55 protein-coding genes (2 of these 55 cut by a window edge) are annotated in these 57,671 nt (G+C 42.8%); 20 read left to right on the top strand and 35 right to left on the bottom strand.

Annotated elements, in window-relative coordinates:
- Position 1, bottom strand: partial view of a cyclic-di-AMP receptor gene (locus JKM87_RS13970; protein WP_202080989.1) — a 1-nt sliver only. The gene continues 290 nt to the left of window position 1, outside the view; a 1-nt sliver of its 291-nt coding sequence is all that appears in the window; the start codon is cut by the window's left edge — 1 of its three bases falls inside, at position 1; its stop codon lies beyond the left edge, outside the window.
- Positions 2-389: 388 nt separating this feature from the next.
- Positions 390-800: a potassium channel family protein gene (locus tag JKM87_RS13965; protein ID WP_202080988.1), complete on the bottom strand. Its 411-nt coding sequence runs from the start codon at positions 798-800 to the stop codon at positions 390-392.
- Between the two features lie 192 nt (positions 801-992).
- Between JKM87_RS13965 and JKM87_RS13960 the strand changes: the two genes are divergently transcribed.
- The 4 genes from JKM87_RS13960 (at position 993) to JKM87_RS13945 (ending at position 9,099) form a co-directional block, all read left to right on the top strand.
- Positions 993-1,499 carry a hypothetical protein gene (locus JKM87_RS13960; RefSeq protein WP_202080987.1) on the top strand — a complete coding sequence of 169 codons (507 nt, stop codon included), beginning with the start codon at positions 993-995 and terminating at the stop codon, positions 1,497-1,499.
- Complete coding sequence (locus JKM87_RS13955; RefSeq protein WP_202080986.1) at positions 1,489-2,796, top strand: glutamate-1-semialdehyde 2,1-aminomutase; 1,308 nt, start codon at positions 1,489-1,491, stop codon at positions 2,794-2,796. The genes JKM87_RS13960 and JKM87_RS13955 overlap by 11 nt, the downstream gene beginning before the upstream one ends.
- 406 nt (positions 2,797-3,202) lie before the next feature.
- Positions 3,203-7,732, top strand: a complete 4,530-nt coding sequence (locus JKM87_RS13950; RefSeq protein ID WP_202080985.1) for a glutamate synthase-related protein — start codon at positions 3,203-3,205, stop codon at positions 7,730-7,732.
- 242 nt (positions 7,733-7,974) lie between these two features.
- Complete coding sequence (locus JKM87_RS13945; RefSeq protein ID WP_202080984.1) at positions 7,975-9,099, top strand: FUSC family protein; 1,125 nt, start codon at positions 7,975-7,977, stop codon at positions 9,097-9,099.
- Positions 9,100-9,124: 25 nt separating this feature from the next.
- On the opposite strand, the gene JKM87_RS13940 is transcribed toward JKM87_RS13945, so the two are convergent.
- The 3 genes from JKM87_RS13940 to JKM87_RS13930 form a co-directional block, all read right to left on the bottom strand.
- The gene (locus JKM87_RS13940; protein ID WP_272899219.1) at positions 9,125-10,873 is read right to left on the bottom strand and encodes an ABC transporter ATP-binding protein; all 1,749 of its coding nucleotides are present in this window, start codon (positions 10,871-10,873) and stop codon (positions 9,125-9,127) included.
- A gap of 25 nt (positions 10,874-10,898) precedes the next feature.
- Entirely contained in the window at positions 10,899-11,426 is a 528-nt protein-coding gene (locus tag JKM87_RS13935) for a DUF402 domain-containing protein (RefSeq protein WP_202080983.1), read from the bottom strand.
- A 134-nt stretch (positions 11,427-11,560) separates the two neighbouring features.
- Positions 11,561-12,121, bottom strand: a complete 561-nt coding sequence (locus tag JKM87_RS13930; protein ID WP_202080982.1) for a helix-turn-helix domain-containing protein — start codon at positions 12,119-12,121, stop codon at positions 11,561-11,563.
- Between the two features lie 78 nt (positions 12,122-12,199).
- Here JKM87_RS13930 and JKM87_RS13925 point away from each other — a divergent pair, with 78 nt between their 5' ends.
- Both JKM87_RS13925 and JKM87_RS13920 read left to right on the top strand, forming a co-directional pair.
- Positions 12,200-12,922: an AzlC family ABC transporter permease gene (locus tag JKM87_RS13925; RefSeq protein WP_202080981.1), complete on the top strand. Its 723-nt coding sequence runs from the start codon at positions 12,200-12,202 to the stop codon at positions 12,920-12,922.
- On the top strand, positions 12,919-13,218 hold the full coding sequence (locus JKM87_RS13920; protein WP_202080980.1) for an AzlD domain-containing protein: 300 nt from the start codon (positions 12,919-12,921) through the stop codon (positions 13,216-13,218). Before JKM87_RS13925 ends, JKM87_RS13920 begins: the two co-directional genes overlap by 4 nt.
- 82 nt (positions 13,219-13,300) lie before the next feature.
- On the opposite strand, the gene JKM87_RS13915 is transcribed toward JKM87_RS13920, so the two are convergent.
- From JKM87_RS13915 to JKM87_RS13900, 4 genes are all read right to left on the bottom strand, one after another.
- The gene (locus tag JKM87_RS13915; RefSeq protein ID WP_202080979.1) at positions 13,301-13,600 is read right to left on the bottom strand and encodes a gamma-type small acid-soluble spore protein; all 300 of its coding nucleotides are present in this window, start codon (positions 13,598-13,600) and stop codon (positions 13,301-13,303) included.
- Between the two features lie 59 nt (positions 13,601-13,659).
- Positions 13,660-14,415: an enoyl-[acyl-carrier-protein] reductase FabL gene (gene fabL, locus JKM87_RS13910; protein WP_202080978.1), complete on the bottom strand. Its 756-nt coding sequence runs from the start codon at positions 14,413-14,415 to the stop codon at positions 13,660-13,662.
- 270 nt (positions 14,416-14,685) lie between these two features.
- Positions 14,686-15,801 (bottom strand): A/G-specific adenine glycosylase, encoded by a 1,116-nt coding sequence (gene mutY, locus JKM87_RS13905; RefSeq protein ID WP_202080977.1) that lies wholly within the window; start codon positions 15,799-15,801, stop codon positions 14,686-14,688.
- A 99-nt stretch (positions 15,802-15,900) separates the two neighbouring features.
- Positions 15,901-16,218, bottom strand: coding sequence for a hypothetical protein (locus tag JKM87_RS13900; protein WP_202080976.1), 318 nt, complete (start codon positions 16,216-16,218; stop codon positions 15,901-15,903).
- Positions 16,219-16,328: 110 nt separating this feature from the next.
- Between JKM87_RS13900 and JKM87_RS13895 the strand changes: the two genes are divergently transcribed.
- Positions 16,329-16,523: a DUF2929 family protein gene (locus JKM87_RS13895; RefSeq protein ID WP_202080975.1), complete on the top strand. Its 195-nt coding sequence runs from the start codon at positions 16,329-16,331 to the stop codon at positions 16,521-16,523.
- Positions 16,524-16,708: 185 nt separating this feature from the next.
- Here JKM87_RS13895 and JKM87_RS13890 read toward each other — a convergent pair whose 3' ends face one another.
- The 5 genes from JKM87_RS13890 to ytxJ form a co-directional block, all read right to left on the bottom strand.
- Positions 16,709-16,891 (bottom strand): hypothetical protein, encoded by a 183-nt coding sequence (locus JKM87_RS13890; RefSeq protein WP_202080974.1) that lies wholly within the window; start codon positions 16,889-16,891, stop codon positions 16,709-16,711.
- A gap of 114 nt (positions 16,892-17,005) precedes the next feature.
- Positions 17,006-17,947 carry a TIGR01777 family oxidoreductase gene (locus JKM87_RS13885; protein WP_202080973.1) on the bottom strand — a complete coding sequence of 314 codons (942 nt, stop codon included), beginning with the start codon at positions 17,945-17,947 and terminating at the stop codon, positions 17,006-17,008.
- A gap of 99 nt (positions 17,948-18,046) precedes the next feature.
- A complete protein-coding gene (locus JKM87_RS13880) occupies positions 18,047-18,364 on the bottom strand; it encodes a YfhH family protein (protein ID WP_202080972.1) in 318 nt (105 codons plus the stop codon).
- A 210-nt stretch (positions 18,365-18,574) separates the two neighbouring features.
- Complete coding sequence (rpmG, locus tag JKM87_RS13875; protein WP_202080971.1) at positions 18,575-18,724, bottom strand: 50S ribosomal protein L33; 150 nt, start codon at positions 18,722-18,724, stop codon at positions 18,575-18,577.
- A gap of 96 nt (positions 18,725-18,820) precedes the next feature.
- A complete protein-coding gene (gene ytxJ, locus JKM87_RS13870) occupies positions 18,821-19,168 on the bottom strand; it encodes a bacillithiol system redox-active protein YtxJ (RefSeq protein ID WP_336885184.1) in 348 nt (115 codons plus the stop codon).
- 122 nt (positions 19,169-19,290) lie between these two features.
- On the opposite strand from ytxJ, the gene JKM87_RS13865 reads away from it, so the two are divergent.
- Positions 19,291-20,115 (top strand): YihY/virulence factor BrkB family protein, encoded by an 825-nt coding sequence (locus JKM87_RS13865; RefSeq protein WP_236838833.1) that lies wholly within the window; start codon positions 19,291-19,293, stop codon positions 20,113-20,115.
- A 100-nt stretch (positions 20,116-20,215) separates the two neighbouring features.
- Here JKM87_RS13865 and JKM87_RS13860 read toward each other — a convergent pair whose 3' ends face one another.
- The gene (locus JKM87_RS13860; RefSeq protein ID WP_202080969.1) at positions 20,216-20,560 is read right to left on the bottom strand and encodes a hypothetical protein; all 345 of its coding nucleotides are present in this window, start codon (positions 20,558-20,560) and stop codon (positions 20,216-20,218) included.
- A 195-nt stretch (positions 20,561-20,755) separates the two neighbouring features.
- Here JKM87_RS13860 and JKM87_RS13855 point away from each other — a divergent pair, with 195 nt between their 5' ends.
- The 4 genes from JKM87_RS13855 to JKM87_RS13840 are packed head-to-tail and all read left to right on the top strand — an operon-like array spanning position 20,756 to position 24,880.
- On the top strand, positions 20,756-22,246 hold the full coding sequence (locus JKM87_RS13855; protein WP_202080968.1) for a spore germination protein: 1,491 nt from the start codon (positions 20,756-20,758) through the stop codon (positions 22,244-22,246).
- 1 nt (position 22,247) lies between these two features.
- Complete coding sequence (locus JKM87_RS13850; protein WP_202080967.1) at positions 22,248-23,537, top strand: Ger(x)C family spore germination protein; 1,290 nt, start codon at positions 22,248-22,250, stop codon at positions 23,535-23,537.
- 5 nt (positions 23,538-23,542) lie between these two features.
- Positions 23,543-23,755 (top strand): hypothetical protein, encoded by a 213-nt coding sequence (locus JKM87_RS13845; protein WP_202080966.1) that lies wholly within the window; start codon positions 23,543-23,545, stop codon positions 23,753-23,755.
- A gap of 24 nt (positions 23,756-23,779) precedes the next feature.
- Complete coding sequence (locus JKM87_RS13840) at positions 23,780-24,880, top strand: GerAB/ArcD/ProY family transporter (protein ID WP_202080965.1); 1,101 nt, start codon at positions 23,780-23,782, stop codon at positions 24,878-24,880.
- Between the two features lie 80 nt (positions 24,881-24,960).
- Here the strand turns inward: JKM87_RS13840 and JKM87_RS13835 are convergent, their stop codons facing one another.
- Positions 24,961-25,638: an antibiotic biosynthesis monooxygenase family protein gene (locus JKM87_RS13835; protein ID WP_202080964.1), complete on the bottom strand. Its 678-nt coding sequence runs from the start codon at positions 25,636-25,638 to the stop codon at positions 24,961-24,963.
- Positions 25,639-26,000: 362 nt separating this feature from the next.
- On the opposite strand from JKM87_RS13835, the gene JKM87_RS13830 reads away from it, so the two are divergent.
- Complete coding sequence (locus tag JKM87_RS13830) at positions 26,001-27,548, top strand: BCCT family transporter (RefSeq protein WP_202080963.1); 1,548 nt, start codon at positions 26,001-26,003, stop codon at positions 27,546-27,548.
- Positions 27,549-27,760: 212 nt separating this feature from the next.
- On the opposite strand, the gene lhgO is transcribed toward JKM87_RS13830, so the two are convergent.
- The 9 genes from lhgO to JKM87_RS13785 form a co-directional block, all read right to left on the bottom strand.
- Positions 27,761-28,975 carry an L-2-hydroxyglutarate oxidase gene (gene lhgO, locus JKM87_RS13825; RefSeq protein ID WP_202080962.1) on the bottom strand — a complete coding sequence of 405 codons (1,215 nt, stop codon included), beginning with the start codon at positions 28,973-28,975 and terminating at the stop codon, positions 27,761-27,763.
- Between the two features lie 57 nt (positions 28,976-29,032).
- Positions 29,033-30,343, bottom strand: a complete 1,311-nt coding sequence (locus JKM87_RS13820) for a (Fe-S)-binding protein (protein ID WP_202080961.1) — start codon at positions 30,341-30,343, stop codon at positions 29,033-29,035.
- Positions 30,336-31,754 carry an FAD-binding oxidoreductase gene (locus JKM87_RS13815; protein ID WP_202080960.1) on the bottom strand — a complete coding sequence of 473 codons (1,419 nt, stop codon included), beginning with the start codon at positions 31,752-31,754 and terminating at the stop codon, positions 30,336-30,338. Before JKM87_RS13815 ends, JKM87_RS13820 begins: the two co-directional genes overlap by 8 nt.
- Positions 31,755-31,821: 67 nt before the next feature.
- The gene (locus JKM87_RS13810; RefSeq protein ID WP_202080959.1) at positions 31,822-32,523 is read right to left on the bottom strand and encodes a FadR/GntR family transcriptional regulator; all 702 of its coding nucleotides are present in this window, start codon (positions 32,521-32,523) and stop codon (positions 31,822-31,824) included.
- Positions 32,524-32,545: 22 nt separating this feature from the next.
- Positions 32,546-34,528: a TRAP transporter permease gene (locus JKM87_RS13805; protein WP_202080958.1), complete on the bottom strand. Its 1,983-nt coding sequence runs from the start codon at positions 34,526-34,528 to the stop codon at positions 32,546-32,548.
- Positions 34,529-34,617: 89 nt separating this feature from the next.
- Positions 34,618-35,643, bottom strand: a complete 1,026-nt coding sequence (locus JKM87_RS13800; RefSeq protein ID WP_202080957.1) for a TAXI family TRAP transporter solute-binding subunit — start codon at positions 35,641-35,643, stop codon at positions 34,618-34,620.
- Positions 35,644-35,960: 317 nt separating this feature from the next.
- On the bottom strand, positions 35,961-36,509 hold the full coding sequence (locus JKM87_RS13795; protein WP_202080956.1) for a DUF4269 domain-containing protein: 549 nt from the start codon (positions 36,507-36,509) through the stop codon (positions 35,961-35,963).
- 37 nt (positions 36,510-36,546) lie between these two features.
- The gene (locus JKM87_RS13790) at positions 36,547-37,920 is read right to left on the bottom strand and encodes an aldehyde dehydrogenase family protein (protein ID WP_202080955.1); all 1,374 of its coding nucleotides are present in this window, start codon (positions 37,918-37,920) and stop codon (positions 36,547-36,549) included.
- A 238-nt stretch (positions 37,921-38,158) separates the two neighbouring features.
- Entirely contained in the window at positions 38,159-39,373 is a 1,215-nt protein-coding gene (locus JKM87_RS13785) for a Bcr/CflA family efflux MFS transporter (protein ID WP_202080954.1), read from the bottom strand.
- Positions 39,374-39,596: 223 nt separating this feature from the next.
- Here JKM87_RS13785 and JKM87_RS13780 point away from each other — a divergent pair, with 223 nt between their 5' ends.
- Together JKM87_RS13780 and JKM87_RS13775 are read left to right on the top strand one after the other, a co-directional pair.
- A complete protein-coding gene (locus tag JKM87_RS13780; protein ID WP_202080953.1) occupies positions 39,597-40,172 on the top strand; it encodes a TetR/AcrR family transcriptional regulator in 576 nt (191 codons plus the stop codon).
- Positions 40,173-40,257: 85 nt separating this feature from the next.
- On the top strand, positions 40,258-41,736 hold the full coding sequence (locus JKM87_RS13775) for an MDR family MFS transporter (RefSeq protein WP_202080952.1): 1,479 nt from the start codon (positions 40,258-40,260) through the stop codon (positions 41,734-41,736).
- A 318-nt stretch (positions 41,737-42,054) separates the two neighbouring features.
- Here JKM87_RS13775 and JKM87_RS13770 read toward each other — a convergent pair whose 3' ends face one another.
- The 3 genes from JKM87_RS13770 to JKM87_RS13760 form a co-directional block, all read right to left on the bottom strand.
- Positions 42,055-42,306, bottom strand: a complete 252-nt coding sequence (locus JKM87_RS13770; RefSeq protein ID WP_202080951.1) for an SHOCT domain-containing protein — start codon at positions 42,304-42,306, stop codon at positions 42,055-42,057.
- Between the two features lie 123 nt (positions 42,307-42,429).
- The gene (gene rlmD / locus JKM87_RS13765) at positions 42,430-43,998 is read right to left on the bottom strand and encodes a 23S rRNA (uracil(1939)-C(5))-methyltransferase RlmD (RefSeq protein WP_202080950.1); all 1,569 of its coding nucleotides are present in this window, start codon (positions 43,996-43,998) and stop codon (positions 42,430-42,432) included.
- A 13-nt stretch (positions 43,999-44,011) separates the two neighbouring features.
- Positions 44,012-44,947, bottom strand: a complete 936-nt coding sequence (locus JKM87_RS13760; protein WP_202080949.1) for a DNA-3-methyladenine glycosylase family protein — start codon at positions 44,945-44,947, stop codon at positions 44,012-44,014.
- A gap of 201 nt (positions 44,948-45,148) precedes the next feature.
- On the opposite strand from JKM87_RS13760, the gene JKM87_RS13755 reads away from it, so the two are divergent.
- Together JKM87_RS13755 and JKM87_RS13750 are read left to right on the top strand one after the other, a co-directional pair.
- A complete protein-coding gene (locus JKM87_RS13755; RefSeq protein WP_202080948.1) occupies positions 45,149-45,511 on the top strand; it encodes a GAF domain-containing protein in 363 nt (120 codons plus the stop codon).
- 273 nt (positions 45,512-45,784) lie between these two features.
- Positions 45,785-46,876 (top strand): NAD(P)/FAD-dependent oxidoreductase, encoded by a 1,092-nt coding sequence (locus JKM87_RS13750; RefSeq protein WP_202080947.1) that lies wholly within the window; start codon positions 45,785-45,787, stop codon positions 46,874-46,876.
- Positions 46,877-47,029: 153 nt separating this feature from the next.
- Here the strand turns inward: JKM87_RS13750 and JKM87_RS13745 are convergent, their stop codons facing one another.
- Positions 47,030-48,574: a fumarate hydratase gene (locus tag JKM87_RS13745; protein WP_272899218.1), complete on the bottom strand. Its 1,545-nt coding sequence runs from the start codon at positions 48,572-48,574 to the stop codon at positions 47,030-47,032.
- 396 nt (positions 48,575-48,970) lie between these two features.
- On the opposite strand from JKM87_RS13745, the gene JKM87_RS13740 reads away from it, so the two are divergent.
- Both JKM87_RS13740 and JKM87_RS13735 read left to right on the top strand, forming a co-directional pair.
- Complete coding sequence (locus tag JKM87_RS13740) at positions 48,971-50,716, top strand: 2-oxoacid:acceptor oxidoreductase subunit alpha (protein ID WP_202080945.1); 1,746 nt, start codon at positions 48,971-48,973, stop codon at positions 50,714-50,716.
- A 1-nt stretch (position 50,717) separates the two neighbouring features.
- Positions 50,718-51,581 (top strand): 2-oxoacid:ferredoxin oxidoreductase subunit beta, encoded by an 864-nt coding sequence (locus JKM87_RS13735; protein ID WP_202080944.1) that lies wholly within the window; start codon positions 50,718-50,720, stop codon positions 51,579-51,581.
- Positions 51,582-51,737: 156 nt separating this feature from the next.
- Here JKM87_RS13735 and JKM87_RS13730 read toward each other — a convergent pair whose 3' ends face one another.
- From JKM87_RS13730 to JKM87_RS13710, 5 genes are all read right to left on the bottom strand, one after another.
- The gene (locus JKM87_RS13730) at positions 51,738-52,472 is read right to left on the bottom strand and encodes a protease complex subunit PrcB family protein (protein ID WP_202080943.1); all 735 of its coding nucleotides are present in this window, start codon (positions 52,470-52,472) and stop codon (positions 51,738-51,740) included.
- 351 nt (positions 52,473-52,823) lie between these two features.
- The gene (locus tag JKM87_RS13725) at positions 52,824-54,443 is read right to left on the bottom strand and encodes a carbon starvation CstA family protein (RefSeq protein WP_202080942.1); all 1,620 of its coding nucleotides are present in this window, start codon (positions 54,441-54,443) and stop codon (positions 52,824-52,826) included.
- A gap of 4 nt (positions 54,444-54,447) precedes the next feature.
- Positions 54,448-54,975, bottom strand: a complete 528-nt coding sequence (locus JKM87_RS13720; protein WP_202080941.1) for a DUF8052 family protein — start codon at positions 54,973-54,975, stop codon at positions 54,448-54,450.
- On the bottom strand, positions 54,972-55,265 hold the full coding sequence (locus JKM87_RS13715; RefSeq protein ID WP_202080940.1) for a CC/Se motif family (seleno)protein: 294 nt from the start codon (positions 55,263-55,265) through the stop codon (positions 54,972-54,974). The genes JKM87_RS13720 and JKM87_RS13715 overlap by 4 nt, the downstream gene beginning before the upstream one ends.
- 251 nt (positions 55,266-55,516) lie before the next feature.
- Complete coding sequence (locus JKM87_RS13710; protein WP_202080939.1) at positions 55,517-56,677, bottom strand: THUMP domain-containing class I SAM-dependent RNA methyltransferase; 1,161 nt, start codon at positions 56,675-56,677, stop codon at positions 55,517-55,519.
- A 122-nt stretch (positions 56,678-56,799) separates the two neighbouring features.
- On the opposite strand from JKM87_RS13710, the gene JKM87_RS13705 reads away from it, so the two are divergent.
- A complete protein-coding gene (locus JKM87_RS13705) occupies positions 56,800-57,459 on the top strand; it encodes a TerC family protein (protein ID WP_202080938.1) in 660 nt (219 codons plus the stop codon).
- Between the two features lie 49 nt (positions 57,460-57,508).
- Here the strand turns inward: JKM87_RS13705 and JKM87_RS13700 are convergent, their stop codons facing one another.
- Positions 57,509-57,671 carry the end of a bactofilin family protein gene (locus JKM87_RS13700; RefSeq protein WP_202080937.1) on the bottom strand. It continues 260 nt past the right edge of the window, so 163 of the gene's 423 nt are visible here — the last part of the coding sequence; the start codon falls outside the window, past its right edge — the gene reads right to left on this strand; the stop codon is at positions 57,509-57,511.

Raw genomic sequence — 57,671 nt, 5'->3', positions numbered from 1 at the left:
TTCTGTATCCCCCCTCTTTATTTATAATAACCATTCGCTAAAAAAGGTAAAAATCCTCTATACGTTCGCTATTATGATATGTCAATGTGACACATAGTTTACACGAAAACAAAAATTCATGCCTTTTTATCACCACTTTATGTCGATGGGAAAAATATTTCCTCGGAAATTAGAAGAAACTCGTCCAAGAAAGATGTAAAAAAATGTGTACGCAGCGTTCGCGTACACCATTTTGGAGGAGGTAATCGTTATTCCCAATATCATCATATGATCAAACCTTCAGTAGGTATAGACAGACGTCCATTATCATCAAAAATTCCACGTTTGCCTCAGTTTTCCTCACAATATTTCAAGTAAACAATGAAATAACACTATCGCTTATTATTGGATTATTCTTTGTGTTGTATGATGCCTGAGGCGATAAATGCAGCGGGTAATAAGTAGCCTATAAGCGCTTGCAGGCTGGCAATTAATTTCCCTACGCCGATGGGAATGATATCTCCATATCCCACAGTGAGTAACGTCATTGTACTAAAGTATAATATATTCGCTATGTCCACTAATCCATTGGTATGATTTAGGGAGATACTGAGTACACTCTGGACGCCTAAAAGTAATAAGCCGATATATATCGTGGCAAACCCTATAATAATCACAAGATAAACATATCCTAATAAAACAAAGTGTTTCGTAGAAAATGCTTGAAAGTGAGCTGGGTGCATTTTCATTAAATCTTTTAAGCTTCGTAACATCACCCAACAGCTGATCAACATTGTAGAGAGCAATAAGGCCTCATTCATCCCTTGTCCTCCTTTGTATAAGATATGTGCTTTATCCTTTAGATATGTGGTATACTTTTGGGTGCCTTAAGCTTCTGACGGCATTGTAGTGAAATACCATATGTTCTGTTAACTAGCGGTTTGTTCTATATTTTATGAAGTAACAAAATGAACAACTTTAGGTGACATACGAGATGAAAAGGTGTTGACAACATGGTTTCCCAGAGGGCTCTTTTTCTAGTCTTAGTGATGGTTACTTCTGTATTATCTCTCACAGGTTGTGTGTTGAATGTAGAGACTAACGTGGATGGTGCCGAATTTTTTCAAACCACACCCGACTACCCTCATATCTTCACAAATAACAATGTTGATATGAAAGTAGAGTTCATAGATGGCTCGACTCGGATTATTAACCCCGAAACAGGTGATCCTTTCTTATATCTACTCGATAGCAAAAATCTATACTTCATGTCGGGCATAAAGGATAACATGAAAAAGATCCTGGCTTCTGAAGGTCTTGTACAGATAGGTTTTTATACGGCAGATCCAAGGGTTGCCGAGAACGAGAGCGTAGACCTGATCGTGTTGCCTTTAGATAAAATGATAGATAAGACAGGTCATACAAAAGTGACCTTTGAGTTTATCGATATGTCTGAAGGAGAACAACTAAATAAGATCAAGGTGGATTTGACAGAAGGAGGTTTTCAAAATGAATCATAGTCGTTCTGAGGCACTTTATGAACAAGCATTAGACGTCATCCTAGGTGGTGTGAACAGCCCCTCTAGAGCATATAAAGGTGTTGGTGGCGGCACACCGATTTTTATGTCACATGCCCAAGGTGCCTATTTTTGGGACGAAGATGACAATCGTTACATTGATTATTTGGGCGCTTACGGTCCGATTATTACGGGACATGCTCATCCCCATATTACTGAAGCTATTTCTCGAGCAGCCCAAAAAGGAGTGCTATACGGAACACCGACTCAGTTAGAGATTCAATTTGGTCATATGATTCGTGACGCTATACCCTCTATGGAGAGAATCAGATTTGTTAACTCTGGAACTGAAGCGGTCATGACAACAATTAGAGTAGCCCGAGCTTTCACGAATAGAGATAAAATTATTAAGTTTTCTGGTTGTTACCATGGGCACTCTGATCTCGTGCTTGTGGCTGCGGGGTCGGGCCCCTCTACATTAGGTATTCCTGATAGCGCTGGGATTCCTCAGAATATCGCTCAGGATGTTATAACGGTTCCTTTTAATAATATAGATGCATATAAAGCTGCTTTAGAAAAATGGGGAGATGACATCGCTGCTGTCTTAGTAGAACCTATCGTAGGTAACTTTGGTATCGTCGCCCCCAAGGAAGGTTTCTTAGAGGAAGTCAATCGTCTGACTCACGAAGCGGGTGCCTTAGTGATATACGATGAGGTCATCACGGCATTCAGGTTCATGTATGGTGGTGCCCAAAACTTACTTGGCGTTGAACCTGACATGACTGCGCTCGGTAAGATTATTGGTGGAGGCTTACCGATCGGGGCGTACGGTGGAAAAAAAGACATTATGGAGCAGGTTGCGCCTCTCGGTCCGGCTTATCAAGCTGGAACCATGGCTGGAAATCCAGCTTCTATCTCCAGCGGCATTGCTTGCCTAGAAGTATTACAAGAACAGGGTACTTATGATTATTTGGATGAGTTGGGTTCTCAACTTGAGGATGGTATCCTCACACTAGCTGAAAAACATCGCATCCCCCTAAGTATCAACCGTATCTGTGGGGCATTCACCGTTTACTTTGGTGTGGATCATGTCACAGATTATGAAGGCGCGGAGAAGAGTGACGGAGAAATGTTTGCCACTTTCTTCAAAGGCATGCTTCAACACGGCATTAACCTTGCGCCTTCTAAGTACGAAGCTTGGTTTATCACGACTGCCCATACTCAACAAGACATAGCAGATACTTTAGAAGCGGTTGACAGTGTCTTTAGTGGGGATGGCTTCAAGGACGTAATTTTATAAGCCTAATCATAATGCAAAAAGCTCCATGCTGATTTTTTATGCTTGGGGCTTTTTTATGTTAGAATATAATTTCATTGGTTAATGAGGACTTACGGTTATCTGTTATTCAGTTTTTATTTAGTCATAAAACGATCTTTATCTCTTAAGGGAAACTTCACGTACAGACCGTTATTAGGACATTAATTTATATACAAAGAAAACGCTTACATGATTGCATAGTTATGCAGTAGCCAAATTATAAATACAGGTTTTAACCACCAAATTAAGTATTTATTCATGTATAAAAACGCTTACATTTGAATAAATAGTCGTTTTCGACTTGTTAGGTCTGAATTTTCATGCTATTATTGAGATACTTGTCAATTAATCTTACAGGAGGTGAAGGTCAGACTAGCTGACCAGTTGTATGAGTGAAAGGTGGAACCCAAGTCAGTTTAAAGATTTCCATCATGTAGAGCATGACAGCTGTGGTATTATCGCTGTCGTCAACAAAGATGGAAAACCGACACATCAAAACATCCTACACACGGTCGATGCTCTTATTAAAATGGAGCACAGGTCTGGTTTTATTAACGGTGAGGGTGACGGATGTGGTCTCCAAACTGACATACCTAGAGAATTATGGAAAGAACGTTTTGATCAAGCCAACTTGCCAGCTAATCTGGTCTTTTCTGAGAACTTTTTCGTCGCTCACCTATTTATCCCAAGAGTGACGGATGTTAGAGAGATTCAAGAGGATGTACGTCAGATGTTGAAAACGCATCATTGTGACATTCATCTTGAACTCGAGGACCAAGTTAACTCCGATTCATTAGGACCTAATGGTAGCAAAGATGAGCCTCTTTTTTGGCAGATTGCCGGGACTGTTCAAGAGGATCAAGTTTCAACAACTACCGCACAACAACTGTTTGAATTACAAGTATTGATTGAAAACAAACATGATGTGCACGTCGCTTCAATCAGCAATTCAAATTGTGTTTACAAAGTCATGGGCGCAGCAAATATCCTACCAAAGTATTTCGTCGATCTAGGCCATCCTTTATTTGGATCCAGCGCGACAATTGGACATAATCGTTATTCTACAAATACATTATCGAACTTTTTCCGTGTCCAACCATTTAGCGTCATCGGGCATAACGGTGAGATTAACACGATCCACCAACTGCGGCAAGAAGCCCAGATGATTAATGCACCCCTTGTTGAAGGTGGTAGTGACTCTCAAGATCTTAACCGTACCATTGAAACTTTGATTCATCGTTATGGCTTCAGTTTATTCGAAGCATTGGAAATGGTATTCCCGCCTATTATTAATGAAATTAAACACCTTAAAGAAGAATTACAGGACTTATACGTTGATATTAGACAAACATGGGGACATTTTGCACAAGGTCCAGCAGGGATTGTCTCACGGTATCAGGATGAATGTGTCTTCAGTGTAGATGCTCTCGGACTACGCCCTCTTTGGGTTGTAGAGTCAGATGACACGTTATACTTTTCCTCTGAACAGGGGCTCATTCCAGCAACAGATATGATTGCAGAGCCGAAGGCCTTAGCACCTGGTGAAAAAGTAGGTGTGCGCCTCAGAGAGGGTATGGTCGAGATTTATGAGCACCACGAGCTACAACAAGAAGTGCTCGATCGATATCAAGAGAAGAAGAATATTTCTCAAGCCCATCACATGCTGAACACTCCTGATTTACCACAAACAACAGAGGTTGAGGAAGACATACAGTTTACTGATCAATGGTACAGTGCTTTCGGATGGGAACGTGATCAGATTCAGTTAGCTGAACAGATGGCTTCTAACGGCGCTGATCCCGTGAGGTCCCTTGGTCACGATGCGCCTTTGGCCGCGCTATCAAAAGAGCGTCAAAATATTGCGGACTATTTGAAAGAAAGCGTGGCTGTTGTTACCAACCCGGCTATAGATAGAGAAAGAGAAATGGAGCATTTCTCTACAAGGACAGTCTTAGGACCCCGTTCACCGATCACAGCACAGAAGACAGATAGACAAAAACGGCGTCTAGAGCTCCCTTCCCCTATCCTACTGGAAGGTAAGTTTGGTGAAAGAGTTACACCAACCATAGACTCGCTATCATATGAACAAACGCTCGCTTATTTTGGTGGGGATCAAACTAAGATTATCAATACTGTTTATGCGGACGGAGAGTCTTTAGCGGCGGCTTTACAACGCGTAGCTCAAGAAGTTGAGACTGCTATACTTGAAGGGGCTCACATTGTCGTTTTAGATGATCGTCATTCTCATCAAGATGGCGCGTTATGGATAGACCCCCACTTGGTTCTCTCTAAAGTTGATCAACACCTTATTAATTGTAGAGATAACCAAGGGATTTCACTTAGACGTAAGGCAAGCTTGATTCTTAGATCTGCCGCTATCCGTTCTCTTCATGACATTGCAGTGGCTAGTGGTTTAGGTGCAGACGCTGTTAACCCTTATCTTCTATTTGCAACGGTCGCAAGCGAAGATCAGCCTGAGCGCTCTAGTAACCTTTACGAAGCATTGAACAAAGGTTTGGAAAAAGTCACGTCTACAATCGGTATCCATGAACTGAGAGGTTATAATCGTATCTTCTCTTCTATCGGGCTGAAAAATGAGATTGCTGACGTCCTTCAAGTCACAAACTTCTGTGGTGCAGATCACGTTGGCCTCGGATTTACCGATATGGAAGAAGATAGCCGGAAGCGTACCGAAGACTTTATGAGCGAGAAAGCACGTGCCGGGCGCTCCTTCCGTATATTCCCTAGAGTATGGAAGCCGATTGGTCAGATCGCTTCAGGTCAACTTGAATACGAAGAGTATGCGACAAAGCTAGAAGACATTGAGAAGCAAAACCCTGTCTCCATACGTCACGTTGCTGATTTAAACTATGACGTGGTGAAAGACAACGCGAAACCCGAACCTCAAAAGGTAAATATCGGCGTGGGTGACCATGACCTACCGTTTATTATTAGTTCCATGTCCTTCGGTTCTCAAAATGAAACAGCTTACCGGGCATATGCTGAAGCTGCCGAACAGCTCAACATGATCAGTATTAACGGTGAAGGCGGAGAAATTAAGGATATGCTTGGGAAGTATCCGCGTACGAGGGGATTACAGGTCGCTTCTGGACGTTTCGGTGTGAACGTTGAATTAGCGAATTCATCTAATCTATTAGAAATAAAAATTGGCCAAGGTGCTAAGCCTGGTGAAGGTGGGCATCTTCCAGGATCTAAGGTAACGGCAAAAGTGGCTGCGGCACGTAACGCAACACTTGGCTCTGACCTTATCTCCCCTTCAAATAACCATGATATTTACTCTATTGAGGATCTGGCGCAAATTATCACAGAGTTAAAAACGGCTAATAACGAGGCACAGGTTATTGTCAAAGTTCCGGTTGTGCCCAATATCGGGACTATTGCGGTTGGAATTGCTAAAGCTGGCGCTGACGTGATCAGCTTAAGTGGTTTCGACGGCGGTACTGGTGCAGCCCGCATCCATGCCCTTCAACACGTAGGTCTTCCTGTTGAAATTGGTGTAAAACTTGCGCACCAAGCTTTAATTGAAGCAGGTTTGAGAGAAGAGATTGAGGTATGGGGTGACGGTGGTGTCAAAAGTGCACTCGATGCGCTTAAGGTTATGATGCTTGGCGCTAATCGTATCGGCTTTGGTACCCTCTCTATGGTTGCCGTTGGTTGTACGACTTGCCGCGGTTGTCACTTAGATACTTGTCACGTTGGTATTGCAACCCAAATCGATTCATTAGAAGAAGCTCATGAGAAGGGTTTAAAGCGTTTTGTTCCAAGAAAAGAGGATCTGGCTGTATCTGGCCTTAAAGCGATGTATACTGCGTTTGGTAAAGAGTTACAACGTCTCACCGCTTCTCTTGGTTTTGAACGCACGCAAGATCTCGTCGGACGTTCTGACTTACTCATTCAGGTTAGAGAGTTGGAGAAACTTGATTTACAACCGTTACTTGCGACGGCTAAACAAAGTGAAACAACTGTCCTCACGCAACAAGCGGTTAAGACACAAGCTGAGGCTAAGCTAGCCGTAGCGGCTGGAGCTGAGGCTCACGTAGAATCTAATCTGTATGTGTCCTATGATCAACCGATCCAACAGCACTTCCGCAATGTACTATCTGATCAACGCGTACTCGGAAGTCGTTATTCAGGCGCTCGTGTGAAGGACCGTCTAGATGGGTCATACTCATCTCTACCGAAGGTCACGCTATCCTTTGAGTCAGGTTCTGTCCCTGGTAACGGCTTAGCAGCCTTTAACGCAGATGGTGTCACTATACGTGTCCAAGGTGGCGCACAGGATGGTGTGGGTAAAACATCTTTCGGCGGCCTTACCAGTATCTTAAAGGCCAAGAATAAGTACCAACAGTTCATCAATGGTTCTGTCGGTAAAGGGTTCTGTTACGGCGCACAGAAGGGTACGTTTGTCGTACAAGGAAACGCGGATGCAAGAGCAGGTATTCGTCTCTCAGGTGCAGATGTGATCATCGGTGGCGAATTACAAGGCCCTATTCAAGATGATTTAGGAGGCATTGGTGCGAGAGCAAACATTAAAGGCTTTGCATTCGAATACATGACGAATGGTCGTGCCCTTGTTATGGGTGATCCAGGGCCTTGGATGTGCTCTGGTATGACAGGTGGTGTCGTGTACCTCCGTATTCAACCAGATATGGGACTTGACGTCAATGCTATTCAGCGACGTATCGCCAAATCAGCCAAAGTAAACATCGAAGCATTATCCGATCATGGTAAACAAGACGTTCAAGAACTGCTAACCATTTACATTGAGGAGCTCTTGAGTTCTGGCCAACAAGCGAAGGCTGAAGAAATTCTAAACCTTAAGAATCATTGTGGAGATCACTTTGTTCAGGTGGTACCTATTCAGCAACAGGCAGACCCTGCAGTGTCTACAGAGTAATTTAGCGTATTCTTTAAACAGTTGTTTAAAAGAATTTAAAACGTAAAATATATAGAGAAGGCTACGTACAAATTAATGGTTACGTAGCCTTCTTTTTTCAACAACTGTTGTGTTGGACTTTTATTCAGTTAAAAAATCCCCATTGCGTTCACATATATTTAAAATTAAAATGATATCATGTATCTAATAAGGTCTAATAAGGTCTTATAGATTAATGACAAGCAGATACGAAAGGGATTGACATGAAACTCGGAGCTAGAATTATTAAAACAGGCATTGCAGTGTCTATTTCTTTATATGTAGCCAAATTAGCAGGGCTCTCCCCTGTTCTGTTTGCTGCATTAGCTGCGGTATTAGCCGTACAGCCATCATTATATCGTTCATGGCAAAACATTTTAGATCAGTTACAGGCCAATATTATTGGTGCAGTTTTAGCCGTATTATTTACATCCCTTTTAGGAAACGAACCGTTTGTCGTGGGGATGGTTGTTATTCTTGTGATTGCCGTAAACATTCAATTTAAGTTTGAGAAAAGTATTCCCTTATCCATTGTGACAGTTATTGCGATCATGGAAAGTACCACAGGCAATTTTTTTATCTTTGCACTCGAAAGATTTACACTTATTATGACGGGGATAGGGGCTTCCTTTCTCGTTAACGTTATTTTTCTTCCGCCTCGTTATGAGGATAAGCTATACGCTAAAGTGCACGACCTAAATCAACACATTATGGGCTATTTACGCTCATGCACGTACCATGAGTATGAAGAGAGACTATATAAGGAAGAGACAAAACGACTTCGTGAGGAATTTATTGAGTGTGAACAATTATACCTGTTGTTCAAAGAAGAAAGAACTTATCTTAGAAAAGTGAAATATTCCAAGACACGAACACTCGTCCTCTTTCGGGAAATGCTCAAGGTCACTAATCAGGCTTTGTACTTGTTGACTCAGTTCGAGAAGCACCAGTCCGACCTCACACAGATGTCTGAAGAACTGCAAGCGATGATTGACCGTGAAGTCGATGTGTTGTGTAATTATCATGAAAAAATCCTTCTCAAGTATGAAGGTAAAATTAAAAGTCAGCACCCACACCTGCCATATGAAGAAGCGTCTGAAGGTCGACGACTTCTACTTGAAAAGTATCTACAAATGGTGCCTTCCGCACTCTTAAACGACAAGCATATAGAGGATGAAAGCACGATTAAACATGGTGCACTAAAAACACCGTACGAGAGCCATGAAGACGACATTTTATCTGGAGACGCTGCTATTAACCTTTTTCCATTAATCGCTCAAATTATCGACTACTCTAACGCTCTCGAAAGATTGGATAAATTAGTTGAGGGGTATCAAACGTTTCATTGATACCCCTCTTTCTTTATTATTTTCTCTATTGTAACTCTTGAATTTGGAATAAATCATAGTAGGTGCCTTTACGGGACATCAGATTGTCATGCGTCCCAGTTTCTGCAATTTGGCCATTTTCTAGGACAACAATGTTGTCAGCGTGAGTAATCGTAGACAATCGATGAGCGACGATTAACGTCGTGCGATTTTTGGCCAACCTCTCTATTGAGTCTTGAATGGCTTTCTCCGATTCCAAGTCTAATGCGGATGTCGCTTCATCTAAAATTAAAATTGGTGGGTCATTTAAGAACACACGTGCAATAGAGACGCGTTGTTTTTGCCCGCCAGATAGTTTCACCCCACGCTCTCCAATCGGTGTATCATAACCTTGAGGAAGTTCCATAATAAAGTCATGCGCGTTAGCGGCTTTGGCTGCTTGAATCATTTGCTCCTCTGTCGCCTCTGGATTCCCCATCATAATATTTTCACGTATCGAATCACTGAAGAGGATAGAGTCCTGTAAAACCATCCCAATATTCTTACGTAGTGAATGGAGCTCATACTCTCTCAAATCTACTCCGTCTAGTATAATTTGGCCTGATGACACATCATAAAAACGTGGAATAAGGCTAATTAGAGAGGATTTACCGCCTCCACTCATCCCAACAAATGCAACAGTCTCCCCACTCCTAATATTGAGATTGATATTTTTCAGCACGGGTGGGTCTTCTTCACCATATGACATCTCGACGTTGTTAAACTCTAAGTGTCCTGTTACCTGTGAAGGATGCTTTGGATTGGAAACATTCTTAATATCGTAAGGTTCGTTCATCAGCTCCAACACCCTATCCATTGAAGCAATCGCTTGGGTGAGAATGGTCGATGAGTTAACCAAACGACGTAATGGTCCGTATATACGCTCTAAATACAATACGAATGCACTTAGCTCACCTGGAGATATCGTGCCCACAATGGCCTGGTACCCACCGTAAGAAATGACTAACAATGGGGCAATGTCAGTAATGGTATTCACGACAGCAAAGGTCTTAGCATTCCAGCGAGTATGGCTCAGCGCTTTATGTAGGAAATGACGATTTTTGTTCTCAAACTGTTGTTGTTCATGCGACTCAATCGCGAAGCTTTGGACGACGGGCATCCCTTGTACACGTTCGTGTAGGTGTCCCTGCATTTCTGCAAGTGCTTGAGATCTCTCCCTCGTTAGAGCTCTTAACCGTTGATAAAAATATTTGACTGAGATACCGTATAAAGGGAGCACCGCAATGGCCACAATCGTTAACCAAAAGTCTAAGAATACCATCATAAGTACAATGGCAATCATGAGCGTAACCAGGTCAAGCCACAGATTCATGAGACCAGTCATCACAAAGTTCTTCGTTTGTTCTACGTCGTGAATGACCCGTGAAATCACTTCTCCTGCTTTGTGATTGTGGTAGTAACGGATTGATAATTTCTGTAAGTGATCAAATAAACGATCTCTGATATCAAAAAGAATTTTATTACCGACCCATTGGGCAAAATATTGCCTGTAGTATTCAACAGGGTAACGGATAAAAGTGAAGATAAAAAAGGCAGCCGCCATCATCATCGCAAGCTGTCTCAGCTTTTCCTCTTGAGTTAAGTCATGATTAATAATGAGTTCGTCAACAACATATGCCAATAGCAATGGAAGTATAAGAGGTAAACCAAATTTGAGTATACCGATCCCAATGGTAGCACTTATCATTTTCCAATAAGGACGAACAAAGTGGAAATATTGCTTAATACTGTCCAATTTTAAATTCCCCTTATGTTAAGCTCTATTTGTATTGCAAGTAACGTTCATACCAACGCTCCACATAATCCGCTTCAAAAGGCCCCTTTTTCTGATGAATAAGAGATAACAGCTCGTCTAACCCTCTTTGAATTTCATACATAATCGTATCTGAATAGTTCATCTGCTTTCGATGTAAGGCATACTCATCTTCGTCTAAAATGATGTATGTCATATCAGGAAAAACTTTGACGTCTAAATCATAATCTATGTATTGAAGCGCTTGATTATGCCAACGGTATGGAGAGCCAATATTGCAATAATAATGTACACCGTCTTCCCTTAACATGCCAATGGAGTTAAACCATTGCCCCTTACCAAATGTACATATAGCTGGTTCTTTGGTACGCCACTCGTTACCGTCTGCTTCTTTGACGAGTATCCGATCATTCCCAACGATCCAGCTTGACGCCCCCCTCTGAAGTACGGTGGAACTACTCCAGATACGATGCAAAGAGCCATTATGTTTGTAGCTTTTAATTACGATATCTTGGCCCGGACGAGGATATACCATGTGACTCTCCCTTCTCTTTTATTACATCTACTGTGATCCCACACAATAAAATGATTATTATTTTATTATACTCTTTTCATGGACAAACTTCTAATCATTTTAGTACAGTACAGAAAAGCGTTCAATTATAACGCTCAATCCGGATATGAAATCATTAAATGTAGCTTGGTCGCTTGGGTGTCATGCGTGTTCTTATAAGTATGAACGACGTTGGCGGTGAAACTGATAGCCTGACCTTCACTCACTTGATACGTCTGACTTCCAACACTGAGATTTAGTGCACCCTCCATCACTGTTATATATTCTGTGACACCATCGTGGTGAGGGTCAGAGGCGTGGACACATCCGGGGGCAAGGCGTATAATAAAACATTCAAATCCTTTATCCGCATGGAAAGGGAACAATGGGAAGACTTGATACGCTCCATTTTGTTCCTGGATCGGTGTCAATTCTTCCGTTTTTACGATCTGAACACTGGGTTCAGATTCTTTGATTAGTGAGCTAAAGGATATTCGAAGACCGTTTGCTATTTTCCACAAGGTGGATACAGTCGGATTGGTTTCTCCTCTTTCAATCTGCCCTAACATAGCTTTACTTACACCTGTTTTTTGTGCCATTCTGTCCAAGCTTAATTGCCTTGCCACACGTATTTGCTTCAAGTTGGTTCCTATTCGTTTCGTTATATTCACATCCATCATCCTTTTTTGTGTACAATATAGTGATATTATTGTATAATATATCGCACAACTTCGCAAAGAAAAGGGGGAACTCGAATGACTGAGTCGCCTTCGACGAATCAGGAACAGTTTCTACTTGGGGTAAAGCATGCCATTCCTATCAGCGTAGGATATTTTTCAATTTCAATTACATTTGGTGTGCTCAGTACATCGGGCGGGCTTTCCATATTTGAAACAACAGCTATGTCGATGTGGGTGTTTGCTGGTGCCAGCCAATTTATCGCTTTAAATTTAATAGGTGTTGCTAGTGCTTTCGAGATTATATTTGCCACCTTTATACTGAATCTTCGCCATTTACTAATGAGTACAACTTTGGCAAGAAAAATAAAAGCGAGTAAAAAATCGGCTGCTGCCTTGTCATTTGGCATAACGGATGAAACATTTGCCGTTGCAACGTTGGGAAAAGAACAGCCGAGCATTCAAGGGAGTTATTTTGCTGGGGTTGCACTCGTCGCCTATCTCAGCTGGCTTATGGGCACTATCGTTGGCGCTGTTTTTGGTGAGTTTATCCCAGCTTCCATTACAAATAGTTTAGGCATTGCGCTTTATGCTATGTTCATTGCTCTACTCACACCTGCTATTAAATCATCGAGGCACCATGCTTATATCGCTGGGTTGAGCGCTTTAACCTGTACGGGTTTGTACTACATGATTCCAGCTTTATCTGATGGCTGGTCCATCGTCATCTCTACCGTCTTTGCGGCAACATTTGGGCTTAAGTTACAAGTGTATAATTTAGAGAAGGAGGAAGTGGCATGATATGGGTGATTTTTGGGATGTTTATAGTGACGTACATTCCACGTATGTTACCTATGGTTTTAACAAAGGATATTGCGTTTCCTCCATTATTAGAAAGATGGCTGCAATACATTCCATACGCAGCGTTAGGCGCTCTTATTTTTCCAGGTGTTCTAGAAGTGGATACCGAACATAAATGGATTGGATTGATTGGCGCTGTGGTAGCCTTTGGCTGTGCTTGGATGTGGAAAAGCATCTTTGTTCCATTATTCACTGCTGTTTTAACTGTCTTCCTTTTACAAACGTTTATTGTTTAACATGATGGATTTAAGACCAATAAAAAGGGAGTGATCATTGATCACTCCCCATTAAAAAGAAAAGTTAGCTGCTATACGACAATTACTGTTGGCGTTGGCCTTTTCTAGCTGCAGATTGTTGGTTTTGTTGTCTCACTTGTGCAGCGTTAGTTTCGCTTGCAAACTCAGCGTTTTGAGCTGGGTTTACTTGGCTAGCTGGACGCGCTTGAGCTCCTTGGCTTGCTGCAGACTGTTGGTTTTGTTGTCTCACTTGTGCAGCGTTAGTCTCACTTGCAAACTCAGTGTTTTGAGCTTGACCTTGTGCAGACTGTTGGTTTTGTTGTCTTACTTTTTGGATGTTAGTACCAGATTGAGTTTGGTTTTGGTTTCTTTGTTGTGCCACTCTTATCACCTCCACATGCCTTATGGTGGACTAAGTGGCTTTGATTTATGCACAATTTTTTAAGTGAGTAACGACATACCGCCATCAACAATGAGGGTCTGTCCCCTAATCATATGAGCGTCATCCGACAGTAAAAAGATGGCCGCTTTAGCTAAATCATCTGGTTCAACCATTCGTCCCGCAGGTGTTTTCTCCTGCGCTTCTGCCAGGATGTCTTCCCTATTTGGAAAATGCTTTAATGCGTCAGTATCAACAGCACCGCCAGAGACTGCATTGACCACAATATTTCTCGATGCTAATTCCACACTAAGGTAACGTGTAAGGGCTTCAAGAGCCGCTTTTGAGACGCCCACAGTCGTGTAATTCTCAAGGACGCGAATGGAACCGATACTACTAAGGCTAACGATACGACCCCCACCGTTTTTTTCCATTAATTTAGCCGCTTCTTGGGCTGCAAATAATAAGGATTTCGCATTAATGTTCATCGTCCAATCCCAGTGGTTTTCTTCAAGCTCCATAACTGGGCGTAATACACCAGAAGCTGCATTGTTAACCAAGATATCTAAGCGCCCAAAACGATCATCGATAGCTTTAAACATCTGTTTAATTTTGCTAACGTCACCTACGTTACACTTTACAACAAGGGTCTCTACTCCCTTAGCTGCTAATTCCTGTTGTGTTTCTTCGGCTGCTTTTTTATTGCGGAGATAATTAATGATGATGTTGTACCCACGGTCTGCTAGGGCTAAAGCAATTGTTTTACCTATCCCCCGACTTCCACCCGTTACTAAAGCAACTTTTTTTGTCAACTTCATACACTCCCTTTACACTAGAACTAATTTCCTATATACTTAAGTTAAGCAATTGAGATATTTAAAAACTTTTGCATATGTCAGGTACACCGTTTTACATAACGACACTATTTTCTAACGATTTTATCGTTATTTCAAAAGAGTAAATTCTAACCTTTGTTCACTCTCCACAGGTTGCGCTTTTTTAAATAAGGCGCAACCTGTGGATTTTTCTAGGTCTGACTATGTCTTAAAAAGAGGTTGCTAAATGATCATCTCGTTTGTAAGTATCATTTAAATGTTGAGTTGGTTCCTCATTTTTTGATGCGAAACCGGAAAGGCATACGTATCAAGGTCTGACAAGGGAGCCCATAGTGTTCCCTCTGGCAAAGGATGCTCCGCAAGTTGATCATGAGTAAGTACCAGATGGTATACGTCTATGTCCCAGATCAAATGCGTAAACGTATGTTGGACAGAATGACCCTTCTTTTGTGTTAAACAAGTCAGTCCATATTGTTCAAAGAGATACTTGCTTATATCTTCCTCAGCAGACTCACTCGTCCTCTCCGTGTTTGGGAACTCAAAAAGCCTTGCTAACAACCCTTCCTGTGGGCGTTGACGAATGAGTACTTTATCACCTGATGTGACCAGCGCCGCCACTAAGGTTACTCGTTTTGGTTTTTTCTTCTTTGCTTTAACCGGTAATGTATGCTCGATACCCTGTTCCTGCGCTCGACAATGTGCTCGGACTGGGCAGGTTAAGCATTGTGGTGATTTAGGCGTACACACTAAAGCCCCTAACTCCATCATGCCTTGGTTGAAGTAAGAAGCATGACCTTCTGGTATTAATTGACGGACGATACTTTCAAATCGTTTTCTCGTACGCACCTTGGCAATATCATCCTCAATGGCCAATATACGCGATAAGACTCGCATGACATTGCCATCTACCGCAGGTTCCTTTTTATCGTAAGCTATACTTAGAATCGCGCCTGCGGTGTAAGGACCTACGCCCTTTAATTTTGCGATCTCTTTGGGGTCATCAGGGACTTGTCCCCCATACGTTTCCTTCACTTCTCTCACGGCCGTTTGTAAGTTCCTCGCCCGTGAATAATAACCGAGTCCTTCCCATTGCTTAAGGACATCTTTTTCTTCAGCATTCGCTAAGCTTTCGAGCGTGGGGAACGCTGACATGAAATTTTCATAATAGGGGATCACCGTATCCACTTGAGTTTGTTGGAGCATTATTTCCGATACCCAAACCTTGTAAGGGTCTTTATCTTGACGCCACGGTAAGTCTCGCATGTTGCGTTCAAACCAATATAACAAATCTTGCTGGAATTTTTGAATAGGAAATTGATCTAAAGCACGATCAGTGACTATGTCTTCTGTTTTTCGTGTATCAACCATGGTTTTCTCCTCTCCCCATTTATAACTTTAACTTTAGGGACGCAATTGTCAACACGTCAAAGTTTATGGTTGCGTATCTGTGAGATCAATATGATGCCATTAGATCATATCTTGAAGGGTAACATTCTCAAAAGCCCACATGTTAAATTTTTTAGAACCGCCTGATATGTACGAAAAGATGTTCCGCCATGGAAAGTGAGGAGAATCAGAAGTTTGTTGCTCCTTCCATTGATGATACATCGTCAATGAAGATACTTGCATGCTCTCAACAAACAAATAAGGCTGATCAACTGCTTTTTGCCATTTGTATTGCTGAATATCATATTTTTTTATTGTATCTTGTAAATGTTGATGGATATTATAATAGGTTTTCAAATGATTAGGGTCAATTTTGTATTCGATAAAGATAGTATACAAGTTTATGCCCCTCCTTCGCTTTTTTACCATGTTACCACTTGAGTTTTGTCCACGCTTTATTTACAATGAATATGAGTAAATACAACGTGAAGGCATTCGAGGTGTAAAGTATGAATAAGATCATGTCGCTTGTGATGTCCCTGATTTTTGCTATTGTTTTGACGATGGTTGTTGGCTTTGTTATCGCCAGTATCGAGGGATATGAATACGATTTCGGTTCCGCTGTACCAATAGGCGTGGTATTAGGCTTTATCGTTTATTTCTTTGGAGCAGCCATTACGACTAGCAAGACAGAGGAAGGGTAATGCTTTCTTCCCTTGTTTAGGAAAAGTGGAATTCTTATTAAGCACGACAAACCACCGTCATAACGGTGGTTTGTTTTGTTATACGTTCATAACTTCACTTGCTCCATTCGTCTCTATGTTCATTGAGCAAGCGGCATGATGACTTAAGGACATAAAGGATCTCTCTATAAATGGTCATAACGACTTTAAGAATTTATAATGCTTTCTTTTCCTTTTGCCTTTTTAGTTGCTATTTCATACTCTTCGTGGAATTTACCGCTAGCAATATGATATATCGCCCAGCCGATAGAACCTAGGAGTACACCAATAAGGATAATCCCTATGAAAAGCATAGCAATAAATCCTGGGCTAGAAAACATGACAGACATTGGACCTCTCCTCCTTGTTCCTTTGAGTATAGCAAACCCTCTCAAGGATGTGAAAGGACATTTCTTACTTTATTTTGCTATTTTTCTATCATCAGTGGGATTGAATACGAGGCTTTATTCGTTCTCATGGTCGTTAATGTCTTTCGGGTCATTTTGTTGACTATGTTTTGGACTTTCCACACTTAATAACGCACTTTGGAGATCGGGGTACTTAAAGGTATATCCCTTGGCTTGTAATTTTGCTGGCAATACTTTTTGTCCCTTAAGGATAAGGTCGGACATTTCCCCTAGCAACAGTTGTAACATAAAGGAAGGAACAGGTAGCCAGTGCGGTTTATTTAACGCTTTGGCCAAGGTCTGCGTCAACTCTTTCATTCTCACCGGTTTAGGTGCTGTGACATTCCATACCCCTTCAACGGTTTCATCCTCAACGGTCAATGCCATGATTCGTACCACATCTTGGATGTGAACCCAAGATACCCATTGTCGACCCGTTCCTACGTTTCCTCCGACGTATAATTTCATAGGCAGCATCATTTTAGATAGTGCCCCGCCTTTTTGGCTTAAGACGAGACCGAGTCGTAATTTAACCAATCTCACACCGAGCATGGTGACTTGTTCAGCAGCCTTTTCCCAAGCTGTGCTGACCTGGGATAGGAAATCGCTTTGAGAACCGTCCTCTTCCGTGAATGTCTTGGAATGAGATGTGCCGTAATAGCCAATGGCAGAACCATTGACTAACACTTTCGGTGCAATCTTCTTTCTCTTAATCAGCTCTATGATGTGATAGGTGGTATCGACTCGACTATGCAAAATACGTTCCTTTGCTTCAGGTGTCCAACGTTGATTAATGGTCTCTCCTGCTAGATTCACAATCGCATCAACATCAAGGTGCTTTTTTGCTTCATCTAGCGGCCATTTGACTGCCTGGACACCAGATATATCCAGATCCTGTGGTTCCCTCGTCCATACCTGTACTTCATGACCTTCGTCTAATAAATGTTGGCAAAGATGTTGGCCTATAAATCCACTTCCACCTAAAATCGCAACCTTCATTATTCATCCTCCCTTGTCTCGCCTCGCATGTGATGTTCCATTCTTGTTTGTTCTATTTCTTGTCTTTTCTAAGAAGTTTATCTCAATGGTGTTTATGACCTAGCTTTGGCAATTTAGAGGTTCTAACCGTCCGATAGGAAACCCTACTTCTTCCTCATCGCCTTCCAACGTTCCCCAAGCAAATACACCGTTAAGATAACGAACGGTAAAAACACCTTTTTCTCCTGCCACCCCATAGGATTGACCCTTGTGAATCTCTTCTGGTGGCAATAGATAGGATTTAGCCATGTAGTACTTCTGCTCAAGAATGTTCGCTTCAGAGATAAATCCGGCTTGTTCTTTTTTCCTAGCCTCGCCAATCAGGCGTTGCATTTCGGCATATAATTCATCCTTAGTCATGTCACTATAACGCTGCATTGTGTGATCACCTTTTTCTTCTATTTAAAAATTCGTCAATCAACGATATTCCTTGGGGGAAGTGGGAATGGTAATATATAGTAACGTTTAAAAGCCCACAAACAAAGTCACAGATTGTTGCACTTTCAATAAGTTCCATTTGTTTACTTTTTTGTTTATATGTTTACATATATAAAAACCCGCTTGTATAAGCGGGTTGGTGTAGCCCAATTATTTCGTTTCGCGGTGAAGCGTGTGTCTCTTCAGTCTAGGGCTATATTTTTTGAGCTCAATACGCTCTGGATTTTCTCTCTTGTTCTTCGTTGTAATATAGTTTTTATCTCCTGTTTCAGTACAAGCTAAAGTAACATTTACACGCATGTCAGGTTCCTCCTTTGTTCATCTTACGTAATATATCATTTTTTTGACTTTCTGTAAAGGCAGGATCACTGATATATCTGAGTTGTTAAAAGCTGATTAACGAGCTTGTTGGACTGCAGTATCAAGTGCTTTTTCAGTGATATTCCAATGCGAATCGTGCCATACTGCTTTCTCAGATTTGACTAAAATAGCTTGAGGCGAGGCGTGTTCGACACCCAGGCCCTCAGCAACCTGGTTGGAGACAGGTCTAGATTCAATTACCTTCACATAAGTATAGACGATGTCATCACTAGTGTCTTGTTGGATATACTTTTGGTATTGACTCCACGCTTCGGCACTAATGGGACAGGTGGTACTATGTTTGAATACCCACACTTTCTTATCGTGTGATGTCTTTAAAAGATCAGTCCACTCATCTATCGTTGTTAGCTCTTGTATATGCACGATAATCCCTCCCTTTAAAATAGACGTTCACACTGTTAAGCTTTATAAATAGACCAATTTAACTTGTCATAACGTAAGTCAATATGTATAAAACTAGTATAAAGTTTTTAAGGGGTACTGTCATGAATTTTGCTTATATAAAGATATTTATTAAAGCACTAATACAACGTACACTCTCACATGATGTTCCTGATTTGGCTGCTCAATTATCTTTCTATTTCTTATTGGCACTTTTTCCTTTTTTAATCTTCACCTTTGCTTTACTGGCCTATATTCCGATCTCAACGGCTGATGTTTTAAGGTTCTTCAGTCAGTATGTACCTGAGCAGGGCATGGGCGTCATTGAACGTAATGTTGTGAGCATTTTGGAAGTTCAAAGAGGCGGCGTTCTATCCATCAGCTTTTTCATTGCCCTATGGTCAGCGTCAAACGCTAGTCACGCTGTGATGCGCGCATTGAATCACGCTTATGAAGTTGAAGATAGTCGTTCTTTCATTCACGGGCGCTTAGTCGCCATCTTATTGACTATATCGTTGATGGTTGTTATTGTCATTGCTTTACTACTTCCTGTGTTTGGTAAGATGCTTGGTGTGTTTCTTTCTCAATATATCTTGCTACCTGAAGACTTTTTGTTCATTTGGGACGTCTTTCGTTTGAGTGTCAGTTTTGGTGTCTTATTTTTAATCTTTTGTTGTTTATATTACTTTGCGCCAAATCTTAAGCTAAAAGTGCGGGATGTTTGGGTGGGTGCGCTTATGGCCACAATGGGGTGGCAACTTACTTCTCTCGCTTTTTCATTTTATATTAACAATTTCGGTAATTTTACTGCTATGTATGGCAGCCTTGGTGGTATTGTAGGGTTATTGCTGTGGTTTTTTCTCTCAGGTATGATTTTATTAGTGGGGGGGGAAATCAATGCCACGAGAAAGTGGCTTCAAAAGGGTTAACAAGAAGAAACGCACACTCGTTTAGCACTATTGCCATGATTAGCAAACTAAATTTATTTAAGCCACTGCACAGGGCAGTGGCTATTTTTGTCTTACGATACTAGCTACGCTCAATCATACTCGTCATGTCTCGGAGTGTTTCTTTAATCACTGTGGTTAAAGCGTTAAGGTTTTTCTCAATTTGAGTGAGTATCTGATTTTGCTCTTCAACGGCATCTGTATTTTCTCCAATCGCTTGGCTAACGTCACTTATTTCATTGGCCACCCATGAGAATCCGATGAGCATAGCCACAATCGTCACAGTCGCAATGGTTAAGGACACCCATACCCAGCCTCGTTTGTACCAAGGCGCTTTCTGACCTGTTTGAAAGTCATGTCCTTTCTGCCCTATCGTTTCCTTCTCATGTACCTCCGCAGACTGGACCTCTTGTGGTTCACGGTTCATCATATCAACCTCCTTATATGGGATTCATAGGATCATTCGGTCACTGTAATCTTGTATAGTCGGTACCCAAGTATGGTAATATTTTAAACTTGACTTCACAATAAAAAATTTCGCGGATAGCTCAAAAGTTAATTTGATTAGGGTTACATATTTCAAAAAGCCTGGGAAACCATATGGGAAAGGAGGTGCAGGATAGTGAGTCGTTTTGAAGCCCTAAACCAAATAAAACAAGCGCTTGAACCGAATGATGATGTTATCTTTCAATCCATTAAGTTTCAAACAGACATGGGGTACTTAGTCTATATCCCAGAGTTGGTAGATGATGCTTTGGTAAGAGAGATTCAACGCTACCTACCTCTTATCAGTCAGAATCAAAGTCAGGAAACTGATATTCGTGACGCTTTGTCCACCCAATTTGCTGTCACCTTTCTAGACAGTCATGATAACCAAGCTTATGTGAATAACGTCGTGCAGGCCTTATTTATAGGGCACACCGTTCTTATGCTACCTGAATTTAATTTAACCTGTTATTTTCAGACCGAAAAAATGGAAGGACGTCTGATTACAGAGCCTCAGGCTGAACAAATGGTTCGGGGGCCAAGAGAAGGTTTTGTCGAGAATATACATACGAACCTGATGCTGGTTCGCAAAAAATTAAAATCACCTCAATTAAAGGTACAATATCTCTCCATTGGTCGGGACACTCAAACGACGTTGGCTATTGTGTACCTTGAGGGGACAGCAAAGTCTGACATTGTAAATGAAGTACGGAAGAGATTAGAGTCAATAGATGTTGATGGTGTCGTGAGCAGTCGCGAGATAGAAGAAATGATACAAGACCATCCTTTTTCTCCTTTTCCTACAATGATGAACACTGAGCGTCCAGACAGTGTTGTGTCCTCGCTCTTAGAAGGGAAAGTGGCCATTATGACGGATGGCTCTCCATTTACAATTATGGGCCCTACTGTGTTTTTTGAATTCTTCTCAACGAGCCAAGATTACTACAATCAATCCTTCTCTAGTACGTGCATGAGGCTGCTCCGAATCCTAGGGCTGTTTGTTGCTGTCTCAATACCTGCATTTTATATTGCCCTTATAGCCGTACATCAAGACTTGTTGCAGACCCCTTTCTTATTACAAATCGCAGCCAGGCGAATAGACCTCCCTTATCCTGTATCAGTCGAAACATTCTTTATGATATTGACTTTCGAGCTCATACGTTCAGCAGGTACACGCATGCCCGCTTCTATTGGCAATACGCTTGGTCCTATTATTGGTCTCGTTTTAATTGGCTTTGCCGGTATATACGGCGGGCTAGTTGGACCTCTCACTGTCGTTGTCGTCGGAGTTGCCGGTATAACATTTTATATTTTACCTAACTACACGTTTAGACAGAGCATTCGCTTTTTGAATATCCCTTTTATTTTGGTTGCAAGTGTATTTGGTTTTATGGGCATATTGGTCGCATGGCTATTTATCTTGATTCATTTGATCAGTTTACGTTCGTTTGGGACTCCTTACATGACACCTTTAAGTCCAACACGAAAAGAGGGTTGGAAAGACTTATTTGTACGCGCACCAAAATGGGCGATTAATACAAGGTTACCAGGTGTCTCTAATGGGGGGACGAAAAGAGCTAACGCCTCGAAGACAACACCTCCTAAAAACCCTGAGGAGGGACATTAATATGAACGTTTACTTAACACGAAGCGCTTATAAAAGAATAGCGAGCCTGTTATGTCTTACAGCACTCATCATGTTTTTGAGCGGGTGCTGGAGCAACCATGATGTGAATAAGTTAACCGTCATTAATGCCATGGGGATAGACAGAACTGAAGATGGGCAATATGAAATCACCATTTTTACGATTGTACCTGATGCTTTATATCATTCTCAGATCTCTGATGGTGACAGCCAGGAAAAAAAACCTTATATCGTTGCCAGTTCACAAGGGGCAAGTATCTATGATGCGCTCGATAAACTTAGCACAGTATTCGCTAAACGTAAGTATTTTGGTCACTTGCAAGTCATCGTGATTGGAAACACCGTTGCTGAAAATAATATAGAGCCTATACTTGATATACTCAGACGTCATGATGAGTTTAGATTGAACACGAGGATGCTTTTTACTCAAGGTAGAGCGAGGGATATACTGACCACAGTACCCATGTTGGAGAATAGCCTTGGGGCAGAGATTTTCACTATAACAGAGTACTCTCGGTTAACCACTAACCCAGTCGTTCGCGATGCTGCTAAATTCGCACACGCACTATCCAATGACACAATGGATCCGATATCAGGCCAAATTAGCTTAACGACTGAGGATAACACAGATATTGTTCAGTTATCCCGTGAGACAGAAGATATTAAAAAGGACAACCACCCAAACGAAGAAGCGCTTGATCGTAATATGGAATCGGTTGGGCTCAACCTAGGCGGTTCCGCTGTATTTAAGGACAATCGACTAATAGGGTGGTTAGACCAAGATGAAACTCGTGCGCTTGCATGGATTGCTGGAGATATTGATAAGGCGGTCCTCACTACACCATGCTCCAATTCTGATGAAGGTACACTTACCATTGAAGTTTCGGAGGTACGCACAGAAAAAAAACCCATTTATCACTCTAACGGCCTTGAAATGGAAGTAAATATCACCTTCGAAGGTAATATACGAGACATCACGTGCCCTGGGGAGGTCTTAACCACTGAACGACTTGCAGATCTTCGACAACAGATTGAACAGGATGTGGAGAGAGAGATTACGGCAGTACTACAAAAGGTGCAAAAAGAGTGGCAGGCTGATCCTTTTGGTTTTGGGCGAAGTATTTATCAGCACGATCCAGAAGTGTGGAGGGAATTGGAACCCCATTGGCGAGAGGGACTTTTAAAAGAATTAAGGGTGCATTTAAATATCGATGCTAACATTGATGAAATTGGGCTCATTTATGACCCGTCAAAAGCGAACGAAAGTAGGTAATGTTAATGAAGCTTTTCCTTGCGATACTGTTTCTCGTACTCTTGGCAGCATCCCTTGCTTATCAGATATACGCGCTAGATCATCAACGGGATAAAAAAGTGTTCGTTTTACAAGCTATTATGACCACCCTGGCTTACTTAGGTATCGTCATGGTGATATACGGTATAGAAATTGTATCTATTGCCAAGATCCTGCACATCCTAATCCCATGGACATAAAGATTCTCAATTGGAGGACCTAACATGATTGAAAAGGGTAGAATTAGCAATATACAAACAGGTATGTTAGCCGTCACATCTCTAACCATAATAGGACACTTAATATTATTGACGGTTGTGATTAATCAAAGTCAACAAGACGGGTGGATTGCTGCCATTTTAGGCACCATTTTAGGTTTGATTGGTGTGGTCGCTATTACTAAATTGTCTCAACATTTTCCTGGAGTGACCTTAATAGAAATTCTGTTTAAACATTTCGGTACGCTAGGTAAATTCATTGGCGTTTTGTACCTTGTCTACTTCTATATCATGGTCATCTTAGGTGTACGGTTATTTGGGGAAGCTTATAGGATGATGATGTTTGAGACACCTTTATGGGCATTTACACTTGTCATTGTTTTGCTTACAACATATCTTGTCTTTATTGGCTTAGAGACCCTGGCTAGAACCAATCAGATCGTTCTCCCCATTATCGTGTTTATTGCCATTATTGTCGTTTTGTTAACAATGGGCAATAAAGATTATTCCAATCTTCTACCCGTTTTTGGTCAAGGATTTCCCCCTATAGGGGTCGGTGCCATCTCTGTCATGGCTTGGTTTGGAGAATTTGTGATTTTAGGCATGATTCTCCCTTATGTTCAACGTCCTCAAAAAATATTAAAAACAAACATATTCGCAGCGGTGATTGTCCTCATTTTCTTTTTAGGACCTATAACAGGCCCGATTGCCATGTTTGGACCACAAGAGGCAGCGAGACTTCCTTTTCCAACTTTTTCAGCTGTTCGTTATATTAACGCAGGTGAAATCATTAATCGTTTTGATGCCATAGCCGCTATATTTTGGACCGTAGGACTGATGGTACGCGTGTCCGTTTTTTACTATGGGTTAATCCTAGGAACAGCTCAGGCCTTTAATCTTAGATCTTATCGCTCATTAATCATTCCCTTCGCCTGGTTGATCGCAGTAGGCGCTTTGCTATTCATTCGTGACTTCATGGAGCTGACAGAGTTTATGTTCGAAACGTATATTCCGCTTAATATCTTGATGGGGATCGCCCTTCCCGTCATCCTTGTCCTATTTGCTAGGAGACTTAAGAAGAAGTCTCCACAGACGAAACAAAGTTAATTAACAACAGGCAAATAAAAAAGGATGGTGAGAGCATCACCATCCTTTCTTAATTTGAGCGTATTAAATGTGACAAAGGTTTAATGTACGGGGCATCCCCTCGGTATATCTTTCTTTTCAAGTATTAAGAAACGATTGTGAGTCACCGTTGCCGTATCCTGTAGCTTTTTGTGAAGCTGTGAATGCTCCCACTCAGCGCATGCTGCCGTATGAGGCCAGTATGTGAGAACAACGTATTGGCTCTGTTCTTTTTGCGGTGCGGAGTAGCTCACCTTCGTAAGTAGAAAAGGTTGGTCAAGTGTTTCGTTTCCTGTTTCGTAAGGTAGCATATTTGGATGCTGAGCGGATTCTCTTTCAAGTTCAGCTAATAACTTCTGCTCTAATGCGTGGTCCGACTCGTTCGTAATTGAATGGGGAACAATGCTCGTCTCAAGGAGGACCTTTCCTTCCGCTTGCTCTCCATGATGGAGTGCTTTGCCACGCCGTATGTAGAAGGATGAAAAGTATTTCATTTTACCCTCTTCCTGAAGCTGTTTATGGTAGCCCTCCCGTGCCCACTGATCCATTTCTTCTAAAGTTGAAAACTTGGCATAATTATCATAACGTATAGACGCTTGATCGTTAAGCACATTCAATGCTTTTAAGCTAATAAAACCTGGCTGAGAAGCCGCAACCTCCATCACCTTTTCATAGCTTTCTTTGAATTCATCGGCATACTCGGGACGTATGGTGACCCCCATCTCACTGACAAAACACATGTCCATTGTCCTCCTTTTATGTTTGTTCACGATCGTTATTATCATTATTTCCTTACTCGGACACGTGCATACGGAACGCCTTGTAAATACGAATGGCCCCTATATGTCTTGTTTGAATGTCATGAGGTCATGAGGTCTGAGGACAGTTTTTTACAATATAGCCTTATCAGACGACTGGTGCCCACAAATTAGTGATTTTGCCACGCTGGTTCAAATGTTATAATTGATGCTTATTGTCTTCAGGTAGGTCTACATCCTATCGGTGAAGTCGTATATTTATAACAATGTACCTTTATGAACACACTAGGAGTAGACACAACCTTAGAGATATGCGCTCAACTCATGCTTAGGAGGTTTCATTTGTGAAGTTAACTCAAAAATTAGATTGGCCTGTGTTTATTATTAGTGGCGGGCTACTGTTCCTGTTTGTCATACTTTCTTTTATCAACAGTGACACACAGCTCGTCTCTCAATGGGTCGATGAATCTTTTGCTTTCTCGGTTTCTTATTTTGGTGCTTTCTGGCAGGTTCTCATGCTAGCCACCTTCATCATTGCCATCGTGCTTGCTTTCTCCCGCTTAGGGAAGGTACGCTTAGGCAACATAGACAAACCGGAAATCAGCACTTTTAGATGGATTGCTATCATTATGTGTACTTTACTGGCTGGTGGTGGTGTCTTTTGGGCTGCAGCAGAGCCGATGTACCACTTCATGTCCACTCCCCCTATGTTCCCCGGTATAGAAAGCGGAACGTCTGAGGCTATTGCGCCTGCCTTAGCTCAATCTTTCCTAGATTGGGGATTCTCAGCGTGGGCCATTTTAGGCACGTTAAGTACGATTATATTGATGTATGGACATTACCACAAAGGGTTACCCTTAAAGCCTAGAACGTTACTTCACCCTATATTTGGGGATAAAATTCTTCAGAAAAGCGTCGTTGGTACGCTCGTAGACGCCTTTTCTATTATAGCTGTAGCTGCGGGGACGATTGGCCCAATTGGATTTCTAGGTTTACAAGCGGCTTATGGTCTTGAGTTTCTGTTCGACGTTCCAAACGTCTTTACCACACATATCATCATTATTGGAGTGCTTGTGACCATCGCTTCCATATCAGCCGTCACAGGTATTCACCGTGGCATTCAGTTACTAAGTCGTTGGAATATCATTTTAACCCTCGTCTTAGTGGGGCTCATCTTGTTCATTGGGCCGGGGCGATTCATCATTGACAACTTCATCGGTTCATATGCCGTTTATATTGAAAATTTCTTGTCTCTTAGTCTATATAGAGCAGCACCTGATTGGCTAGGATGGTGGACCGTATTCTTCTGGGGTTGGTTTATTGGTTATGCTCCGATGATGGCTATTTTCGTGAGTCGTATATCTAGAGGGCGTACATTAAGAGAAATAGTCTTGGCTGTTGCGATTATAGCACCGATCGTGACAAACTTCTGGTTTACAGTTGTGGGAGGCTCAGGGATACACTTTGAGCTGCAAAACAATGGTGTGATATCAGGTCCATTGGAGGATGGTGGATTACCGGCTACCATGATGGCTATTACGCAACAGTTGCCAATGCCACTTCTGATGTCTGTGGCCTTTCTTATTGTCACGATCGTCTTTGTCGCTACGACAACGGACTCAATGTCCTATACCATTTCTGTCGCGATGACGGGAGAAGGTGATCCCGCTAGCAGCCTTCGTGTGTTTTGGGCAGTCATAATGGGGAGTGCTGCTGCAGCCCTACTATTATTAGGCGAAGGCAGTATTACAGCCATACAAAACTTTATTGTGGTCACAGCAGTCCCTGTTTCCATTATCCTACTTCCTACTCTATGGTTAGCCCCGCAGGTCGCCAAACAGTTGGCACATGAACAGGAACAGGGTGGTACTAAGGAAACAAGTATTAATTAAAGAAAGCAAAGCTAAAAGCGCAGATACTGACACCCTTTCTATATTTTTAAGAAGGGTGGTCAACGTCTGCGCTTCTTTTTTTATATCATTTTATAACCCTTTAGTTTTATTTAGGTCACCTTTTAAAAGCGAGATATTTCTTTTCGGAGCATCCTTTACGCAGTAAAAGATGCAGGAAAAAAGGAAATCGTAGAGGTCATAGTGGTATGCCATTAGCTTGCAGATACTGACTTAAGATGCGGTTGGGCAGGCATTTTTTGTACCACTGCTTTTCCAATCTCTAACGATGCGGTTGCCGCCGGTGAAGGGGCGTTACACACGTGGATACTTCTTTTACCCTCAACGATATGAAAGTCATCTACCAGTTGTCCATCCTTCTTGAGCGCTTGTGCACGAACCCCACTCGGTCCTGATATGAGATCCTCTTCTGTCATTTCAGGTATCAAAGACTGCAAGCTTTGCACAAACTTCTTCTTACTAAACGAACGGACCATCTCTTCTAACCCTTCTCGCGTATACTTACGGGCTAACTTCCAGAAGCCCTTATACCCGAGAACATCGGTTAGGTCCCTAAGATCAATATCTGTTTTTCTGTACCCCTCCCGCTTAAAGCTTAAGACAGCGTTAGGGCCGGCCTCTACTTCTCCACCGATCATCCTTGTAAAATGCACACCGAGAAACGGGAAGTCTGGATTAGGTACAGGGTATATGAGATTCTTAACGAGATGTCTCTTTTCAGGTATTAATTTATAGTATTCCCCTCTAAAAGGAATGATTTTTACATCTAATGATACTCCTGTGAGTTGGGCAATACGATCACTTTGTAAGCCTGCACAATTAATCAGTACATGTGTACGATAAGAGGTGTGCTTCGTTTCCACGTGTACGTCTTGGTCTGTTTCCTCGATGTTTTGCACTTCCTCTCCTAGACTAATTGTGCCCCCTTTTTGCTTAATGATATGGGCATACGCCTCTGCTACTTGCTGATAATTGACGATACCTGCTGTAGGGACGTGAATAGCTCCCAATCCTCTAACATGAGGCTCAATCTCTTTCAATTCCTCTGTCCCGATCTTTTCAATAGATAAACCGTTTTGACGCCCTCTATCGTAAAGCTCTGACATGATGCTTAGTTCTTCTTCTTTCGTCGCCACAATCACTTTTCCGCAGATATCATGTTCGATTTTGTGCCGTTGACAAAACTCAATCATCGCTTGACTTCCTCTTCGAGCATACTTCGCTTTAAGGCTTCCTGGCTGATAATATATTCCGGAATGGATGACACCACTATTATGGCCTGTTTGGTGATAGCCTAATTGTTTTTCTTTTTCAATGATCGTCACCTTCGCCTCCGGGTATTTCTCATAGATGGCCATCCCGACAGATAAACCCACGATGCCGCCACCAATGATGATAAAATCACTCAAAGGGCTCCACTCCTTTCTCTGTCAAATCTCGACCGTTTCAATACTGTTTTTGTTCCCTTAGTGTAAATCACAAGCCTCGGCTAGGAGCTCTACAAGATGAACGACTTGTATATCCTTAGACTTGTCATCACGCTCGACCCCTAATGTCATTTGTAAATGACAGCCTGGATTGGTGGTTACGATGATATTCGGCGTGCACTGCTGAACATTTTTCATTTTTTCATCTAAAATATCCATCGCCGCCTCATAATGAATCAAATTATAAATGCCTGCTGAGCCGCAACACATCTCTTTCTCAGGCATTTCCTGGTACTGTATGCCTGGGATGGACTGCAATAATTGAAGCGGTTCCTGGACCCGCTTCTGTACGTTGGACATATGACACGAAGGTTGGTATGTGACGGTCTTGTTAATCCTCTTTTTAAAAGGCAAACGGAGCTGACCTAAAATCACACTGATGTCGACATTTTTGTCTACAAACGCTTTCGCTCTCTCACACCATTCCGATTCATCTTTTAACAACTCATCATATTCAACCAATGCCGCCCCGCAACCTCCAATGCTGTTCACGATATAATCGAAATCATATGACTCAAATGCCTCAATATTTCTTTTAGCTAACGCTTTAGCTTGTTCACCCTCACCACTATGATGTTGCAAGGCTCCGCAACACGTTTGTTCATGTATCACTTCCACTTCACACCCCGCTTGTTGCAAAAGCTTCATACTTAAGGTGTTAATCTGTGTAAATACGGTATCCATGATACATCCTGTAAAAAAGCCCACTTTATACGCTCTTTTTCCTTTAGGGTGGAGTTTCTTTGGTCGCTTTGCTGGGCTTGACCCAGTATCAACCTGTGGTGTGATACGTTCAAATGTAGCGAGGCTTTCGGGCAACATCTTTGGTAAAAGACCCGTCTGACGGGCTAGAGACTGTATCCCTAATCGTTGGTAGGCGTACAGTCCTGTTCTCAATACGCCCATGGCAGTAGCGTTCGGTAAGACTTGCTTAAACATTGCATGGCTTAACCATTTTGTCATACCACCCATACTTTTATTCTTTTCCTTCTGTATGGCCTCTTTGGCAGAGTTTAATATCGTACCGTACTGAACATTCGTTGGACAAGCTGTCTCACAAGCTCGGCAGCCTAAACATAAATCAATCGGTTCTTGTAACTGAGAAAGAGAGACTTTACCTTCTGCAGCCATCTTCACCAGGTTAATACGACCTCTCGGAGAGTGTGTTTCTTTTCGCATCGTTTGGTAGGTTGGACATGCGGGCAGACAGTAGCCACACTGCACGCAATCAAATGTTTCTTCATAGGCGAGTGATGTATGCCCTGTCTCTGTGTGTGTTTTATTATTCATCACGCAACACTAATTTCTGTCCCGGTTCGGGAAAAATTTTACCCGGGTTTAAGATGTTATTGGGGTCCCAGCTTTGCTTAATTCTCTTCATCATGTCCAACCCTACCTTTCCCAGCTCCAATTCCATAAACGGGGCTTTCATCGTTCCGATACCATGCTCACCTGATAAAGTACCACCCAGTGCAACAGCCGCTTCAAAAATCTCGCCAACCGCTTGTTCAACGCGTTGCATCTCTTCATTATCTCTCTTATCGGCAATGATATTGGGGTGTAAATTACCATCACCCGCATGCCCAAAGACAACGAGGTCTACCTGGTATTTCTCTTTGATTTCTTTTAAGCGCCGGAACATATCGGGGATTTTACTTCGTGGCACGGTCGCATCCTCCGATATCTTGGTCGGTTTCACACGTACGATCGCTGGCGATACGAGCTTTCTCGCCCGCCACAATTCTTGTGCTTCTTCTGTATCGTTTGCTATCTTTGTTTGTCGTGCCCCCACTTCCTGACATAAGGTTTGTACCTGTGTCATTTCCTCTGCAATCGCTTGTGGGTGTCCATCTAATTCAATGAGTAGCAGTGCCTCAACGTCAGTGGGTAATCCCAGAGGTTCATATTCCTCAACAGCCACAATAGAAGCCTGGTCCATCAGCTCCATCTTGGCCGGGATGATACCGGCACTTAGAATTTTAGATATGGCAGTTCCTGAATCGACAATGTCCTCAAACATAGCCATCAGCGTTTGTGAAGCTGGAGGTTGAGGCATCAAACGTAAAGTCGCTTCTGTGATCACGCCTAGCGTGCCTTCTGAACCTACGATAAGTTTAGTCAAATCGTAGCCGGTCACATTTTTGACTGTTTTTCCGCCTGTACGAATAATCTCTCCCTCAGGTGTGACAACCTCTAGCCCTATGACATAATCCTTGGTCACACCATACTTGAGTCCCTTAGGTCCTCCAGCATTTTCAGCAAGATTGCCTGCGATGGTGGATACATGGGAGCTAGAGGGATCTGGGGGGTACATCAACCCATATTCTTGAGCCGCTTGATTAATATGAGCCGTTAACACACCGGGAGAGACCACAGCCAGCATATTGTCAGTGTCAATGTCTAAGGTCTGATTCCACTGCGCTACATCAAGAACAATGCCACCTTTCACCGGTAGAGGCCCCCCGCTTAAACTAGTGCCTTGTCCTCTGGGGTACACGGGAATAAGGTGTTGATTTGCTATTTTCATAACCTGAGCCACTTCTTGCGCGGACTTGGGTTGAACCACGACGTCGGGCAGATATACACCGAATGAAGCATCAAAGGCGTAGCTATAGCGGTCTGCCTCATCCGTTAATACTCGCTCTGGTTCCGATATAATGGAATGGAGCTCATTAATCACCGTTGTTGTAATCACTTTCATAAAATACCACTCCATATACTTACACACACACTTTATGTGTGTACTTGATATCTTCGCTTCTACTCCTTTACTGAGAGATACTCGTATCCCCCAGTTTGAGACGTACCACTGTGAGATGATGCTTCATCGCTTTGCGTGCTTTATCCGTATCTCGTTCTTTTATCGCTTCATAGATCGCTTCATGTTCCTTGACTACTTCTTCTCTTTTTCTAGGTATGCCAAGATTTTTCTTCAAGGAAAAGCTGAGTGCTTTCCGATGTAAGTCTGCTAAATGATCTATGGTTTGGACCAAAAATGGATTATACGAAGCTTTGACGATGACACGATGAAACTCAAAGTCTGCATGATAGCCAATGTTGTGCTCATCGTGAATCGTTTGCCGAAAAGCCTCTAATGCACTTTGAAGTTGATATAAATCTTCCGCCTGATAGCGTTGTGCCGCTAGCGCTGCTGCTTCTGTCTCGATGATCATGCGCATCTCTAGCAATTGGTGTACTTCTTGTATTTCAACCATCTCAAACGTGACTTTCTCAAGCATATTAACAAGATTGATCTCTCTCACCCAACTGCCCCCGCCCTGCCGTGATTCTATTAAACCACTGGCAGCTAATACACTCAGAGCCTCCCTGATAGGTGAACGGCTTACCCCAAACATCTTAGCCAATTCCATTTCAGAGGGGAGTTTGCTATTTGGCGGCAGGGTCCCATTTTTGATCATTTTGACAAGCTCTTCATATACTTGATGCGATACCTTTTTCCTTACAATCATATGTCATTGTTCGCCCCCCTACTTAAGATGACGTTTCAGTTGTCATTGCGCTATCGTCTATATCCGTTTTTCGCTTTGTGCTCATCCAGTGAATAAGGAGTAACACACCTGTGATAGCGAAACCTGTCATATCCGTCATCAGTCCTGGTTTAATGAGTAAAAAAGACCCTGATGCAAAGCCGATTCTCTCATAGATGAACAGTGTTCTAGAAAGGTAATTATTGACCGCAACACATAGGGCAAATACCCCTATTAACCCTGTCACAAGCGTTAATATCACTTCAACTGGGGAAGCTGAACCCCCTGATTCAGACTGCATGACCATCACTGGATTATAAGCGATCATAAACGGAATGATGAAACCTGGTAACGTTAACCTTAGTGCTGTCCATGATGTTTTCATGGCGTCAGCTCCAGCTATACCAGCCGCCGTATAAGACGCTAATGCCACAGGCGGTGTAATATTAGACAGTACGCCGAACCAAAAAACGAAGAAGTGAGCAGCAACAGGATGAATATCTGCTTCGATTAGTGCTGGTGCTGCTGTCACAGCAACGACGATGTATAACGCCGTTGACGGTAAACCCATACTTAGGACAATACAGGTGAGCATGACGAGCAGGAGGATAACAAACTTGACGCCACCTGAGAGAGCCAAGACATTATAAGCGATCGCTGAACCTAATCCCGTCATTGTCACGACAGCAATGATAATACCGATGGAGGCACAGGCTATCCCAACTTGTATCGTTCCTTTGGCTCCATCTACTAACGCTTGCCACGCCTTCGATAAGGTTATGCGATTGTCTTTGTTCTTGGTTAACCAACTTGCGACAATCACTGAAACGATACCCGCAAACCCAGCATAAAGCGGGGTTCTCCCCATCAGAAGCGATCCAATGACAATCATAATCGGGAGAAGAAGCATGCCCCTTTCCTTAAGGACCTCCCATACCTGAGGGATAGATTCCTTACTCATACCCTTCAGACCTTGCTTCTTCGCTTCTAAGTCAATACTAATCATCAAGGAAACGTAGTACAGAATAGTCGGAATAATCGCTGCTAAAATAACAACTAAGTACGATATACCCAAAAATCCAGCCATAATAAAAGCGGCTGCCCCCATAATCGGAGGCATCATCATTCCCCCAGTTGAAGCGGCTGCCTCTACCGCACCAGCAAAGCGAGGTTTCAATCCAATGCCTTTCATTAAAGGGATGGTAAAACTCCCCGTTGTGGCTACGTTCGCGACAGCACTCCCATTCAAGGACCCTGTTAAAGAACTAGATAACACGGCAACTTGAGCAGGCCCTCCTCGTCTTTGTCCTGCAATGGCAATCGCTAAGTCATTAAATAATCTTGAAGCCCCACTCGCCCCTAAAAAAGCACCGAACAAAATAAAGAGCACAATATAGGTAGAGGCAATGGAAAGCGTCAACCCGAAGACACCTTCTGTGGTCATATACATGCGATACAATAGTCTCTCAATCGAGAATCCTGCATGCGCAAACATACTTGGAAGATAAGGACCAAACAACGCGTATAGTATGGCCAGGACACTAAGAACAGGGATGAAAAAACCGATTGAACGCCGTGCCGCTTCTATCAGGAGTAGGATAGTGATCACTGCAAAAATATAGTCTCTGGTCATCCCCTGGGACATCTGCTCACCGTGAATTGTAGAATAAAAGTATAAAATATAGCCTACGCCAATAAGCCCTAAGCTTAATAATCCCAGATCAAAGATGTTAAACTTATCTCTTGACCCTCTCTTGGTTGCTGGATAAAGCAGAAAGGTGAGCATGAACAGCATACCTAGGAAAGCAGCGTTACGATAAATCTCCTGAATGTTCGTAAACGCATTGACATAGATAGAGAAGACTGATAATGCGACAGCCATGAAAGCCAACATATGTCCCTGCTTACCCGTGAGGTGACGCATGCCCCCTCCCGCTTCTTTGTCTAACTGCACGTCAGCCTGAGCGCCATCTCTCTGACTATTCATCATCGTGACCTCCTCTCAACAAGCAAAATCGTTATCGCGCATAAAGATGGAGATGGATAAGCCATCGCTTGTCCATCCCCTCTTATTGACTACTCCGCTTCAGGCGGTACCAGTTCGTCTGGTATATCTAGGCCTTGATCAGAGAAGTAGTTATAAGCACCAATGTGTAGCGGTGCGGGTAAACCGTCTAAAGCTGTTTCCAATGTCATGTTTTTGGCTGAATTATGAACCTCGTAGATATAATCAAGATTTTCATATAATGTTTTTGTCAACAAATACACGGTTTCTTCATCGAGGTCCCCTGAGACGGCAAGTAAATTGGGTTGAGCAATCGTATGGATTTCTTCCTCTACACCTGGGTATGTACCACTTGGTATATCGAATCTATACCAGGTATCATAGATATTATTTACCGCTTCAATCTGTTCATCTGTCACATTTAATACGGATGCATCCACACCACTTGCGTACATATCAGTAATAGCCGCAACAGGTGTACCCGCTGGTAATGATCCTCCTTCAAGACGTCCATCACGCATAGCAGAGATCGTATCATCATAACCCAAATACTCTGGACTAATATCATCCTTCGTTAAGCCTAGCGCTTCCATTATCACGAGTGTGGACTGTTCGGTACCACTGGCTTGTGGTCCGACTGAGAAGGAAGCCCCCTCAATATCAGCGATCGTTCCCGTCTCAATCGCACTTTCCATTAATACAAAATGCTCAACATTCGGCCAGAGCATAGAAACCGTACGTAATCCATCATACGCATTTCCCTCAAAGTTACCCGTACCAGTGTAAGCTTGAGCGCCTATAAGCCCTTGTAGAATGGCAAATTCTGCTTCCCCATTACGTAAAAGATCGATATTCTCAACAGAACCTGCAGAAGATTGCCCCGTTGCTTTAATTCCTTCTTCCTCTAACATCTCAGACCAGAGATTACCCATTCCGACCCCAATCGGGTAGTAGGTTCCCCCTGTGGTTGCTGTGGCAATGGTAATGAATTGGTTACCCCCACTGCCACCCGTTTCACCAGATCCGCATGCAGCCATCAGAGACAGAATTAATAAACAAATCAGGATATAGCTACCTTTTTTCTTAGTCAGCAACATCAAAATTCCCCCTTTACATTTTAGCCTGCACTCACACTTGTAAGCGCTTTAAAAGTTGTAATACAAGTATACAATAATACAGCCATAATTCAATATATTCCTAGAATTTTGTCAACTTTTAATAGACCTCTTTGGAGATACAAAATAAGATGACAGTGTTAGGCTGTCACCTCGGTCTATCATTTTATTGAGCACATGACCGGATTCATGTTGACAAGTGGCGATCCCCTCCGAAGCAACCTTTGAGCATAGCTCGAGTAGCGCAGGAGGGAGACGCCACTCTTAAGATAGAGAGGTTCAAAAAGCTCTGTATGTTCCTATATCATTCCTCTTTGCCTACCATACTCTATGAGTCTTTCATAAGGGTCTCCTCTTAGTCCAAGGACCTGACAAAAAGCGGGTTCTGTTTTAAGCCCCTGCTTTTTAAGATTAATAATCTGACTTTTCAACTCTGGTGCTTCCTTTAGTATATGATGCTCAATAACCATATGTAAGTAAGCATACTGTTGCTGAACGGGTTGTGGTTGACCAAAAAGCTCAAAATCAAACCCATGGTAACAGAAGTTGGCTTTAATAACAGATTGTCCCCTGATCGTGGTCCTCTTGATCGTAAAGTCTTCTTTATCTGCATAATATTCGAGTAATTTTTCTTCGAAGACCTGAAACTGATGTTTAGGAACTTCCATAATAATGTCTAAGTCTGATGTATCTACGTTGATACCAATTGGAATGGTGCCACATAGGATAGGGTTATATGTAGCAAAGTCGTGCATGACGCCTAAACTTTCCAATACCTTATAAGCATCTCGTTGAGTTGGATTACCTCGTCTCAGAGAGTTTATTGGTGTGAACACCGGATTTGTCATACGCATGTCCTCCTTACTACAAACGCTCCCCACTATATTATTTTATCAATTTCTTAAGTATATTTAAGGCGGCTTTCATCTGACCATAACGCAAAGGAATATCAAACTTAGTGGATTGGTGCAATAGGCTTTTGTGGTGAGTGAAGGCGTCAAAACTATGCTTTCCGTGGTAGGCCCCCATTCCACTAGATCCCACACCACCGAATGGCAACTGAGACGTCCCCAAATGGTAAAGAACATCATTGACACACCCACCCCCGAATTGAAACTGACTGTTAATGTACTGCACCATACTGTCGCTCTCTGTAAACAAGTATAACGCTAATGGATGAGGGCGCTTCCTGATCATCTCTATGACGTCTTGTTCATGTTCATACACGAATACGGGTAAAATGGGACCGAAAATTTCATCCCGCATCACACTTGAGTCCCAGGATACATTTTCAATGATCGTCGGTCCAATGACGCGTTTCTCCTTGTCCATCTCTCCCCCATAATAAATATCTCCTTCACCTAAGTAGTGAGACAACCGCTCAACATGTTGGTCGTTTACAATCATCGGGTAATCTTCGTTCTCCAGTACATTTGTACCGTACAAGGCTTGTATATGATGCACGAGTGCTTTTAATAAAGGTGCCTTCACCTGCTGATGAACGATAAGATAATCCGGCGCCACACACGTTTGACCAGCGTTAGTCCATTTTCCCCAAGCTAGACGCTTAGCGGCCATATCGAGTTGTGCATCGTGGTGTACAACCGTGGGGCTTTTTCCCCCTAGTTCAAGGGTGACAGGGGTTAAGTGTTGAGCCGCTTTTTCCATGACAATTTTACCAACGGCTTCGCTACCTGTAAAAAAGATATGATCAAAGTTGAGCTCCAATAGCGCCTCGCTCGTCTGCACTGCACCTTCAACGGCGACAATATATTCAGGGTCGAATGTGTTGTTTATGATCTGTGTAAGAGCATGTGAGGTATGAGGAGTCTGTTCGGACGGCTTGACGATGGCACAACACCCTGCTGAGATGGCACCGATAAGTGGTGCAATCGTCAGGTTAACAGGGTAATTCCAAGGTGAAATGATGAGTGATACGCCGTAGGGTTCAGGATAGATGACCCCTTTTGCCCCCATATGCGTGAGAGTGGTTTTCACTTTATGCGGTTTGGACCAGTTTTTAACGTTCTTAATGGCCTCGTTAATTTCTTTATACAGGAATCCGACCTCTGTCAGATACGCTTCAAATTCGGACTTATTAAGGTCTTGACGGAGGGCCTTCATGATCGCTTTTTCATTCTGTTGGAGCGCTTTTTTTAAATTTTTGAGTTGCCTTATTCTAAACGTAACCTCTTTTGTATGGCCATTATGGAAGTATTGTTTTTGCTGCTGCAATAATTGATGGTAGTGATGCTGCACTTTTTTGGCCCCCCTGTGTTAGTCTTGTCTGAATTTTTTTTTGAAGTTTTCATCGAATAATATCTGTATACCTTCTATACTTTCGTATGCGCATGGCGATTCGATATCCATTATAATGCTTTAAAATGAGGTTCTACGTCAAATAGCGCATCCCCTTTACGGCATTTATGAGCAACATATATTGTAACCCATAACAACAAAAAAGGAAGGGATTTTCGCCCTTCCTTAAATGATGCATTTATGGTTCGTCTGTTTGGACTTGGACTTGCTTTGTTAACTTAAAGAAAGCGATAGCCCCTATGGAAGCTGTCAAAAATAACGTGGCTCCCATCGGGATGGCTGACGCCTCATTAATACCGACGAGGGGTGCAACGATAGAACCCAAGAGTAATGGGAACGTGCCTAATACAGCACTCGCACTACCTGCACGATGAGCTTGGTTTTGCATCGCCAACGTGAACGAACTTGTCAAAATCATGCCCATCGACGTCATGTATATAAAAATAGGAATGACCAGCATCGCCAATGGCCCCTCTATAATAGTCATGAAGAGCAACAGTGACGTCGCACTTACAGCGATCATGACAGCTGCTCGAAGTAAGCTGCGTTCATGTATAATGCCCCCAAAACGCCCAATGATAAAACTTCCCGTGATAATGGCGATACCGTTAATGCCGAACAACACACTAAACACTTGTGGGGACACACCATAAATATCTTGATACACAAAAGGTGTACCTGCTACATAGGCAAAGCTTCCCCCGTGAATAAATCCGACCGTCAAAGCGTAACCGATAAAAGAACGGTCTTTCAGTAAGCTTCCCATAGTACGAATCGTTTCCCCTATGGTACTGGGAATCCTTTTTTCCGGCGGTAAGGTTTCCTGTAGGCGCGTGGCCACGACCAAAACGATTAACACACCGAGAAAACCGAGAAAATAAAAGATCGTGTGCCAGCTTGCGAACGGTAGTGCCAGAATGGCGCCTCCTGCGACCGGGGCTGCCAATGGTGCCACGGCATTGATGACCATTAACAGCGCAAAGAATTTCGTTAATGCTCTCCCGCTAAACACATCACGTACGACGGCACGAGAAAGGACAATACCAGCTGAAGCTGTAAACCCCTGTAAAAAACGGGCCAAGATCAACGTGGTGATATTCGGCGCTACAGCACAGAGAATGGAAGATAAGGCAAATAGGGATATAGAGATGAGCAGAGGCTTCCGTCTACCTTGAGCATCACTGATAGGTCCAATAAATACCTGACCGACAGCGAGCCCGAGTAGACAGGCCGTTAAACTCAGTTGGACCTGCGAGGCACGCGCCCCAAAATCCTCCGCTATGTCTAGAAAGCTTGGTAGATACATATCAATGTTAAGCGGCCCTAACACGGCCAGCATCCCGAGGAGTAACGCTAATCCCAGACGCTCTTTTCCTGTTGGGTTTTGAAGCATGTATGATCAAACACCTTTCCGATTAGCTAACTCTACTATTTTTACATAATTAGCATTTATCCACAATAGAAATGCTTACCTAATAGAAAGGCTTACCTTTAAAAGCAGAAGACAACCACGCTCTTTCAACTGATATCGAGCTGCTTGATTTTAACCGTTGACACCAGAGCGTTAATCCTGTATATATCATATAGACCGGTTGCTATAATGGAGGGGATGAAGCATGTCAGATCAGGACAACACGCGGGATAAAATTTTAAAAACGTCCGCCCATCTTTTTAGACGGCAAGGGTATCATGCCACAGGGTTGAATCAAATCATTAAGGAAAGTGGGGCACCTAAAGGCTCTCTCTACTATTATTTCCCAAGTGGTAAAGAAGAGCTTGCTGTTGAATCCGTAAGCATGACTAAAGACAAGGTGCGCGAGTATATAAAAGCTTTTTTAGAGCCCTACTCTGATCCTGTGGAGGCTATACAAACTTTTTTTATTGAGTTTCAAAAATATGTCAATCACTGTCCCAAAGAGGGAGATGACGGTGCTCCTATCGGTTTACTTGCCTTAGAAACCTCTGAGATGAGTGATAAGTTAAAAAACGTTTGTGATCAAACTTACACGGAATGGCAAGCAGTATTTAAACAAAAACTAATCGATTGTGGTGTGAGTGAGGACAAAGCAGCAGATATGAGCCTTGTGATTATGATGTTGATTGAGGGCGGTGTGACCTTATCAACCACAAACAACACGAGACAGCCATTTGAAGTGATCTCGAAACAGATCCCGCTATTATTAAATAAATAGCGTAAATATTATCGTGATGTTAAACCTTTCTCTTTGATTATTAATTATATAGACTGGTCTATTTTTAATAAAGGAGTGATTCCCCATGAATGAAGAACAAGTTGAAGTTCATTCACAGGCGCCAGTGTCTGTGAACGTGAAGCGAGCCCCGATCATGATTTCTCTCATCATCGGTGGGTTCTTCGCTATTCTCAATGAAACGTTACTAAATGTGGCCTTAACCGAGTTAAGCACAGAGTTTGGCGTCACCGCTAATACGATTCAATGGTTAACGACTGGTTTTATGCTCGTTGTTGGTATTTTAGTACCTATTACAGCCCTCTTGAGCGGGTGGTTTACGACTAGACAATTATTCATAGGTGCGATGACATTATTTACTGTTGGGACGATCATCAGTGGGGTAGCACCTGCCTTCCCTGTGTTACTCATTGGTCGACTCGTTCAAGCGAGCGGAACAGGATTACTCATCCCCGTCATGATGAATACCATCCTACACATCTATCCTCCAGAAAAACGCGGAGGTGCAATGGGTATGGTGGGCCTTGTCATCATGTTCGCACCAGCTATAGGACCAACATTATCCGGTCTTATTGTTGAAGCCCTTAGTTGGCGTTGGCTATTTTTTATCGTGATTCCTTTTGCCTTATTTTCTATCGCTTTTTCCGCTGTGTTCTTGAAAAATGTATCAACGCTAACAAAGCCAAAGGTGGATATTTTGTCCATTGTATTTTCAACCCTTGGGTTTGGTGGGATCGTTTACGGGTTTAGTAGTGCCGGAGAAGGGCATGCTGGCTTTTCCAGCCCAGAAGTATACCTCACGATAAGCATCGGCTTTATATCATTATTGCTATTCGTTATGCGTCAGTTAAAACTTGAAGAACCCATGCTCGATGTCAGGGCCTTCAAGTCCCCTATGTTTTCTCTGACAGCCGTTCTATTAATCATCGTCATGATGTCCATGTTTTCAACGATGATCATCCTGCCGATGTTTTTACAAAGTGGACTGGTTTTAAGTGCTTTTGTCGCGGGCTTAGCTCTATTGCCAGGCGGGGTATTAAACGGTCTCATGTCACCCGTAGCAGGCAAACTTTTTGATAAATTTGGTCCGAGAATGTTGATTATACCGGGGTCAGCCATTCTATCTATTGTCCTTTGGCTATTTACACAGGTGACGACATCAACAACCTTAATCACCTTTATTGTGCTACACTCATTGTTAATGATATCGGTCTCTCTCATCATGATGCCAGCACAAACAAATGGACTCAACCAACTGCCCAAACGGTATTACGCTCATGGTACAGCCATTTTAAATACCTTACAGCAGGTTGGTGGGGCTATCGGAATTGCCTTATTCATCAGCATCATGACGGCGGGTTCAGCAAGGTACCTAGAGAATGTTGATTCCTCAGCTGGCGGAAATTTGCAAGCTGAGGCGATGACTGCCGGTGTGCAAACCTCTTTCCAGGTTGCCTTAGTCTTTGCTCTTGCGGCCTTTATTCTTACGTTGTTCATAAAAAGAACTGAAGCACCAGAAGAGACTTTAACGAACGCTCAATCATGATTAACTTAACATGCAATAAAACGAGCCCCACAATGTCTTTGGACATGAGGGGGCATGATTTCCTTTTTAGGAGTCTTTATCCTGACTGTTAAAACATTTGCATAACAAATCCTACTAAACAGAACAAGACATAGACTGTCACGATCATGCTTCTAATGAATGGTGTAGATTGACCATCATGATTCACAATCATTAAAACTATATAACTTACCAATAGTAAAATAATGAGATAATTGACACTCACACTTTTAATTAGCGTATAAACATTCATTTTAATAGAGACACCGCACATAAAATGCGAATGCGGTGTCATCCCTTTTACTTTCTTAAGTTTTCTTTCATGATTTTAAATTGTGCTTCGTCAATCTCTCCATTAACATACCTTTTTTCAAGCATATCTAATGCATTGTAAGCACCGCCACTGTGACACGATCTATTTCTTCGCCACCAAATCATGTTGTAAATCAAAAATCCAAATAACAACATTAAGAAGACTGTTCCGAACCAAGGAAAATACCCCATATGATGCATTAATCTCACTCCAATCAGTTTTTCTACATCTACAATCACAGGATATCTCCAAGTTCTTAAAACTAACGAAACAAACCATTAAAAATTTCTTAAGACTGATGAGATATGCACATAGAGAAATATTACAGGTGAAATGAAAAAACCGCTCAATTACAGCGGTTCCTACGAACTGTTTGTGTCACGTAATACGAGCTGCGATACTACTTCCACATGACTCGTATGCGGGAACATGTCTACGGGCTGTAAAGCTTGTAGTTCAAACCCAGCTTTAAAGAGCTGCTGACAATCCTTGGCCAGTGTAGAAGGATTGCAGGATACATAGACGAGGCGTTGAGGACGGACCTTGATGATCGTTTGGAGTAACTTATCATCACAACCGGTTCGTGGGGGGTCAACGATGACAACGTCAGGTCTATACCCTTCATTCACCCATTTAGGAAGCCACGTTTCAGCCTTACCGATGTCGTAAATCGCATTCTCTACGCCACTTTTTCTGGCGTTCTCTCTAGCATCCATGATCGCTTCAGGTATGACATCCATGCCTCTTATTTCCTTCGCTTGGTCTGCGAGCCATAGCCCGATCGTTCCCACCCCACAGTAGGCATCAACGACAATTTCCTCACCAGTCAATGCCGCGTATGCTTTGACCTTATCATATAATTTCACCGTTTGCTGCGGATTGAGCTGGAAGAACGCCCGAGGGGATAATGAGAAAGCGAGCTCCCCTAGCTCTTCCTCTATTCGTTCATCTCCCCATAGTAAGACAGTTTCATCACCGAAAACGGCAGACGTCTTAGAAGGATTAATATTTTGGATAACGCTTTTGACTTCCGGACAATTAAACCGTATGTCTAATAGCAGCTCCTTCAAGCGCGGAATCTCTTTGGTTCTTGTTACTAACACGAGCTGTAATTGTCCTGTTTCAAATCCAATTCTTGTGACGATCGTTCGTATCACGCCACGACGCTTACGTTCATTGTATATGGGGATATCTAGTTTTTGGAGGATGTCTTTTGTTTTTTGAATCACTTCATTCGTTTTCGGATGCTGTACAGCACACTCAGATAAATCAACAAGTTCATGAGATCCCTGCTTATACAATCCAGCGATGACATCATTGCCCGCTGTGCCCACTTGTAATTGTCCTTTATTGCGGTATCCCCATGGATTGTCCATCCCGATCGTATCCGCTATAGGTAGGGTTTCGGCAGTGAATGTCGTGTAACGTTCAAACGCTTGGATGACTTGATCTTTCTTCTCTTGTAACTGTCCTTTATAGGATAAGTGCTGAAGTTGACACCCACCACATTCTGAGTAGATGGGGCAAGGTGGTTTGACACGCTCTGGCGACGGTTCTCGTACCTTTTTAATTTCGGCCTTAGCATAATTTCGCTCTATTGAGGTAATCGTTGCGATAACGACTTCACCGGGTAGTGCCCCATCAATAAAGACCACTTGCTTTTTGAAGTAGCCAACGCCTTCCCCGTTAATCCCTAATCGTTTGATCGTAATGGTCACTTCTTGGCCGATGCGTGCTTGAGACACAATGCCTTTGTTCGGTCTTTTGTTTTTGTTTTGCCCTTGACTATTTTTTTTACGCTGATGACCCTGCTGTTTTTGACCCTTCGCCTTTTGCTGGTTGTCGTTCCGATTTCGTTTATTCGGCTTAGGCTTTGCTTTTGTCCGATCTGAGTTGGCGGTTTGATGTGCTTCATTCTTTGTTTTTGCCATAGTTGCTTCCTTCCTATTTGTCCACTTTTAATCGATTGTTACCAAGATACTCCCATAGGTAAATGGCCACATAGCTTCCCCAGTTTTGATACGGTTCCACCCATGCTCTGCACGCCTCGATACTGGGGCGTTCCTCTAGCCCTTCGATTTTTTTTACAGCGTTTCGTATCCCTAGATCTCCAGCTGGAAATAGATCTTTGCGTCCAAGGCCATTCAATAAAATACATTCAGCCGTCCACTGTCCTATCCCTCGTTCTTGGCTGAGTCGTTCTATAAAGGCTTCGTTCGGTAATGCAGAAAGGCGTTCTAGATCTAGCTCCCCATTTCTCACTTTCTGAGCCACACCGATGATATACTCTGCTTTCCGTTGACTAAATTTCTTTGTACGGAGTTCAGCGATATCGACTTCAGCTAATTGGCTTGGTGTCGGGAGAAGATAAAAATATTTTTGGCCGTCTTGAACCTGGTCTCCATAATCCATCGCTAGGCTGTAGACTAATTGCTGTGCGAAACGCAGATTAAGTTGTTGGTGAATGATGGTCGTAATCAGACCTTCAAAGAGTCCGTCATCCAATACAAGGGGCAACCCTTTTAGCGTTTCTAGGACCGAGTTTATAGAGGTGCCTTCTAATTCAGCATAAAAAGTCTGTAGGACGTTTGTCCCCCACTGAAATCTGTGAGTCAAGTGTTGTTGTAGCCATTTTTCATCAGTGGCTGTTAATTCATCTCCGACATAACGCACTTTTACAAGCGGTTGCGCCACCGTTCCTTTATGCTCTAACTTCATCATCCCTTTTTTCCATTGTTCTTCTTTTTCTCCTGTTTTAATCCTCACAGCGAAAGATAACGTTTGCAGCTCCAGGTCGTACTCATACATCGGGTCAGCCCCTAGTTTCAAGCATACTTTTTCCATGTCATAAGGGGGGCAGGGTTGGACTTCGTATTCCATTCTCTCATCTCCAAACCGTGTCATTTTATCTAAACGTCATATAAATTTCCTTAACTTACAAGCATCGTCTACTGCTATCATCTGATAAAATAAGAGAAGAATCAAGGGATCAACTGAAGGGCTAGTATGAATTTAGTCTATACAAGTCAATTGTCTAAGGGGATAGCATACATATTTACAGAGAAAAAGGGAGAGTAGTTTATGTCGATTCAAACAGACTTAGCTTCTTTAGAAGTGATTGCAACGGTGCATCAGAGTTCCGATATGGAGGATGCAATACAACAAATGGTGGCCAAATTACAACAGGATGTGCCTTACTTTGATTGGGTAGGAATCTATCTTTATCAGGGAGAGGACATGGTACTTAAAGCGGCTTCAGATATGGAGAACCAATTAACGTGGGAGTCTAATTCAGAACTGCGTATTCCGATCGAGGATGAGTCCGAACGTCAATACGGTAAAATTGTCGTCCGTAGCCGCCAACCGATTTGCTTTGATATCACGGATGTGTCAACATTAAAAACACTGGCCAAAGAGCTACGTCAACGCTTAACAGTGAATTAAACTTAGCGGTGAAAGAATAGAGATAGAAAGTTTTTCATAGCCTGTTACCTTATATCCACTGTTGGATAAATTCTGATCTAAGCTAGCCATACGGTTAGCTTTTTTTCTGCTTTTGTGTAGTTTTTGTATTATTTTTACATTTCACTAGCATGTCGTTCGTTTTTTATTTTAGTGTCTGCTTGTCTGCTTTCGAAACACAGCCGCATAATTAAATCTGTAAAAGGCATGATATAGACAAAGATACGTAGACACAACGATATGGAATGGTGAGATATGGATATAGCGATTATGGGCGCAGGGCTTTCGGGGTTATCTGCAGCGATTACATTGGAAAAGTACGGTGTCAAGCCCACGATATTCGAAAAGCGGCGTGAAGTAGGTGACCGGTTCGTTAATGCTGAGGCCTTACTTCCGATCTTGGATCTACCGATCGACGATGAGATCGCCTATTTTTCCGAAACCTTTGGCCTCTATCTCAAACCCTCTAGTAATATAAGAAACCTGACGATCCATTCTGAGAACGAATCGACCACACTCGAAGGAAAGCTAGGGTTTGTCAATATTAGGGGACGACATGAGGATGCTTTTGAAAAGCAGTTAGAAAAACAAGTGCAATCTGAGATACACTTTCACTCTGAGCACACTTATGAAGCCCTGCTAAGAGAGTACTCTCACGTGATTCTTGCGACAGGCGACGCCGAGTATAGCGCCAAGATTCAACCCTTTGACACTGACCTGACCGTTTCCTTAAAAGGGGCCACAGTCGCAGGCCACTTTGATCGTTTTCATGTACATGTGTGGTTAAATCATCATTATGCTCCCAAAGGATACGCCTACCTTCTACCTTTCTCAGATGAAGAAGCAAATATTGTCATCGCTTATCCAGATTATCCGGAGAACACAGAAAAGGAGATGGCTGCCTATTTTGAACCCTTTTACCAAGAAGTGCAGGATATTTTTGACCAAACTTTAAGAATTACCGATCAGTTTCAAATTAGGAACTATGTCATTGGAATGTGTCAGTATCCTCGGATTGGTAATACGTTCTTTGTGGGTAACAACTTTGGCAGTATCCAACCCTTTCTAGGCTTTGGACAGTTTGTCGCTGTCTTAACAGGGGTGTGTGCGGCTCGCGATATACTGGGGCTTGGTCACTATGAGGAAGATATACATCAGGTGATGAAGGATTACAAGCATTCACTCGTTATGCGCCAAACCCTAGAGAAGATGAGTAATGCGCACTATGACTTTATTGTGAAAAATATGAATCAAGAGATTTTTAGTAGGATGTTGAGTGCGAGGAGGTTTAACAGCCTAAAGTACGCTAGCTACCTGCTTCGTCCTGTGCTTTGGACCCGTAAATAGCAGAGAAAGAAGAAAAAGCCTGTGATCCATACAAGACCACAGGCTGATAGCATGTATTTGGTTACTTTTAGTATCTGTATTGGCTTACCTTAAATTTTGAATGATCCAACAAGTTTCCATTTGATTACTGGGTTCTTATTTGAGTATGGGCTCTTATTTGAATACCGGTTCCTTAAATTGTGCTAGTTTATCAAGTGAAGATGAGGCCACATCAGCGTGTAGGCTGTTACCATGTGCGTCCATGGTGACGATAGCAGCAAACCCTTGGACCTCAAGATGCCACATCGCTTCAGGGATACCGAATTCCTCTAAGAAATCAACACCAGACACGTTGGTGATACAATCAGCATAGTATTGCGCAGCGCCTCCAATGGCGTTGAGGTATACCGCACCGCTTTCTTTTAGACCGGCTAACGTCTTAGCACCCATGCCACCCTTACCGATCACCGCCCGTACACCGAATTTCTTAATAATATCGGCCTGGTAAGGTTCTTCACGTATGCTTGTGGTCGGTCCTGCCGCTTTGACTTCCCACTGTCCGTTTTCATCCTTCATCATCACGGGACCACAGTGGTAGATCACTTCTCCTTGTAGATCCACTGGTGCGTCATGGTCCATTAAGTATTTGTGTAAGGCATCACGCCCAGTATGCATTTGACCATTGAGGATGACCACGTCCCCCACTTTGAGGTCACGAATCTGATCTTCAGTGATCGGCGCTTGAAGCACAACTTCTCTGGCACCTTCTTTTTTCGCTTGCTCGACCACCTTTTCCACTTCTTCTTCAATCGGACGTTCGTCTTTATATAGCCAACGTTGGATGTCTCCGCTTTGAGGATCAACAACCACACCTAAACGACGGAAAGCCCAACAGTTATAAGCGACAGAGACAAAAAAGCTTGCTGGAATGCGATTCATGACCCCTATTTTACAGCCTAATAACGTTGTTTCTCCACCGAATCCCATGGTCCCAATACCGAGTTCGTTTGCGTGATCCATGACATACTCTTCTAACTTCTGTAGTTCAGGATGAGGGTTCATATCGTCCGCTTCTCTGAAAAGCTGCTTCTTAGCAAGCTCATACCCCGCGGAGCGGTCCCCACCGATACCGACACCGATAAAGCCGGCACTACAGCCTTGGCCTTGCGCTTGATAGACACTATGCATGATACATTTGCGTATGCCGTCTAAGTCACGCCCTGCGCGCCCTAAACCATCAAGCTCACACGGTAAACTGTATTGGATATTTTTATTTTCACATCCGCCACCCTTGAGGATAAGGCGCACATCGATGTCGTCTTTTTCCCATTGTTCATATTTGATGACAGGGAGGCCCTCTCCAAGATTATCCCCACTATTGGCTCCTGTGAGAGAGTCGACGGAGTTCGGACGTAGCTTACCATCCTTCGTCGCCTGCACGAGTGCTTCTTTGATCATGTTGGTCATTTCTAATTGGTTGGCACCCACTGGCGTTTTAATTAAGAATGTTGGAAGTCCCGTATCCTGGCAAATCGGTGACACATTATCCTCGGCCATATGAATATTGTCTGTGATCGTGGACAAAGAGAGTGCCGCTCGTGTTCCCGCGTTCTCCTTTGCCTTCGCCTTAGCGATTGATGCTCGCACGTCAGGCGGGAGATATGTTGAAGTTTCGACTATGAGTTGATACATGCTCTCTTTAAACGCTTTCAAATCCATTTCTCCTCTTCCCCTCTTCCATCAGTTGTTCTTTCTATTATACTTTGAAAAGCGTCACAAAAAAAGCATGAAACCCTATCCGAATGTCCCGTTTTGAGCCCCTCCTATTATAGTACAGTGTATATTATGAGGATGTAACAGTTTTGAATGAGGTGCTGGGGCCCCATCTATGAAAACGTTGTATTTAAAGCTAGTCAAGATTCATTAAGTGACAAAATGTTCTGAAAACCATTGCCAGTTGAAGGTGTATAGGATAAAATGTGAGATAACAAGTAGATGAACATTCCATTCACTTAATAAACTACAAATTGTATCACTCCATTTTTACCAAAGATTATAACAGTTTTTCTCCCACCTATGTTCATCTGTTTAATCGGTTTAGAAGGGAGAGATAGAATGAAGAAAGAGATCACTTGGAAGATAGGAGGACAGCAAGGAGACGGCATTGATAGTACTGGAAACATTCTAAGTGCCGCGCTGATGCAACAAGGGTTTCACATCGCTTCCTACAAACATTTTGCCTCACGTATTAAAGGTGGCCACACCTACGACCACATCCGCGCAAGCCACGACCCGATTCATTATCAGGGTGACACCACAGATATTCTCATCGTTCTCGACAAAGAATCATATGAACATAATATTGGGAGCATGTCTCCTGGTGGATTTGTACTCATGGAAAACAAGAAAGAAGAAAAAGTAGAACAGATTGATGGTGTTACCGTCATTCATACATCGTTCACGAGCATGGCCGAGGACCTAGGGAACAAGATTATCCGTAACATGATCATGTTGGGATCATCTGCTTACCTCATGGGGGCACATTACGATATTTTCATCCCTTTCATTGAGAATAAGTTTTCTAAGAAAGGGCAGGCCATTGTCGACCTTAACATCAATGCTGTGCAAAAAGGTTACGAGTACATGGAAAGCTTAGGGTTAAAACCGTTCCAACTTGGCTTTCCTGATGAGAAGAAAGACATGGCTCTCATGATTGGAAATGAAGCGTTTGCTTACGGTGCTGTTGCTTCAGGGTGTAAATTTCTATCTTCTTACCCTATAACACCAGCGTCAGAGATTATGGAATATATGAAAGAGAATCTGCCAAAGGTTGGTGGGGTCGCCGTACAAGCAGAAGACGAACTGGCAGGTCTGCTTATGGCTATAGGCGCAGGTTTCTCCGGTGTACGCGCGCTAACCAGTACTTCAGGACCGGGTTTTTCATTAAAAACAGAAGCACTAGGCTTAGCCGGTATGTCTGAGACACCTGTGGTTATCGTGAACTCTCAGCGTGGAGGACCAGGTACTGGCCTACCGACGAAATATGAACAGGGTGATTTACAAACAATGGTTTACGCAGGACATGGGGAAATTCCGCGTATCGTGCTTGCCCCAAGCTCTGTGGAGGAATGCGTGACGATGGCTTCGACTGCTTTTAACCTAGCAGAACAGTACCAATGTCCAGTGATTGTGGCCTTAGATCTCGTCCTCTCACTTAACAAACAAACGGCCTTAGATAGCTGCCGTCATGACCTGGAGTCGATTAATCGTGGGAAGATGCTTACAGATGAAGAGCTAGAATCGTTACAGGAACATCAATTTAAGCGTTATCGTTTGACAGATGACTGCATTTCTCCCCGTTCAATCCCCGGCCAACGCCACGGGGTATTTACGGCCAACTCAAACGAACATAGTGAAACGGGTCATATTACAGAGTTACCGGAGATACGGGAGAAAATGATGGATAAGCGTCTAGGTAAGTTAAAAGACCTGTCTATAAAAGGCTATGAGTTCATCGGTGGTGAGGAAAAGCCGGTCGACACACTGTTCATCGGGCTAGGGTCAACCCGGGGTGTTTTAGAAGAAACCGTACGGGACCTCCAATCTTCGGGCGAAAGTGTTGGTTTAGCACAGATTAAAATGTTGCATCCCTTCCAACCTCAAGGCTTAAAGGAGCTGACGACAGCTGCTCAACGCGTCATCGTTGTAGAGAATAACTGGACAGGGCAATTAACGGGAATGCTGCAACAACACCTACTGATTGGTGAAAAACTACAAACGATTAAGAAATACGACGGTAACCCGTTTACTAAAAAAGATATCATGACCCAATTACAAGACGTTGCAAAGGAGGTTGTCTAACATGGCCGCAAGCTTAAAAGATTATCGTGGGGACGTATCCACCTGGTGCCCCGGTTGTGGACATTTCTCCGTGATGGCAGGTATCCAGAAAGCTCTTATTAAACTAGAACTAGAGCCACATGAAGTGGCCGTGGTCTCCGGTATAGGCTGTTCTGGAAAGGTGTCTGAGTACATGCGTGCCTACGGCTTCCATACCCTACATGGACGTTCCCTTCCAGTGGCCCAAGCGGTTAAACTTGCTAATCGTGATATGAAGGTGATCGCCTCAGGTGGTGATGGGGACGGTTATGGCATCGGGGCAGGCCATTTTACTCATGCGGCACGACGTAACGTGGATATGACGTACGTCGTCATGGATAACCGTATCTATGGCCTAACAAAGGGGCAAACATCTCCGACAAGCGCTCAAGGTTTTCAGTCTAAAACCTCTCCTGAGGGATCAGGTGAGCGTGAAGTGAAGCCGCTAGAACTAGCATTAGGTGCGGGAGCAAGCTTCGTTGCTCAGGCATTCTCAGGTGATATTAAGCGTTTAACTGAGCTCATAAGCATAGCCGTCGAGCATCCTGGTTTTGCCTTAGTGAACGTATTCAGCCCGTGTGTGACGTATAACAAAGTGAATACGTATGAATTTTTTAAGGAGAACATTATCGATATTCAGGATATCGAAGGTTATGATGTCACGAATAAAGCTCATGCGTATGAGAAGGTGATTGAAACTGATGGATTAGTCCAGGGCATCCTGTATCAACAAGCACGTCCTGCTTATCACACGTACCTTAGTGGTTACCCAGAAAAGCCTGTTACAGCTCAGGAACTTAAGCCGAGTCAAGATACCCTCGATGAGCTATGGGCCTCATTTAAGTAGAACGTCAAAGTGTCTAGCCATTAAACAAATCTCAAATATAGACGATGATCACTAAAAAAGATATCACTAAAAATTCAAACACCCCATTCCCTACTTAAGGATGGGGTGTTACTCATGTATAATCACGAATTACAATAGAACTTTACGACCGTTCAGTTACTCGTCAGACGTATCCGTTTCTACTGAAGTTGAACCAGATGCTTCCACTGATGCGGAAGAACTCTTTTCAATCTTGAATTGTATATCTTCAGTCAGTTTATCTAGCTTGATAAGTACAGTGGGATATGTGATGGGTTGCGTGTACGCTTCATCCTCATTCGGATCCGTATAGGCAGCTTCAACGGTCACCTGTCCTTCTGTTTGAAGTACTTTGTTTAATTCAACCCCATATCCAGAATGCTGAGATTCACCACGCGCGATTAGAACATACACCTCTCCATCTACGGTAATGGTCCCTGTAAATTCGCTCTTTTTGTTAGCCTCTACCCACTCTTGGACATCGGATGGTGCCTCCTCTTCTTCTAGGACAACATAATCTTCACCTTCTGTAAGGACACTCGCATCTCCATTTGCGGACGTATCCCCTTCTGCTACGAGCACCGCTTTGGTCTCATTATCCCAATCTACATCAAGACCTGCCGTTTCACTCATGAAACGAACGGGTACGTATACTGTCCCTTTGTACATGAGACTCGTAGGCACGTATTCTCGGCCGTTATGGATTTCATTTGGTCTTTCCGTTTCTACCTCATCACCATTAAACAAAAACTTCACGGGGTTCACATTGACCTCAATACTCTCCATTTGTGAAGCAGCAAAACCTACGCCGCTGAATAACATCCCTCCGACCACTGTTCCTACTACGAATGATTTGATAGATTGTGTTTTCATCACGAACGCCTCCTTACTCAAATTATAATAGTTCCCATACCCTTCGTGTGGTCCATTGTTTTTGTGAGGTTTCGGTTTTTTACGATTTCACTTACTCTTCGGCACCTCTTTAGTAGAATTTAATGACCACCTATCTTTTCAAACGCATATGATTCAGATATGTTGCACTCATAACAATTTTTATAAAGCGGGACTGATGAATTGGGACTATTGAATGAAAACTGATGGTAGGGTACCAAATGAAAGTCTTAATAATCTCTGGGTCAACCAAACAAAAAGCCTAGGTACAAAAGACCTAAGCTATAAAACGAAGCATTTAAACGATTGTTTAATTTGTATTTTAACCTTAATTTAAACCTTAATCGTTTGATCTTTATCTTTTGGTGGGAATAAATGCCGCCATGCCTCGACGACTAAAAATAAACATAAGACAAATAGTACGAAGGCCGATATCATAAGGAACCAGTTTTGCTCTACAAAATGCTTGCTCATCAGGACAATTAACGCCCCTAATGTCACGAAGAACATAAAGACCATCGGAATAATGGTAAATAAAGACTTTACGCCTAGCTTCGTTAACCAAACAGTGACAGCAAGTAACGCGATAGCCCCTAGCATTTGGTTGGCTGACCCGAAGAGTGGCCATACGGTATTTGCCGTTCCTGTCAGTGCCAATCCTGCCGCGCCGAGTACGACAACAAACGTTGCCATGTGCATGTTCCTGGATATGACAGGTGCTCTTCCTTCCGTTAATTCCTGTACAGCATAACGCCCTAAGCGTGTGGCTGAATCGAGAGAGGTTAGAAGGAAAGCTGAGGCAACTAATGATGTAAAACTCACAGCGGTCGTCTGATCAATACCCCAGTGAGACATAAAATAACCGATACCAGCAGCAAAAGCCCCTATGGCACCTCCCATATCCGACATGGTCATCGCTAGTTGTTCCTGTGTTAAATAGGCAACAGATCCTACGGCAATAATAGCGAGAAAACCTTCGATTAACATACCACCATAGGCGATAAATTTACCATTACGCTCACTATCTAATTGCTTTGCTGTGGTTCCAGAGGAGACAAGAGAGTGGAATCCAGATATCGCACCGCAGGCAATGGTGATAAATAGTATTGGAAATAAAAATCCTAGTTCTGCGTGGTAGAAGCCCGTATACCCGGGAAACTCTAAGGTTGGGTTTGCTATGAGGATACCCAAAGCAGCCCCTGCCATCATCCCATACAGAAGGAAAGAGTTTAAGTAATCACGTGGTTGTAATAATAGCCAAACAGGCAAGACGGATGCGATATAAGCATACCCGATCAGAATAAGCGACCACACTGTGGCACTTAATTGAATCGGGTAGTTCAGCCCCACCCAAACGGACAAGAGCATCGCGCCGATCCCTAAAATAGAAGCACCGAACAAATTCATTCGGATTTGATTGACGAGTATACCGAACAAGATAGCCACACCTAAGAACATCACGGAAGCGGTCGCCGCTTGCGGTACAGCTTCAAACGTTCCTGCCACAAGAATAACGAATACGCCTACAATTAATATGAGAGTGGCAATGGAGAAAATGAGGAATAGGACTTGCCCTCTATCGCCTATATAAGCCTTAATGATGGTTCCGATTGACTGAGCCTTATGTCGAATAGAAGCCTGCAATGCCGTGTAGTCGTGGACACCTCCGACAAAAATACTACCGACAATGATCCACAGTACGGCCGGAATCCAACCAAATAAAACGGCAGTAACGGGTCCTACAATCGGCCCACCCCCTGCAATGGTAGCGAAATGATGGCCCAGTAAAACCGGTTTTCTTGCAGGTACATAGTCCACACCATCATACATCTCATGTGCAGGCGTCTGACGATCCGGTTCCACATTTAATTTCTTTTCCACAAATGTCCCATAGGTATAATAAGCAACTAAGAATATAACGCCACTGATAAAGAGTAAAGTAAGTAAGCTCACGGCCTTAATCCTCCTTTTCTAGTAAAATGTTGACAGGTTCAATTAACTTCCGTCCTTTTCTGTGGATGTATACGCTTTCGTTTTTCAAATTAATGATGCTCAAATATAGCTCTGCCCAGCCATGTAATCCATATTTGAAAAACTTTAATTTCCTATACCTCATCACCCCTTTCACAAGTGCAGGGTCGACATCATGTTCCGTCACAATAACCGTGAGCACACTCGTAGACATATGTTCTTGGCTATCAGGGATATAAGCTTCTATATTGTCTTTAACATCGGATTGTAACTGAGTGATAAAAGTTTCAGTGAGTGGTTCTTGTGCCTCGGTTATAAACACACACTGTTGGTTCTCAACTCCCCAAACTTTGATTGTTTTGCTCATTAGATATTTTTCATCCCGTCGTTTATATACAGCTAAGGCATCGACAGGATGACTGCCTACTGTCGCGTTCCGGTATACGTCAAAATAGGTGACGTATTGATTGATCAGCTGATGTATAAATGTCTGTGCTTGACTTTTAACACTCATAGAAACCGCTCGACCCCACTCACAGATATATTTTTAAACAAACTAAATCCCGACAATTTCAGATGAAGCTCATTATTTTTGGCTTTAATATTTTTTTCTACGTAAACAGTGTGCTGCTTGTCCTGTATCTTTTCATAACGCTCTGGTTGATCCGGCTCCCCTATAACCGTCATTAATTCTATCGGACCACCCCCACAGCATCCTTTAGCTTGGACACGCTTAATGGTTAAAACACCACCCTTCGAGCTTAACCATTCCCTAGCTTGCTGGTCCCAAGACAGCTTTTTCACGTGCATCCCTCCTATGATGTTTGTCTCCCAAGTACACCACACGTAATGGTAAATCATACTGCTACTGTTATAAGCTATGATCGATACCAAGCTATAGATCACTAATGTTGTACCAAGTGTAATTATGTTCTTAATTTTAAGAATATTATACCAATAGATGCGCTACATTTAAATACCGATGATGAAGACCTCCTCTTAACAATACATTAAAAAACGTGCCTGCTCGTTCGCAGACACGCCTTATGTACAGTTTATAACTCTCGGTCTAGAATTTCCTTAGGTGGGCGAGGCCCAAAGTATTGATAATAATCTACACGGATATTCCCACTAAAAAGCTTTCTTTTCTTGTTCGCCTTCCGGCCGAATAACGTCTCAAATTGTTGATGAGGCGTAAGGACATACACAGACCAGGTATCAAAATAATGTTTTGTCAGTCGGCCTAATGTCCGATACAGGGCTTCCGTTTCTTCCTTATCTCCAATTCTCTCACCGTAGGGAGGGTTAGTGATCATATAACCATATTCATATTCGGATCTTACATCTTTAAAGTCATGTTGACTTGCTTGGACAAGGTGGTGTACCCCAGCCTCTAAAGCATTGTTCTCCGTCAGCTTAACGGATTCGTCATCAATATCTGAAGCAAAGATAGCTAAGTTCCGATTGTACTCTGCTAAGTCCTCTGCTTCTTCTATGGCGTCATCCCATATCTTCTGGGGCAATATCCCCCATTCCTCTGCGTCAAACGACCTGTTGAAGCCTGGAGCAATGTTTTGACCGATGAGTGCGGCTTCAATGGCTAATGTACCAGAACCACAAAACGGATCGATAAAAGGGATGTTGGGTTTCCAACGACTGATTTGAATTAAGGCTGCCGCCATGGTCTCTTTTAAAGGAGCTACATTGTGTAATCTGCGGTAGCCCCTTTTGTGCAGCCCCTCACCACTTGTATCGATGGTGATCGTCGCGATGTCTTTTAATAGGGACACCTCGATGGTATAAGCTGGACCGTCTTCATCAAACCAACTCACATTGTATTTTTCTTTCATGTTCTCCACGATTGCTTTTTTCACGATCGCTTGTGAGTCTGAAATACTGAATAGGGTTGATTTGACTGAACGTCCCAGGACGGGAAAGTGGGCGTTCTTGGGTAGAATCTCCCCCCATGGCAATGCCTTGGTCTGTTGGAACAGTTCCTCGAAAGTAACGGCCTTGAACTCCGCAAGTTTCCACTTTACTCGATCGGCTGTACGTAACCACAGGTTTGATCTGGCGATACCTTTATAGTCTGTCGTATAAATGACTTTTCCATTTTCCGCTTGCGCATTCTTATACCCTAGGTCCATCACTTCTTGCTTCACAACGCCCTCCAAACCTGCGGTGGATGTGGCGATTAATTCAATCCGCTGACTCATACTCATGTCTCCTTTATACTTGCCTTCTCTTTCACAAATTTTCACTCGTTTGCCATTAAAAATTGGACTAAGTGGGACATGTTCATCATAACATGTACAAAGCTTCCTTAGGAGTGATGTGTATGGAATGGTGGCTCATTGCAATCATCAAAATTTTGATCATCAACCTTATCTTAAGTGGTGACAACGCCATCGTTATTGCCCTGGCGAGTCGCCATCTCCCCCCTCACCAACAAAAAATTGCCGTTTTTTGGGGTGCGCTAGGGGCTGTTACTTTACGTGTAGTACTGACACTTATCGCCATTCAACTCTTACAAATTCCTTTTCTAACAGCTTTAGGCGCTATATTGTTAGTGTGGATTGCCATTAAATTGATTACTCAGCAGGAAGAGCATGAAGAAATAAAGGCCTCCCATACCTTAAAAGGTGCCGTAATGACTATTATTATTGCTGACTTTATCATGAGCTTGGATAACGTTTTAGCAATCACAGCCGTGGCCAAAAATGACTTCATATTAATATTTTTTGGCCTTGTATTTAGTATCCCCCTTATCGTTTGGGGCAGTCAGCTTATATTAAAATTACTGGAAAAAATGCCGGTTCTCATTTACCTTGGCGCAGCAATCTTGGGTTTTACCGCAGGAGAGATGTTAGTTGCCGATGCAAAAGTGGCCTATTACATCCCACATGGTTCGTTCTGGCATTTACTTATGCCCATCATATCGACCATTTTTGTCCTGGCCATAGGATGGTTTAAAAGAATTAAAACCGCTTATGCCTAAGCGGTTTTCCCATTGCTTCCCATACAATGTCCTGTTTTAAATGAGCTACTTATTTCTCTGAGGTTTTACTTTTACCTGCCTCTTGAGTGGACGTTTGTGATGAGCGTTCTGCGCCATCCTCTCTTCCACCCATTTGACTGGTTCCTAAAAATATGCCGCCTTCCTCAATACTAAATGACTGAGAGATTGTATCCCCACTTAACGTCCCTGTT

Origin of the sequence: Caldalkalibacillus salinus, from assembly GCF_016745835.1 — a bacterium.
Lineage (GTDB): Bacteria > Bacillota > Bacilli > Caldalkalibacillales > JCM-10596 > Caldalkalibacillus_A > Caldalkalibacillus_A salinus.
Note: the sequence above shows the minus strand (reverse complement) of the source record. Positions and strands in the feature narration are given on the sequence as shown.

Excerpts from the sequence above, each read along its gene's own strand:
- JKM87_RS13750 (WP_202080947.1), top strand. The coding sequence starts at position 45,785 with ATGGATATAGCGATTATGGGCGCAGGGCTTTCGGGGTTATCTGCAGCG.
- JKM87_RS13865 (WP_236838833.1), top strand. The coding sequence starts at position 19,291 with ATGAATTTTGCTTATATAAAGATATTTATTAAAGCACTAATACAACGT.
- JKM87_RS13785 (WP_202080954.1), bottom strand. The coding sequence starts at position 39,373 with ATGCTTCAAAACCCAACAGGAAAAGAGCGTCTGGGATTAGCGTTACTC.
- JKM87_RS13745 (WP_272899218.1), bottom strand. The coding sequence starts at position 48,574 with ATGGATTTGAAAGCGTTTAAAGAGAGCATGTATCAACTCATAGTCGAA.
- JKM87_RS13820 (WP_202080961.1), bottom strand. The coding sequence starts at position 30,343 with ATGAATAATAAAACACACACAGAGACAGGGCATACATCACTCGCCTAT.
- JKM87_RS13735 (WP_202080944.1), top strand. The coding sequence starts at position 50,718 with ATGGCCGCAAGCTTAAAAGATTATCGTGGGGACGTATCCACCTGGTGC.
- JKM87_RS13805 (WP_202080958.1), bottom strand. The coding sequence starts at position 34,528 with ATGAATAGTCAGAGAGATGGCGCTCAGGCTGACGTGCAGTTAGACAAA.
- JKM87_RS13835 (WP_202080964.1), bottom strand. The coding sequence starts at position 25,638 with ATGTGTTTTGTCAGTGAGATGGGGGTCACCATACGTCCCGAGTATGCC.
- JKM87_RS13730 (WP_202080943.1), bottom strand. The coding sequence starts at position 52,472 with ATGAAAACACAATCTATCAAATCATTCGTAGTAGGAACAGTGGTCGGA.
- JKM87_RS13925 (WP_202080981.1), top strand. The coding sequence starts at position 12,200 with ATGACTGAGTCGCCTTCGACGAATCAGGAACAGTTTCTACTTGGGGTA.
- JKM87_RS13840 (WP_202080965.1), top strand. The coding sequence starts at position 23,780 with ATGATTGAAAAGGGTAGAATTAGCAATATACAAACAGGTATGTTAGCC.
- JKM87_RS13955 (WP_202080986.1), top strand. The coding sequence starts at position 1,489 with ATGAATCATAGTCGTTCTGAGGCACTTTATGAACAAGCATTAGACGTC.
- JKM87_RS13890 (WP_202080974.1), bottom strand. The coding sequence starts at position 16,891 with ATGTCTGTCATGTTTTCTAGCCCAGGATTTATTGCTATGCTTTTCATA.
- JKM87_RS13965 (WP_202080988.1), bottom strand. The coding sequence starts at position 800 with ATGAATGAGGCCTTATTGCTCTCTACAATGTTGATCAGCTGTTGGGTG.
- JKM87_RS13755 (WP_202080948.1), top strand. The coding sequence starts at position 45,149 with ATGTCGATTCAAACAGACTTAGCTTCTTTAGAAGTGATTGCAACGGTG.
- JKM87_RS13960 (WP_202080987.1), top strand. The coding sequence starts at position 993 with ATGGTTTCCCAGAGGGCTCTTTTTCTAGTCTTAGTGATGGTTACTTCT.
- JKM87_RS13880 (WP_202080972.1), bottom strand. The coding sequence starts at position 18,364 with ATGCAGCGTTATAGTGACATGACTAAGGATGAATTATATGCCGAAATG.
- JKM87_RS13945 (WP_202080984.1), top strand. The coding sequence starts at position 7,975 with ATGAAACTCGGAGCTAGAATTATTAAAACAGGCATTGCAGTGTCTATT.
- rlmD (WP_202080950.1), bottom strand. The coding sequence starts at position 43,998 with ATGGCAAAAACAAAGAATGAAGCACATCAAACCGCCAACTCAGATCGG.
- JKM87_RS13895 (WP_202080975.1), top strand. The coding sequence starts at position 16,329 with ATGAATAAGATCATGTCGCTTGTGATGTCCCTGATTTTTGCTATTGTT.
- JKM87_RS13930 (WP_202080982.1), bottom strand. The coding sequence starts at position 12,121 with ATGGATGTGAATATAACGAAACGAATAGGAACCAACTTGAAGCAAATA.
- JKM87_RS13885 (WP_202080973.1), bottom strand. The coding sequence starts at position 17,947 with ATGAAGGTTGCGATTTTAGGTGGAAGTGGATTTATAGGCCAACATCTT.
- JKM87_RS13775 (WP_202080952.1), top strand. The coding sequence starts at position 40,258 with ATGAATGAAGAACAAGTTGAAGTTCATTCACAGGCGCCAGTGTCTGTG.
- JKM87_RS13795 (WP_202080956.1), bottom strand. The coding sequence starts at position 36,509 with ATGACAAATCCGGTGTTCACACCAATAAACTCTCTGAGACGAGGTAAT.
- JKM87_RS13815 (WP_202080960.1), bottom strand. The coding sequence starts at position 31,754 with ATGAAAGTGATTACAACAACGGTGATTAATGAGCTCCATTCCATTATA.
- JKM87_RS13705 (WP_202080938.1), top strand. The coding sequence starts at position 56,800 with ATGGAATGGTGGCTCATTGCAATCATCAAAATTTTGATCATCAACCTT.
- JKM87_RS13760 (WP_202080949.1), bottom strand. The coding sequence starts at position 44,947 with ATGGAATACGAAGTCCAACCCTGCCCCCCTTATGACATGGAAAAAGTA.
- JKM87_RS13950 (WP_202080985.1), top strand. The coding sequence starts at position 3,203 with ATGAGTGAAAGGTGGAACCCAAGTCAGTTTAAAGATTTCCATCATGTA.
- JKM87_RS13780 (WP_202080953.1), top strand. The coding sequence starts at position 39,597 with ATGTCAGATCAGGACAACACGCGGGATAAAATTTTAAAAACGTCCGCC.
- JKM87_RS13850 (WP_202080967.1), top strand. The coding sequence starts at position 22,248 with ATGAACGTTTACTTAACACGAAGCGCTTATAAAAGAATAGCGAGCCTG.
- JKM87_RS13710 (WP_202080939.1), bottom strand. The coding sequence starts at position 56,677 with ATGAGTCAGCGGATTGAATTAATCGCCACATCCACCGCAGGTTTGGAG.
- rpmG (WP_202080971.1), bottom strand. The coding sequence starts at position 18,724 with ATGCGTGTAAATGTTACTTTAGCTTGTACTGAAACAGGAGATAAAAAC.
- fabL (WP_202080978.1), bottom strand. The coding sequence starts at position 14,415 with ATGAAGTTGACAAAAAAAGTTGCTTTAGTAACGGGTGGAAGTCGGGGG.
- JKM87_RS13800 (WP_202080957.1), bottom strand. The coding sequence starts at position 35,643 with ATGTTGCTGACTAAGAAAAAAGGTAGCTATATCCTGATTTGTTTATTA.
- JKM87_RS13920 (WP_202080980.1), top strand. The coding sequence starts at position 12,919 with ATGATATGGGTGATTTTTGGGATGTTTATAGTGACGTACATTCCACGT.
- JKM87_RS13935 (WP_202080983.1), bottom strand. The coding sequence starts at position 11,426 with ATGGTATATCCTCGTCCGGGCCAAGATATCGTAATTAAAAGCTACAAA.
- JKM87_RS13810 (WP_202080959.1), bottom strand. The coding sequence starts at position 32,523 with ATGATTGTAAGGAAAAAGGTATCGCATCAAGTATATGAAGAGCTTGTC.
- JKM87_RS13720 (WP_202080941.1), bottom strand. The coding sequence starts at position 54,975 with ATGAGTGTTAAAAGTCAAGCACAGACATTTATACATCAGCTGATCAAT.
- mutY (WP_202080977.1), bottom strand. The coding sequence starts at position 15,801 with ATGGTTGATACACGAAAAACAGAAGACATAGTCACTGATCGTGCTTTA.
- JKM87_RS13845 (WP_202080966.1), top strand. The coding sequence starts at position 23,543 with ATGAAGCTTTTCCTTGCGATACTGTTTCTCGTACTCTTGGCAGCATCC.
- JKM87_RS13740 (WP_202080945.1), top strand. The coding sequence starts at position 48,971 with ATGAAGAAAGAGATCACTTGGAAGATAGGAGGACAGCAAGGAGACGGC.
- JKM87_RS13860 (WP_202080969.1), bottom strand. The coding sequence starts at position 20,560 with ATGAACCGTGAACCACAAGAGGTCCAGTCTGCGGAGGTACATGAGAAG.